Here is a 55,923-nt window from a genome sequence, read left to right as displayed (position 1 = left end):
CTCGGATTCGGAACACCGCCTGCTCCTGCGGCTTGAGGCTCACGGTGTGCTGATCGAAGTAGTTCCCCTTCCACCCCTTCGGATCGCTCTCGTCGCCGGGTATCAGCGGTTCCGGGTCCCGCCGGTCGAGATCGAACCCGATGGCCGTGCTCTTCTCCGCCCCCTGCATGGGCGCGAAGAAGAGGACACCACCAGGGCTCACGCATCGCTTCTCGACGCGCATATCCAGTACCCGCACCGGATATGCCCGGGCGCCCTCGACGACCACCGTCAAATCGACCCCTTCGGTGTCCACGGCACCGAGCCCGCGCATATATTCGTCGTACTCGTTGCCGCTCAGGAATCTCTCATTGATCTCCCGGACCTCCTTCTCCGAGAGCCCCTTCTTGTCGGGAAAAACCCATGAGTTGTTGTCCGGATTCAGCTTGTCCATGAGCACCGGCTTAACGGACACCGCATTCGGGCCCGCCGCGGCACTCGGCGAGCCGAGAGGCGAAGCGCCAGCGCCAGCGCTTGGAGCGTGAGCGGGGGCCACGGATGGGCCTTTCGTGACCTCTCCGACGCCGAGGAGCTCTTTCGAGGCATCCGTGGCGACAGCGGTGATGGTCGCTGTCAGTACGGCGGCTATTATGCCTAATGCCCGCGCAATCGGCTTTCTTAGCGATCTGCGCCATACGCCGGAATCATCAGACTCCGCGTGTCTCTTCGGTAAGCGACGCCCGCGGTCTGGTCGCCGCTCCATCACAATGCGCCTCCCATTCGCTCGCGATCGCGGAATCCGCCGGGTTCGCTTCATGAGCGCACACCGGCAGAACGGTCATGATCTGTCAGTCCATCACATCGTGTGATATCGGAGTGAGGATTTCGCGCAAGCCGAAGGCGGCGCCGGAGTTACGGAGTTGGGAGTTCACGCCGATTTCTCCGCTTCGCCCGGTCCATGTATGGTCGAGCGCGGTTTCGTCTCCTGGCGGCCGGTGTGAGTGACGATCGAACCGGCTGGGATGGGCACCGGCACCGGGGCGCCGAATCCGTCGTATGGTCAATGCCGGTGGCCGGCGTCGGGCTGTGCCGGGTCGGCCGGATGCTCGTGCCCCGGCGTGAGCACGACCGAATCGGCCTGCCGTGCGTCGAGCCACCGGGCGAAGGCCCGCTCCGCGCTCTCCTTCGCCAGCTCCGCGCCGATCCGCTCCCGCACGGCCGCGTACGGCTCCCGCCGCGCCGCCTCGATCCGCTCGACCACCAGCGTCCAGGGGCCGCCGGGGCCTTCCACCGGCCCGGTCGTCTCACCTTCGCGGGCCGCGAAGACCGCGTCCTCGATGGGCCCGGTGAGCTGCCCGCGCCGGACCCGCCCGAACGGACGGACCCAGCGGGTCTCGGGCGTGGTGAACCGGTCGAGGTTGCGCCGGTAGTAGTCGCGCACCTCGTCCTCGGACGGCTCGCGGCCCGCGGCGAGCACCTGGCACACCGCTCGCGCCGCCGGTGACGCCGCGAGCACCGCCGCCACGACTCCTCCGGTGCGCAACGCGCCCGCCAAGGTGAACACGGCCCCGGGCCCGACGGCCGTCCCGCCGGACGCCCCGGCCGAGTCATTCGCCGCGTCCGGCAACGCCGGACGGCCGGACCGCCGGCAGGGCCCCGGCGCTGGGAGGGGCTCCGGCGGGGCGACCTGCTCGGACGCCAGGCCGAGGCGGGCCGCCTCCTGCTCGGCCAGCGTCTCGGCCACCATGACCTGCACCAGCCAGCGGCGCAGGTTGCGGCCCTCGGCCGTCCCCGGGTGCGGCAGCCGGGCCGCGAGCGGGCCGCCGCGCATCAGGCGCAGCCGACGATCCACCTCCGCGGCCGTGATCACCTGCTCCCCCACCACCGCCGCGATCATTTCGCCGCCCGCGAGAGCACCCTCCGGCGGGGAGACGGCCCCGGGCACGCTGACGCCGCCGGGCACACCCGTGAAGACGGCGTCCGCCCCGCGGGCACCACAGGAGGGGATGCCTGCGGGTGCGGCGCCGGAACCGGCCGGGGCGCCGGTCCTGGGGTCGTACGGGCCGCTCACGGCTCGACCTCGATCTCGATCGTGTCGGTGTAGTGCAGCCACCCGGCACAGGCGATCTTCACGAGCGCCCACCACCGGCCCGGCCGAGTGCCCCGCGGCACGCGAACCGGGAAGCGCACCTCCGCCTCGCCCTCCGGCGGCACGACGGCCCCGGTGTTCCACTCCGGGAACATCCCGAACGTCTGCCACGGGCTGACGAGCTGCACCCGCGCGGAAACCGGCGACCGCGCCTCGGACCCCAGCCGGACCACGATCTCCGCCCGGCCGCCCGGCGTCAGCCGGAGGTGGGGCGGGTGGCCGAGACCCTCCAGCGTCACCTCCAGCCCCGGCGCCCGCCGTCCGCCCTCGCCCGGCCGGAACGCGTGCAGCCGGGTCACGTCCTCGTACGCCTGGCCGCCGAACTCGGTGCGCGCGGTGAGCAGGTAGAGGCCGGGCTCGGCGCCGGGGGCCGGCGTGAGCCGTACCGGCACGGTGGCGTGGCCTCCCGGCGGCAGCACGTACGGCCGGACGGCGGGCGCCACCGACCAGCCGCCGGGGGCGGTGAGCGTGACCACGCCCTCCGCCCGGTCCTCCGTGAGGCCGGAGGCGACGGTCAGGGTCAGGTCCACCGGCCCCGCGACGTCCACGTCGGACGGGGACAGGTGCACCGCGACCGGCAGGTCGCCCATGGGCGCGGGCCCGGTGTTGTTCAGCCAGTAGCGCGTGTGGACCGGCTGGTGCGGCTCGGTCTCCGGCACCACAGGCGCGCTCCCGCAGGCCACCGCCCGGCCGCCGGCGCTCGCCCCACGACCGCCCGCCCGCTCCCCCGCCCCGTCCACGGGCGGCCCGGGACGGAGCGAGGCGACGAGCGTGACGATCTCCATGCCGTCGAGCGTGCCGGGGGCCTCGCCGGTGACGTTCTCCAGGAGGTCGGCCCGCCGCCACGGTGCCGTTTCCCAGGAGCCCGTGCTCAGGGGCAGCGTTGTCGTGATCGAGAGCGGAACGGTCCCGCCGCCGGCCTCGTGGACGCGGGCGGTGAGCGCGGTCACCGGATTGGGCGTACGGCCCGAGGCGATCGGGTTGCCGGCCGCCTTGAGCGCGGTGAGGACCAGGCCGGGCCCCGTCTCCAGGAACGACCGCGACTCGCCCGCCGGCCCGTCGTCTCCCACGGTGGCAAGCAGAGGATGGTTGACGTCGTGGCCGAGCCGTACGAGGCCGGCCGCGCGCCAGTCGCCGGGGGCGGCCACCAGGGAGCACTCGAACGTGTGCGTCCAGTGCTGGAGCTGGAAGTTCGAGCCGTCGGGCGCGGTCCGGCGCGGCGGGTCGATCCACACGCCGGACGGCCAGCCGGTGCACGACCGCATCAGCGACACGTGCAGCGCCCCCGAGGGGTCGACCGCGAAGCCCGGGATGCCCCGATTGACGATCCCCACCGTGTAATCGTCCAGGTAGTCGTCCGTGGAGCCGGCGGCAAGGGAGTCGCGGAGAGAGTCGTGCAGGGCGGCGCCGGCCGGTTCGGCGTCCGTCACCACCTCCACGACCGCGTCGGCGAGGTCTGCGGCCAGCGCCTCGGCCGCGCCCTCGCCGCAGACCACGAGCACGGGAAGGTCGCGGAGGCCGGTGAGGTCCGCGCCCGGCACCCAGACCTTCTCCAGCGGCTCGTCCGCCGGCACCCACATGCGGGCCCGGCCCTCGGCGTTCAGACGCGCACGCAACTGCGCGGCCTCCGCGTCGTCCAGCAGCGCGGCGACGAAGGGATTCTCCTCGGGCGTGCCGACCGCGATGCGCACGTCGGGCAGGTTGGAGTCCACAGCGAGATTCCCATATCGGGGGCCGGGCCCGGTCGAACACGTCGAGGTCACGCCCTGCCGTACGAGCGCCACGGCGAGGTCCCTGATTGCTCCGGCGGCCGCGTCCCGCGGCTCGATGATCTCGGCGACGCCGATGGCCCGCGCGCCGATCAGGCGTCCGGCGGGCGAGCGCAGCACGACGCGCGCGGTGGACGACAAAGCGAACCAGTTGTGCGCGGGGTTGTCCAGCGTCCACGGATGCTCGGCCGAATCCACGTCGATCAGGCCGAACCCGCGTCCGACGACGGCGCCGGCGACCTCGCTGACCGGCAGCGCCCCCGGGACCCGCACGGGCCAGCGCAGCCGCAGCAGCACGTCGGAGCCGTGGAACTCGTCCACGTGGGTGGTGAGGTCCACCCGCGGCAGCCCGTCCCACAGGGTGATCTCCTGGGTGTAGACGACCGGGCCGACCCGGCCGCCGACGGTGATCCGCCGCCCCGCCGGGCACTCGGCGACGGTGACCTCCGCGTGGGCCGCGGCCGAGCCCGTAACCCCGCCGCTCGGCACCAGGTGCCAGGGGCCCTCGCCGAAGCGCGGGTGCGCCGGGTGCTCGTCGTAGACGAGCAGCTCGTTGCCCGTCCGCCCCTGCTGCAGCAGCTCGCGGCCCTCGACCGTGAGGCTCGACACCGTCCCGCCGCGCTCGGGATCGACCTCCACGGTGTGCGTGGCGTTCCCGATCCGGGTTCCCTCGCGTACGGCCCAGCCGATCGGGGCGGGCTCCGCGGTGGGCGCCAGCCGGAACGTCCGGTATCCGAGCGCGGGCACGCCCGCGGCGACGAAGACCGCGTCCACCGCCGCCAGGCTGCCGTCGGGGTGCCGCTCGGGATGCTCCAGCAACAGGCCCCCGCCGGACTCGAGCGTCAGGCCGTACGACCCCGGCTCGGGCAGCGTCAGCCGTACGCGGACGAGGTCGGTCCTGGGCCAGGAGGAGGGGTTCCAGACGGCGACGCCGGTCAGCCCCTCGCCGAGACGGCGCAGCGAGGCGTCGAGGACCTGCCCGCCCAGGTCGTACGCCTCCCGCCAGCCCGTCGTCAGGTCCAGGTAGACCTGGTCGGACTCCGACCCGGTGATGCCGTCGTGGTGCGCGCCGTACGCGATCTGCCGCCAGGCCTTGTCGAGGGCGGCGTGCGGGTAGGGCGCGCCGAGGGTCGCCGTGCCGATGGCGGCGAACTTCTCGGCGTCGGCGAGCCGGGTCTCGGCGTGCCGCTGGGCCTGCTTGGTGTCGATGTACGACACGTCCTTGCCAGTGTAGATCGGGTTCATGTCCCGCGTCTGCGGCGTCAGGCGGACGCCCTGCTCCCGCACGGCGGCGAAGAAGTCCCTCGGCAGCCCGCAGACGAAGCGCGGCGAGACGTAGCGCCGGTTCCAGTCGCGCTGGATCTCCATGACCCACTTGTTGGGCGGGGTGTAGTCGGTGCCGACGGGCAGCAGCACGTTGCGGGTCGCCGCGACCTTCTTGAGCAGCGTGAACAGCGCGTAGACGGCGGCCTCGGCCTGCTCCAGCCCGGGCGCGGAGTCCATCCACCATCCGGCGCTGTAGTGGGCCGGCATGTAGTGGGTCGTGACACCGCGTCCCGAAGGCGACAGCCACTCGAACTCGGAGGGGAACTGCATCACCGACGGGTCGCCCCAGCCGCCGCCCGCGAGCATCGGGCCCCATTGGTGGTAGGGCCCGCGCGCCCAGGAGCTGGAGGCCAGGCCCGCCTCGGCGACCAGCCCGGGAAACTGCGGGTCGTGCCCGAACGCGTCGAGCTGCCAGGCCGTCGCCGGTTCGCCGCCGAGCACGTCGCGCTGGAAGCCGATCCCGTGGACGATGTTGCGGATCGTCGCCTCGAGCCCGGTCAGGTTGGTGTTCGGCTCGTTGTACGTGCCGCCCACGATCTCCAGCCGGCCCTCGGCGAGCAGACGGCGCAGGTACTCCCGGTCCTCGGGATGGGCGTTCCAGTACGGCTTGAGGTAGTCGACCTCGGCGAGCACGAACGTGTATTCGGGCTCCCTCCTGGCGGTGTCCAGGTGGAGCCGGACGAGGTCGAATCCCGCGTGCTGGAACTCCTGCCGGTTCGCCTGCGCCAGGCCGCCCGCGTGGTCCCAGGTGGCGGTGTAGGCGGCCTGGGTGTTCCACCAGACCGGGTCGTAGTGGAAGTGGGGGATCATCCAGACCGTCCACCCCGGCTCGGTCACGAGCAGTTCGCCCTCGGCCGTGCACCGCTCCCGGCCCGCGGCGGCCCGCACGGTGATCGGGACGCGCGCGCCCGCGACCGCGGCGGGCGCCGCGGCTTCCACGGGCACCTCCACCACACAGGGGTGCGGCCCGTTACCCGTGTGCTCGCCCCTCACCCCCGGGCCCGTGATCTCGACCACCGGGGACGCGTGGTCCGGCACCTCGTCGAGGACGACACGGACCACCTGGCGCGGGCCCTCGCCGGTGGCCACGCGGACGAACAGCTCGGTGGATTCGACGGCGGTGATGCGCATGCGCACCCCTAACTGCGGCTCCCCGCGGCGGCCGCTGGGGGACAGATGACGGTCGAGACATCCCCCGCTCGCACCGGCCTCACCCCTGCCATCCTCACCACAGCCGTCCTCACCCCTGCTGTCTCGGCCGGTTGTCAGGTCCGGGTTCCGCTTCGGTGCGCCGCGCCCTAGGCTGATCATGATCAGCGGCTCAGAGGTCCTGCCCGAGAGGAGACCGGACGGTGGCGGTGTGCGTGGCGATCCTGCGGGCCAAGCCCGAACACGCGGACGAGGTGGAGGCGACGATTCGCAGCATCGTCGCCTCCACCCAGGATGAGAAGGGCGCCTTGGCCTTCGTGCTCCACCGGCAGGGCCCGGACACGTTCATCATCTACGAGAAGTACGTGGACGAGGAGGCGCGGGAGGCCCATTTCGCCGCGCCGTACGTCTCGGGTTTCGTGGCCAGGTTCGGAGAGCTGCTCGTCGCCGAGCCCCAGATCGAGTTCGCCGAGGAGCTGGCCGGCTTCACCCGGTGAGGCGTGCCGCGGCGTCCCTGAGGAGGCCGGAGGCGCCCTCGGTGACGGGCTCGCCGTGCCCGAAGCACGCGATCTCGGCGTCGAGAGCCGCCTGCCGCGCGAACGAGGCGACCGCGCGGGCCGGGTCGGCGTTGAACACACCGAGGATGACCTGCCCGTCGGGTGCGCGGGCGATGGTGTCGCCGGTGAACAGCACGCCCGGCCCCGGGAGATGGAGCGCGAGACTGCCCGGGGTGTGACCGGGCACGGCGAGCACCCGCGCCCCGCCGCCGAAGTCCAGCGCGTCGCCGTCGTCCAGTTCGCGGTCGACGCGCACGGGCGGCGCGGGCACCTGCGGCATGCCCGCGTGGACCCGGTCCCACAGCTCCCGCTCCCACCCGGACAGGACCGGCGGGGGCCCGGCCGCCTCGCCCCGGACGTACGGCGCGTCGTCGCGGTGGGCGTACACGGTGACCTCGCCCCAGGAGACGATCTCGGCGGCCGAGCCGGTGTGGTCCTCGTGGAAGTGGGTCAGCACCAGCCGCCGCACGTCCGACGGCGCGTGCCCGAGCGCACGGACGGCGTCCTCGATGAGCGGCGCGGAGCCGGGAACCCCCGAGTCGATCAGTGTCAGCCCGTCCGGGTCGCGCCACAGGTACACGTGCCCGACGGGGAACCGCAGGAAATACAGGCTGGGGAGCAGTTCGACCAGATCCATGTGGCGACGTTAGAGCGGCCCGGCCGGCCACCGGCGCGCTCTTCGCTCGCGGCGGATCCGCCAGGAGCGCAAGCCGTGCCGCGGTCGTGAAACTTTCCTCGCCCACGGCTGGTGGCGAGTGTCCGGGAGTCGCATCGATTGACCCGAATTCCCGCCGATTCCTACGGTCGGCAGGAATTCCAAGGGAGGACCGATGACATCCCGGCTGAGACCCGTGTGGATCACCGCGCTCGTGGCGCTGCTCGCCGCGGCGCTGAGCGCCGTCTTCGCCGCCGACCACCAGGTCGCGCGGGCGGCGGACGCCCCCTACAAGGACGCGAGCCTTCCGGCGGCGGCGCGGGTGGACGACCTGCTGTCCAGGATGTCGCTGGACGACAAGGTCGGGCAGATGACCCAGGCCGACCGGTCGGCCCTGACGACGGTCTCCGACGTGGCGACGTACCGGCTCGGCTCGATCCTGTCGGGCGGCGGGTCGGCGCCCTCGCCCAACACCGCCTCGTCCTGGGCCGACATGTACGACAACTTCCAGCGGCAGGCGTTGTCCACTCCGCTCGGCATCCCGATGATCTACGGAATCGACGCCGTGCACGGGAACAACAACGTCGTCGGCGCCACGATCTTCCCGCACAACATCGGGCTCGGCGCGACCCGCGACCCCGATCTGGTGGAGCGGGTCGGGCGGGCGACGGCCGAGGAGGTGGCGGGCACCGGCATCGACTGGACCTTCGCGCCCTGCCTGTGCGTGGCCCGCAACGACCGCTGGGGCCGCACCTACGAGTCGTTCAGTGAGGACCCGCAGCTCGTCACGCAGATGACGACGATCGTGGACGGCTTCCAGAAGGCCGGGAACGCCTCCATCCTCGCGACCGCCAAGCACTACGTGGGCGACGGCGGCACCACGGGCGGCAGGGACCAGGGCAACACCGAGCTCAGCGAGGCCGACCTGCGGGCCGTCCACCTCGCGCCGTTCAAGGCCGCGGTCGAGCGGGGCGTGGGCTCCGTCATGGTGTCCTACAGCTCCTGGAACGGCGTGAAGATGCACGGCAACAAGTACCTGATCACCGACGTGCTGAAGGGCGAGCTGGGCTTCACGGGCTTCGTGGTCACCGACTGGGCGGGCATCGACCAGCTCGACGGCCAGACCGGCTTCACCGCGAACGAGATCACCACGGCGGTCAACGCGGGCGTCGACATGGTGATGGTGCCGACCGACTACAAGAAGTTCGTCTCGCTGCTGAAGCAGGAGGTGCAGGCCGGGCGAATCGCGATGTCGCGGATCGACGACGCCAACCGGCGCATCCTCACCAAGAAGTTCGAGCTGGGGCTGTTCGAGAAGCCGCTGACCGACCGCTCCTACACCTCCACCGTGGGCGGCGCGGCACACCGCGCCGTCGCCCGCGAGGCCGTACGCAAGTCGCTGGTCCTGCTGAAGAACGCGGGCAACGTGCTCCCGCTCGGCAAGAGCGGCGGCAAGATCTTCGTGGCCGGAAAGAGCGCCGACGACATCGGCAACCAGAGCGGCGGCTGGACGATCAGCTGGCAGGGCTCGTCCGGGAACATCACGCAGGGGACCACGATCCTGCAGGGCATCCGCGACACCGTCGGCTCCGGCACACAGGTCACCTACAACCGCGACGGCAGCGGCATCGACTCCTCCTACCGCGCCGCGATCGCCGTCGTGGGCGAGACGCCGTACGCGGAGGGCCAGGGCGACCGCACCGGGTCGATGGGCCTCGACTCCACCGACCTGGCGACGTTGCAGCGGCTCAAGGCGTCCGGCGTGCCGCTGGTCGTGGTGCTCGTCTCGGGCAGGCCGCTGGACATCGCGGGCCAGATCGACCAGTGGAACGCGCTGGTGGCGGCCTGGCTGCCGGGCACCGAGGGCCGCGGCGTGGCCGACGTGCTGTTCGGCGACCACGCCCCCACCGCGAAGCTGCCGATGACCTGGATGCGCAGCGCCGACCAGCAGCCGATCAACGCCGGGGACGGCAAGCAGGCGCTGTTCGAGTACGGGTTCGGGCTGACCTACGCGGGCACCAGCCCGTCCCCGTCTCCCTCTCCGTCTCCCTCTCCGTCGCCTTCCCCTTCGCCGTCGCCCAGCCCGTCCCCCAGCGCCAGCCCGTCGACCTCGTCCGGCGGGTGCGTGGTGACGTACAAGGTGAACGACTGGGGCGGCGGGTTCACCGCGGACGTGACGATCACCAACAGGTCGTCGAGCCCGGTCAACGGGTGGCGGCTCCAGTGGACCTATGCCGGCAACCAGAAGATCACCGGCTATTGGAACTCGACGGTCGCCCAGTCGGGCCAGCAGGTCACCGCGTCCAACGCCACCTGGAACGCGACCATCGGAGCGGGCGGCGGCACGGCGAGCTTCGGCTTCCAGGGGTCCTACAGCGGCGCCAATGCCGGCCCCACCGCCTTCACCCTGAACGGGACGGCCTGCGTCACGGGCTGACGGCGCCCTGAGGGGCGGGGACGGCCCGGCTCAGAACGTCTGGGCCAGCGCCACCCCCGCCCCCGCGGTGAACAGGACGACGCCGACCGCGAGGAAGATGCCGCCGAGGAGCGTGCCGCTCCCCGCCGCGCTGTCGATGCGGATCCGCGTCGGCCTGGCCGGGTCGTACAGCACCGGCACCTCCTCACCCGGCCGGGCGGGCGGGGGGTTGCTCCCATAGGTGGTCTCGGCCTCGACCTGCTGGCCGTACATCGTGGTGAACCGGATCCTCGGGTAGTACGAGGTCCCGTCGTCGGACCGGCTCGCCCGCAGTCCCACGACGAGACCGCGGGTGCGCTGCGCCCGGCGGCGGAACTCCCGCGCGTTCATCGTGAACGCGCCACCGATGAGGCCGAAGACGAGTCCGAGACCCGACAGGATCAGTGTGACGAGAGCGGTTTGTGACACGATCGGACCCTAGGCTCCCACGCTTGCGATCGGCTTGCACCGTTCCGCACGCTCAGGCGGGCACCGGCGGGGATCAGGGCCGCAGCCGCATCAGCCTCTCGGCCACGTCGACGACCGGCTCGCCGAGGTCGAAGCGGCTGAACAGGTGGATCTGCTCGCCGGCGTCGATCTCCAGCAGCTCGGCCGTCAGGCCGTAGCGGCGCTGGGAGTCCACCCGGATGCGGTCCACGTCGTTCCAGGAGATGCGTTCGCGGCCGGCGAGCCCGCTGACGACGAGACCGTCCTCCCCCGCCGCGAGCCGCACCGGCGCGACCAGGTCGCGGCCGGTCAGCAGCCCGAAGCCCAGGGCCGCCACGCCGGCGAGGAAGAGCAGCGCGCCGTCGCCCGCGATCGCCACCGCGCCGCACAGCGCGGTGCCGGCGGCCTTCAGCGCAACGATCCTGCGCGGCACCCGCCACTCGTGCCGCCGTTCCTCAACTCCCGCCATCGGGGCAGCGTAACGAATGTGAGGTCCTTTCGCGGCTCCTTTCCCGGCCCTCACGGCGTGCGGCGGGATGAGGGCCCGTCGCACGGCTTGGCGCTGCTCAGGATGTGCCTCTGCTGTCGGGCGTGGCAGCCGAGACGGGCGGCGGCCCCGGGGGCTGTTCGCGGATGTACCACGTCTCTCCGGGGCACATGGGCCGCCCGTAGGTGCAGCGCTTCCCGGTCTCCGCCGTCGCCGTGAACCGGTCGTCGGGCGCGGGCGAAGTCGACCGCGATCGCGAGAGCCGACGCGTGAGGAACCGCACGGGCCGATACCGGGCACCCCAAGCAGGTCGCCGGCGGCGGCCCGGCGTCGCGGCCGCCGCCGCCTCCTCCTATGGCGTCTCCTCCTACGGTGTCTCGTCCTCCACGCGCATCGCCTGCTCCTCCGCCGTGTAGCCGCCGAGGTCGGGCCCCACGTCCTCGGCGATCAGGTCCTTCTCGGTGTCCACGCCCATGCCGCCGTCGGGATCGACGAGCCGCCCGGCCCGGCCGGGCTCCGCGGTGCCGTACCTGCCCGGCTGGTCCGGATTCGCGGTCGCGTAGTCGGCCGCGTCGCCGGATCCGTAGCCGCCCGCCTCATCGCCGGTGCCGGTCCCGTACCTCTCGTACGGCTGGTCGCCGCCCTCGCCGAGGACGTCGGCCTCGCCGCCCGCCGTGCCCGGCTCCGTGCCGAACCGGACGTCCGCGTCGGGGATCTCGCGGGACAGGCGCCCACCGAGGGACTCGCCCTCGCGCATCTCGCTGGGCGTGGTGCCGTACTCGTCGAGGCCCAGGGGCCGGTCGCCGGGCAGCGGCATCTCCTGCGGGTCCTCGGCCCACTGCTGCCCGGGGGTGCCCTCCTGCAGGTCCGGAATGCCTTCGTCCTCGAACCGCGAACGCGGGTCGGGTTGTGGTCTGTTGTCTCTCATACCGGCCCCATGCCCCGCCGTACGCCCCTTAGGCAGGTCATATGCCGCCCGCGCCCGCGCGTCTCGCGGGCGGCGGACTGCGCGGCGGGCTCGATGTCGGTGGCGTCTGATGGGATTCGCGGGACCGCATCACCCGACGTAGGAGCCTGTCGTGGACCGTCACACGTGGACGCCGTTCCTCCGGCGCTGGAGCGAGGATTGGCGCGTCGCCCACCCCGGCGAGGAGCCGGACGCCGACTCCTGGCTTGGGTTTCCGCCCGCCACCGAGGACGAGGTGCGGGCTCTGGAGGCGCGTCTGGGATGCGTGCTGCCTCCGTCATTGCGGGAGTTCCTGCTGGTCACCAACGGATGGCGGGACGCGGGCAACTTCGTCTGGAGCCTGCGCGGCACCGAGCGGATCGGCTGGCTGGCCGATCTCGAGCCGCTGTGGGCCGAGGTCTGTGCCGACTGGCACGGGGAGGACGAAGAATCCCTGGCGGCACGATTGTTGCTGGTCTCCCTGGCGGCGGACGCCGGCGTCGTCTACCTCGACTCCGGCGACGTCGACGAGCGCGGCGAATGGGCGGCCTACGACATGTTCACCTGGACGGCCAGGGGTCCCGAACGGCACGGCTCGTTCTACGAGAAGATGTACGACTTCTTCGCCCGGTTCCACGCCCTCGAAGGCCCTTCCTGTGAGACTCAGCGTGAGTGGGACGCCAAGATCGAGGACGCCCGGCTGGCGAGCCTGCGCGGCGAGGTGGACCGCCCGCTGGCCGTGTTCGAGCAGGCCAAGCGTTTCGGCCGCGACCGCGCCTCGTTCCTGTACTTCCAGATGCGGGTCCTGTTGCGGGAAGAGAGCTACCACCCGTTGCACCTGCTGCCCACCAGCGGCGGCACCGGGTCGTGGACCATCGACGAGGGCCTGTTCGGCGCGCAGGTCCGTCCGCTGCTGCCCGCTGAGCCCGAACAGGCCGGCCGCTCCGGCTCCGGTTCCATTTATGAGTCACTACGAGGCCGCGGGTCACGGCGAGTCACATACCGGTTCCGACGAGACCGCGGGGTGCAGCGGGCCGAGCGCTCGCTCGGCCGTCGTCAGGCGCGGCGGGAGGAGCCGGAGTTCCGGGTCTGCTTCGGCAATCCGGAATTCGACGTGGCCGCGCACGCCGCTCTCGACGCCGGCGAGGACGCCTGGCCGCGCCTGCTCGACGCCCTCGTCCACTGGCGGCCGCTGCATGAGGACCATCTCGCACCGATCGCCCTGCTCGCCGACCCCCGGGCCGCCCGCCTGATCACGCCGGAGCGCGGACGCCGGATCCTGGCCACGAGCCGGGGCTGAAGGGCGCCGCGCACGCTTCATCGCCGCCGCAGCCGCGCCGCGCCCCAGAGACGTACGGCGATCACTGCGAGGCCCGCGGCCGCGGCCGTCACCAGCCAGACCATGAACGTCGGATAGAGGTAGGCCAACTGGACCCACGCGGCGTCGCGGCCATGCGCCAATATGCGATGGATCGGGACGATCGTCGCGCACAACCCGATCGGCACCAGGTAGGGCGCCAGCCGCCAAATTGCCGTCCCGCACGGCGCGCGGCCCATCGCCGGGCACGTACTGTGCCCCGTACCCCAAGCCCGATCGTGATCAGGGTCAGCAGTGCGAAGAACACGTCGGTGAGGATCAAGGGCTGCCCGGGGGGCACCTGGGGAGTGCCGCCTTCGATGATGGCGACGATGCCGGTCATGAGGGCGTGCGCGTCGGAGTAGACCATGCCCGTGTTGGCCATGACGGCGATGCCGTACCCGGAGCTCGGCATCAGCAGCTGGTGAGCTGTGGAGGTGAACAGATCTCCGCCGTGCTCGATCACGGGGGTGCCGCGTGCCGTCCTGCCGATCTCCCCTGGTGTTCCTCTGCGTGGCCGGCCCGGTCCGCCTGATTCCTGCCGCGAGGCCCGCCTGCCGCCGGATCGCGGAACGGCTGCTGGCACTCGAACGAGCACGGCTCACCACATGGCTGGGGCACCGGACGGCTCCGGCCGGTGGCGGGTACGGCTTCCTCGCCGTGCGCGCCGCCTACGGGCTCGTGACCGGATATGGCGTGGCCGCCGGACTGTCCTTCGGCGGCCTGCTCGTCTTCGGCGGGGTGTGGGACCTGCTCACCCGCGAAAGCCCGTCCGTGCCGGTCGACTTCCCCGGTGTGAAGGTGGTCACGAACATCGGCGTCGTAGGGCTGCTGGCGGGCGGCTTCCTGCTCGTACTGACCCTGGGCGGGGCCCTTGCCGCCGGCGCCGCGGAGCGCCTGCTCACCGACCGGTTCCTCGGGCCAAGCACTCAGGAGCGCATGCGCCGGCGCATCGCCGAGCTGACCGCCACTCGGTCGGACATCGTCCGCGCCGTGGACGACGAGCGCCGCAGGATCGAGCGCGACCTGCACGACGGCGTCCAGCAGCGGGGCATGGCCCTGGCCATGCTGCTGGGGCGCGCTCAGCACGCCGCCGACCCTGCCAAGGCCGGCGAGCTGGTCGCCCAGGCCTACACCGAGTCACGCCGTCTCCTGGACGAGCTGCACAGCGTGGCCTGGCGGGTCTATCCGACCGCCCTCGACGAGCTGGGGCTGCGTGCCGCTCTCGCGGGCGTCGCCGAGCGGTCCGCCGTGCCGGTGACCATACGCTACGGACTGGTCGAACGGCCCGTCTCCGAGATCGAGACCGCCCTGTACTTCGTCGTACGCGAGGCGATCAGCAACACGATCAAGCATGCGGGCGCCCGTGACATCCTGGTCGTGGTGAACGAGGACGAGCAGGCCGTCAGCGTGGCGGTCTCCGACGACGGCGCGGGAGGCGCCGACCCCTCCGGTGGAGGGCTGTCCGGGCTCGCCAGGCGCGTCCGGGCTCTGGACGGGACGTTCACCGTCGACAGCCCTTTGGGCGGGCCCACCAGGATCGTGGCCACGCTGCCCAAGGAGGTTCCATGCGGGTGATCCTGGCCGACGACTCGGTGCTGCTCCGGGAGGGACTGACGCGCCTGCTCGCCGACGCCGGGCATGACGTCGTGGCCGCCGTGGGCGACGGGCAGGCGCTGCTGGAGGCGATCGGCGAACATCCGCCGGACGTGGCGGTGATCGATGTACGCATGCCGCCGACGCACACCGACGAGGGGCTGCGCGCGGCTCTGGAGATCCGCACGCGCCACCCGGGAGTCGGCGTGCTCGTACTGTCGCAGTACGTGGAGAAGACCTACGCGGCCAGGCTCCTCGCCGGCTGATGGACAAGCTGGAACTGCCGCGCGACCCCGGCTACAGCCGCAGGGTGCTGGCCGTCCTGCGCTACCTCGGCGATCCGGGGCCGAGCGCTACGAGCGTGTGAGGCATGTGTCGCGGTGTTGACGCTGTCCTCGCCCCGGGCGGCCGACCCAGAGCGGCCCCGGTCCTCTCCTTCTCGCGGTCGTCGCACCACCCCAGGTGAGGGGATGCGATGGACTTCGAGATCCGGGAGGACCGGGAGCGCGCCAGGGCGAGCGGGGCTCTCAGAGGTGCCAGGGCGCGTCGTTGGGGGCGATGCGCCACAGGCGGTCGGAGCTGGGGTAGGCGGTGTCCAGGTGCAAGGTGTCCCAGCTGCCGTCGTTGTACCTGTTCAGCTTCATGGCCAGGTTCTTGTTGACCTTCGGCCGCCAGATCCACCAGCCGGTGTACTTCCCGTCGACCCTCTCGCCCTGCAGGATCCACTTCTGCAGGTCGGATCCGTCGCAGGTCTTCACGATGATGGTGGTGCCGCGCTGGGGGGCGGCGGCTGCGGGCTGCAGGCACTTGTTGGCGGCTCGGTTCTTCAGGACGGTGGTCCAGGTGCCGGTCCCATCGGCCTGCCAGGTGGAGTCGTCCTCCCAAACCTCGGTGCGGTAGTTCCATGCGGGGTCGCGCAGGGTGATGGCGGTCGCACCCTCGGCGGTGCTGTCGCCCAACAGCGCCAGCCGCCCGCCACTGGTCTTGTTGATCACGTCTTGGTCGTGGGTCGGCGCGGCTGAAACCGGTGCCGGTCCCAGGGCCAGAGCGCCTGTCAGGCAGGTGGTGACTGCGAGGACGACGGTGGTGGCAGTGCTGATGCGCACGGTGGTCCTTTCGTTGCCGGTGACTGGTCGGTTGTCAGGTGCGGGATGCGACAGGGGCAGCCGGGATGGAAAGCGACTGGTCGGGGCGGGTTCGGGCGATGACAGCCAGGGCCTCCTTTTGGGGTGGGGTCCACCGGCAAGCGGGGTGAGCGCTTCCTCGATCAGGACCTCGGCGCGGGTGTCCCGGCCTGTTCCCGCCGGCGAGGGTGGTGGCCAGGAGCCCCGCGATGGCCGCCAGGATGCGCTGCACGGGGACAGGCATGATCCTCCAACCCAAGACGTCAATCACTCTGAGTTTCAGAATTGCAACTCTAAGTAATCAACGCTTGCAGGCGTGCGTCACTACCGGGCAGGTGACAGCTGCCTGTCTCGGCTTCATCTCGGTCGGGCCCCGGCACAGGTCCACGCTCGAGGTTTCGCTGGGTCCTGACCTCTGCATAACGAGGGAGGTCGGCAGCCGCAGCGGCCACACCATCCCGGACGGTGTTCTGCAGCAGGGCGAAATACCAGCTCAGGGGCAGTTCGGCGGACGGCTCCACTGCTCCGGTGCGGCACTGGCGCACCGGCGGAACCATCACCCATTGCACGATCAGGCCACCCCCCACCGGCCGACAGACGATATTTGAGCATCTCCCCCGTCACGTCTCCGGATCGGTGCCACGACCCCAAAGACCCTTCTCCCTGCGCGAGCCTTGGGCGGCAGTGCCTGGCGGATCGGGAGGGGACCACCCGAAGGCGGGTCCAGGGTGCGGGCGCGGCGGCGTATGTCATGGCCGTCCCGTCCCCCGCGAGCGAGGCACGCGCTCGACAACCAACACTCACTGTGACCTAATGATTACACACAGTGTTGCCATCGTTTCGGGAAGAGGATCCATGCGTCTGCACTCTGCCGTGGCCGCCGCCGGCGGCGCCCTCATGCTGGTTCTGGCGGTTCCCGGCTCCGCATCGGCCGCCACGGGCCAGTTCCGTTACTCCTACAAGACCGCCGACGGGTACGACGCCATCGGCTTCTTCAACGACCCCGAGAGCGGGAGATGTATCGACATCAAGGGGGCTGGCTCTGACGGCACGTCGGCCGCCTACGCGCCGAAGAATCTGACCGACTCAACGGCCACGGTCTTCCTCGATGCCGGCTGTATGGGAGATGTCTTCTACAGCCTGCGCCCCGGCGCAGGTGCTTCAGAGCGCCTGCTGGTGCGCTCCGTCGTCTTCTCCTGAAGCGCGCATTCGGGCGCCCTGGCCATCACGACCCCCGCGGAGCGGCCGATGTCGCCCGGCCCGCACCGACAGGCTGGTCAGCCCTCGACCGACGCCGCGGTGGTGTCGTGCTCGTGGAGCAGGCGCAGGACGGTGACCGGGTACGGGTGCCGGCCCTTCTTCCTGCCCTTGGTGATGACAACCCGGCTGGCGATGTACACGCAGGCTGAGGTTCTGCTCGCGCAGGTGAAGGGCCATGGAGAGCATGGCCGTCGGCCGGCTGAATCCCACGCACCGTGAAAGGAACAGCAGTGAGCGCCACCGTCCCGCAGCATCCCCGCAGCGTTCCCGCCGCCCCCCGCCGCCCCCGCCACGTGCGCCGTGCCGGGCATGCCGGTCGGGTTCTGGCAATCCTGGCGCTGAGCGCCACGGCCCTGGCCGTTCCCGCACCCGCCCAAGCTCAGGCAGCCGAGCAGGTGGCGGTGTCCTTGGGGGACAGCTTCATCTCCGGCGAGGCAGGCCGGTGGTGGGGCAACAGTACGGTGTCCGCCGCTGCGGGCTGCACCCGCGGCGGGACCGACCGGGCCGCTTACCGCAAGCGTTTGATCTGTTACTACGACCCCCAGCGGGTGTACGACGGCACGGCCGTGCACGAAGAGGGCACCGGATGTCACCGCTCCGACGTGGCCGAGATCACCGGGTTGGGCCAGGCCGGGCTCACCCCGGTCAACCTGGCCTGTTCAGGGGCGGAGACCCGGCATGTCATCAACGAGGCGTTCAAGGAGAACACCGCCTCCCAAGCCGAACTGCTTGCGCAGGTTGCCGCCACCCGGCAGGTCAAGGTGATCGTGCTGTCGATCGGCGGCAACGACCTGAACTTGTCCGGGATGCTGCGTCGCTGCGCCGCGCTGTACATGGCGGGCGACAAGCGCTCCTGCGCCTCCACAGGCGAGGGCGATCGGTTTCTCGCCGCGCTACCGGCGGTGGAGCAACAGGTGACCCTGGCGGTGGAGAGAATCCGCCAGGTGATGAGCCAGGCGTCGGCCCGTTCCGCCGGATACCGGCTGATCCTGCAGTCCTATCCCTCTCCGGTGCCCTCCCCGGCCCGGGTGCGCTACAGCGAGGGCGGCGGCGGCAAGGCCACCATGCGTACGCTTGTGGGCGGCTGCCCGCTGTGGGACGCCGACTTCGACCTGATGCACGACACCCTGGCACCCGCGATCGACGTCATGCTGCAAGGGGTCGCCACCGCGACCGGTGCGGAGTTCCTGAGCATGCTGGGCGCCGTAGAGGGCCACGCGTTGTGCGAGCAGGGCACAAGCCAAGCCGGCCCGCTGGACGACGCCGCCGAACTGGGCGACACGATGGAATGGGTACGGTACGGCACCGCCGGCGCGAAGATCAGCCAGGGACACCAGCAGGAGGCCATGCACCCCAACGCGTTCGGCCAGCAGGCGCTCGGCCGCTGCCTGCTGGCCCTCTACCGCAATCCCGGCACCCAGCCCTGCAACGCAGGCACGCCCGCCCAGGAGTCAGACCTGCTCCATTCCACAGCCCGCGCATAGTCCGTCGTCTCGACCACCATGTCGATGAACTGCCCGGCGCGGTCGTCGGCTTTGACCAGGTCGATCAGGCACAGCAGGTCGGGCAGCTGCTGGTGGCGGGCGGCGGCCAGGCGCCGGTTGCCCTTCCGGGCGGCCTTCCACCGCCATGTCGGCACCTCCCCCGCGAACTACCGGGCCGGCCGGACCGCTACGAGCGCCACACCCTCGTCGTCGCCGGCCACGGCCGCCGTCTCGGATGACAGAGCGGTTCGAGCAGACCTCCGTCAGGTGACGGGGACGATCTCGGCGCGCCGCAGCAGGCCGCCCTCGACGTCGAGTATTCCGATGGTGCCGTGCGGCTGACGGCGGCGGTCGGTGGGCGAGCCGGGATTGAACACCCGCACTCCGTCGCCGGTCACGTTCATGGGAATGTGCGAGTGGCCGAAGACGACCAGGCCGGCCTCCGGGAAACGGCGCCGCATCCGGGCGGTCCGCCCCGCGGCCTGGCCGCTGTCGTGGATCATCGCGACCCGGAGGCCGCCGAGGTCGAGTTCGAGCGTCTCGGGGGCGCCCCAGGCGGCGACGTCCGGTCCGTCGTTGTTGCCGAGCACCGCATGGACCCGGGCGTACGCGGACAGCTCCACCAGGACGTCCGCGGTGCAGACGTCTCCGGCGTGCAGGATCAGGTCCGCCCCCCGCAGGTGCCCGGCGACCGCGGGCGGGCAGGACTTCCAGCGCCGGGGAGCGTGGGTGTCCGCCAGCACGACGACCTTCACCCTTCCATCATCCCTCCCTGAGAAGAGGTGCCAAATCTCATATTCGGGGAATAGAGACCCACGTCCCGCACGACCCTCAGTCCTGCACCCCTACACCGGTCTCCCCCGGCCGGTCCCGCTCGGGAGGAACGATGAGCAGGCAGATCGCCGACGGCTTCCAGGCCCCCACCCTGTCCGAGCTCGAGGCACGCGTACGCGGGCTGGAGAGTCAGGTCGCCCACCTCACCGAGCTCGTCAACACCCTGTCCGGCCAGAGTGGGGAGAGCCGCTGACGGCATCCCGGGCGACAGACGGCCGCAACGACGGCGTCCCCGCCAGGGAAGACCTGACGGGGACGCCGGCACCGGTGTGGGCCGCGGCTACGCGCGGCGCGCGGAAGCGGCGACGGCCCGGACCTTGAGGTCCGCGCCCCGGCCCGCCGTGAGCCCGTTCACGTGTCCGTCGCCGGACCCGTTGACGTGCCCGTTGGCGGGCGCTTTGCCGGACGCGCCGGCGGACCCGTTCGCGGGCGCACCGGTCTTTCCGGACTCGGCGGCCCGCAGGTCCCGCCCGCGCCCGTCCGTGCCCGTGCCCGCCGGGACGGGGGCCACCCGTCCGTAGGGCTCGCGCCCGGTGCTCACCGCCATCGCGCCCAGCCAGACGAGGGTCGCGATCGCGATCACCACCACCGCTCCGAGCACCAGCACCGCCACCGCCGCCAGGGAGACCACGGCTCCCAGCAGCTCCACCATTGAGATTCCTCCAGAGGTCGACCCCGATTACGGCACTCCGGTGGCCGGCGGAAGATCACCTGCCACGTAGAGGAACGAAAGTTGCCGGATATTGGTGCCTTGCCCCGTTTGGATGACTCTCATACCTTACTGATCGGCCAGCGAGGGCCTGCCCATGGGCAGGCCGTCGAGCCTGCGCAGGATCACACCCTCCCGCAGCGCCCACGGGCAGATCTCCAGCACCGGCAACGCGAACAGGTCCATCGCGGCGTCCGCGACGACCGCGCCGGCGAGCAGCTGCGCGGCCCGCCCCGCCGACACTCCGGGAAGCTCCGCCCGGCGTGCCGCCGTCATCGCGGCCAGCCGCGCCGTCCACTCGGCCAGGGCCTCGTGTGTGAGCGTCCGCTTGACGTACGGGCCCTCGCTGGACGGCGCCGCCCCCGCGATGCGCGCGAGCTGGCGGAACGTCTTCGAGGTCGCGACCGCGTGGTCCGGCCTGCCGTACTTGGCGACCGCCCCGGCGGTCCGCCCGATCTCGGTGCGCACGTGCCGCCGCAGCGCGCGGATCTCCTCCGGACCCGGCGGGTCGGCGGTGAACCAGTCGCGGGTGAGCCGCCCCGCGCCGAGCGGGAGGGAGACGGCGACGTCGGGCTCCTCGTCGATGCCGGAGGCGATCTCCAGCGAGCCGCCCCCGATGTCGGTCACCAGCAGCCTCCCCGAGGACCAGCCGAACCAGCGGCGTACGGCAAGGAACGTCAGCCTGGCCTCGTCCTCCCCCGACAGCACCTGGATGTCCACCCGCGTCTCGGCCTTGATCTGGGCCAGCACGTCCTCGCCGTTGACCGCGTCGCGGACCGCCGACGTGGCGAAGGCGACCAGGTCCTCCACGCCCTTGTCCTCGGCGATGCCGGCCGCTTCGCGTACGAAGGCCCCCAGCCGCGCCGCGCCCTCCTCGCTGAGCCTGTCGCCGTCGACGAGATGCTCGGCCAGCCGCAGCTCCTCCTTGTGGGAGAACGCGGGTATGGGCCGGGCACCCTGATGCGCGTCCATCACCAGCAGGTGCACCGTGTTGGAACCGACGTCCAGGACTCCGAGTCGCATGCCCCCGACGCTACCGTCCGTACCGGGGAGATCCACTCGCCCGCACGGCTCAGTCCGGCGCGACGTCCACGAGGTGACGCTATTCCGGTTCGCCCCTTTTCCCTCGGGTAGTTGCAGGCCGACCAGGCGAGGGAGTGCGGTGGCATGAGCGTCAGGCAGAGGTACGGGGGCCTGTCCGGCGGAAGGACCGGTGACAGGCTCGGCGGGACGGGGGGCGGCTGGTCGAGGGACTGGTCGGGAAGCTGGGCCAGCGGCTGGGCCGGGGGCCGCTTCGGCCGCCGTTTCGGGCGCAGGAGCAGACGCCTGCGGGCCACGGCCAGGGAGGCCTTCGGCTGGCAGCAGCTGCGCCCGGGTCAGCAGGAGGCGATGGAGCTCCTGCTCGCGGGGCGCGACGTGCTGCTCGTGATGCCGACCGGCGGCGGCAAATCGGCCGTCTACCAGGTGCCCGGGCTGCTCCTCGAGGGCCCGACCGTCGTCGTCTCGCCGCTCATCGCCCTGCAGCGCGACCAGGTCATGGGCCTGCTCAAGGCGGGGGCCGCGGGCGCGGTGGCGGTCAACTCGGCCGGTTCGGTCGAGGCGGGGCTCGACCAGGTCACGGCGGGCCAGGCCGAGTATGTGTTCCTGTCGCCGGAGCAGCTCGCCAAGCCCGAGGTGGTCGAGCGGCTGGCCGAGGCCCGGCCCTCCCTGATCGCCGTCGACGAGGCGCACTGCGTGTCCGCCTGGGGCCACGACTTCCGGCCGGAGTATCTGCGGCTGGGCAAGGTCATCGAGCGTCTGGGCCATCCTCCCGTGATCGCGATGACGGCCACGGCCGCGCCGACGGTGCGCGAGGAGATCGTCGAGTCGCTCGGCCTGACCGGGGCGCAGCAGATCGTACGGGGATTCGACCGGCCCAACCTCCACCTCGAAGTCCACCGGTTCACAAGTGACGACGACAAGCGCAGGACCCTGGCCGACCACGCCGCCGGCCTGGACGGCGTCGGGCTCGTCTACGTGGCGACGCGGCGTCAGGCCGAGGAGTACGCGGAACTGCTGAAGGAGCGGGGCCGCCGGGCCGAGGCGTACCACGCGGGGATGAAGACGAAGGACCGCCGCCGCATCCACGAGCGGTTCCAGGACGGCGACCTCGACACCGTGGTGGCGACATCGGCGTTCGGGATGGGCATCGACAAGCACGACGTGCGTTACGTGCTGCACGCCGCGCCCCCCGAGTCGCTCGACGCCTACTACCAGGAGATCGGCCGGGCGGGCCGTGACGGCAACCCCGCCGACGCCGTGCTGTTCTACCGGCCGGAGGACCTGGGGCTGCGCAAGTTCTTCTCCGCGGGCCGGGCGGACGAGGCCCTGATGCGGCGTGTCGCGACGCTGGTCCACGAGCACGGGGGCGAGGTGGCCGCCGCCGATCTGCGCGAGCTCCTCGGCGTCGGGGCCGCCAGGCTGACCTCGCACGTCAACCTGCTGGAGCGGGCGGGCGCGGTCGAGGTCACCCACGGCGGCGCCCTGAGCTACGCGCCGGACGGCCCGCCGCCGGACGAGGCCGCCGCCCGCGCCGTCGAGATCGACGACCTGCGGCACCGGATGGAGGACTCCCGGCTCGAGATGATGCGCGGTTACGCGGAGACGACCGGCTGCCGCCGCCGCTTCCTGCTCGAGTACTTCGGCGAGCCGTACGAGCGGTCGTGCGGCGACTGCGACACCTGCCGCTCCGGGACTGTGACCCCGCCGGAGGCCGGCGACGGGCCGTTCCCGATGCACGCGAACGTCCGGCACGCCGAGTGGGGACACGGGATCGTGATGAGCCGCGAGCAGGACCGGATCACGGTGCTGTTCGACTCCGTGGGCTACAAGACGCTGGCACTCGGCCTGGTCGACGAGCTGCTCGAAATGGTGTGACGGGCGGCGGCCCGGCTGGCCAATCATTACCCAGCGTGGCCTTGTCGCCACTTGCGGTGATTTGGCCCGATGCCGAGACTCATAGACGGGGGGCGCGAGTTCGGGGGTGGTACCGGTGCGGGAGCGAACCAGCACCAGGGAGACGTGGCCGTTCGAGTGCCTGCGTTGCCTGCGGGTCTGGGCGGAGGAGTACGTCGTCCACCGCGGGCGCGACGAGCACGGTGACGACCTCGTCGTCTGGACCCGGGACGACGCGGCCGTCCAGCCGCCCTGGTCCGGGATGGTCTGTCCCGGATGCGGCTGCGGGACCGTGACCACCTTCCCCACCGGTTATCTGGCCCACCATCCGGAGATCACGCTGGGGCGGCCCGCCCTGAAGACTCCGGCGCCGTAGACGCCCGCCCGGGGGGCGGCCGTTCGCAGGTGACCGTCGGGCGACACCGCGCGGGCGGGACGGGGTGACCGGGCCCGAAGGGGCGAGGCAGGCGACCGGCGCAACTGCGGATTCGCCTGCCCGAGCCGGTTGTCCACAGGCAGGACGAGCGGGCCCGCCGGATCCGGCAGAATGAGAGCCCCGGAAGAGGGCGGACCCGGAAGAAGGCGGAACAGGATCGTGACGACGTCCATTCAGCAGCGGATCGCCGAAGAGCTCGGCGTGCGCGAGAGCCAGGTCACCGCGGCCGTCGACCTGCTCGACGGCGGGGCGACGGTGCCGTTCATCGCCCGATACCGCAAGGAGGCCACCGGCGCGCTCGACGACGCCCAGCTGCGCACGCTGGAGGAACGGCTGCGCTACCTGCGCGAGCTGGAGGAGCGGCGGACCGCGATCCTCGAGTCGATCCGCTCGCAGGGCAAGCTCGACGAGGCCCTGGAAGCGCGGATCATGGAGGCCGACTCGAAGGCCCGGCTGGAGGACATCTACCTGCCCTTCAAGCCCAAGCGCCGCACGAAGGCCCAGATCGCCAGGGAGCTGGGGCTGGAGCCGCTGGCCGACGCGCTGCTCGCCGACCCCTCGCTCGACCCTCAGGCGACGGCCGGGACGTACGTGCGGGAGGGCGTGGCCGACGCCGCCGCCGCGCTGGAGGGCGCCAGGGCCATCCTGGTCGAGCGCTTCGCCGAGGACGCCGACCTTATCGGCGACCTGCGGGAGCGGATGTGGTCCCGGGGACGGCTGGTCTCCCAGGTGCGGGAGGACAAGCAGGAGTCCGGGGCCAAGTTCTCCGACTACTTCGACTTCTCCGAGCCCTTCACCCGGCTGCCCTCGCACCGCATCCTCGCGATGTTCCGGGGCGAGAAGGAGGAGGTGCTCACGCTCACCCTCGACCCGGAGGCCGAGGAGCCGAACGACTACGAGGCGCGGATCGCCCGGCGCTTCGCCATCGCCGACCTCGGCCGCCCCGCCGACAAGTGGCTGCTCGACACCGTGCGCTGGGCCTGGCGGACCCGCGTCCTCGTGCATCTGGGCATCGACCTGCGCACCCGGCTGTGGCAGGCGGCCGAGGAGGAGGCCGTGCGCGTGTTCGCGGCCAACCTGCGCGACCTGCTGCTGGCCGCCCCTGCCGGGGTACGGCCGACCATGGGCCTCGACCCGGGGCTGCGCACCGGTGTGAAGGTCGCGGTCGTGGACGGCACCGGCAAGGTCGTGGCGACCGAGACGATCTACCCGCACGAGCCGAAGCGGCAGTGGGACCAGTCACTCGCGGTGCTGGCCCGGCTGGCGGCCGAGCACAAGGTGGAGCTGATCGCCATCGGCAACGGCACCGCGTCGCGGGAGACCGACAAGCTCGCCGGTGAGCTGGTCAAGCACATGCCGCACCTCACCAAGATCGTGGTTTCCGAGGCCGGGGCGTCGGTGTACTCGGCGTCGGCCTACGCCTCGCAGGAGCTGCCCGGCCTCGACGTCTCGCTGCGCGGCGCGGTCTCGATCGCCCGGCGCCTGCAGGACCCGCTCGCCGAGCTGGTCAAGATCGACCCCAAGTCCATCGGCGTCGGCCAGTACCAGCACGACGTGTCCGAGGTGAAGCTGTCACGCTCACTCGACGCGGTGGTGGAGGACTGCGTGAACGCGGTGGGCGTGGACGTCAACACCGCGTCCGCCCCGCTGCTGACCCGGGTCTCCGGCATCAGCGCCGGGCTGGCGGAGAACATCGTCGCGCACCGGGACGCCAACGGGCCGTTCCGCTCCCGGACGGGGCTGAAGGACGTGCCGCGGCTCGGCCCGAAGGCGTTCGAGCAGTGTGCGGGCTTCCTGCGCATTCCGGGCGGCGACGACCCGCTCGACGCCTCCAGTGTGCACCCCGAGGCGTATCCCGTGGTGCGCCGCATCCTCGACTTCACCAAGAGCGACCTGCGTACGCTGATCGGCAACACCTCCGCGCTCCGCACGCTGAAGCCGTCGGACTTCGTCGACGACACCTTCGGCCTGCCGACCGTCACCGACATCCTCAAGGAACTGGAGAAGCCGGGCCGCGACCCCCGCCCGGCGTTCAAGACCGCCACCTTCAAGGAGGGCGTCGAGAAGCCCTCCGACCTGTCGCCCGGCATGATCCTGGAGGGCGTCGTCACCAACGTGGCCGCGTTCGGGGCGTTCGTCGACATCGGCGTGCATCAGGACGGCCTGGTCCACGTGTCCGCGATGTCGACGTCGTTCGTGAAGGACCCGCGCGAGGTGGTCAAGCCCGGCGACATCGTCCGCGTGAAGGTGCTCGACGTGGACCTCCAGCGCAAGCGCATCTCACTCACGCTGCGTCTGGAGGACGAGACCGCGGGCAACGGCCGCAGGGGCGGGCCGAACGGCGAGGCCCGCGACGACCGGCAGGGCGGCCCGCAGGGTGGCCGGCGCGGCCAGAACCAGTCCCGGCAGAACCAGTCTCGCCAGAACCAGTCTCGCCAGAACCAGGGCGGCAAGGGCGGCTCGGGCCGCGGCAACGGCCGGGGCTCGGGCGGCGCGCCGCTCGGAGGGGCCATGGCCGAGGCCCTGCGCCGGGCCGGTTTGACCGACCCCGGCTCCGGTGACCGCCGCTCCCGCTGACGGGCCTGAACGACCGTTCCCACTGACGCGTCCCCCCGTCCGCCACCGCTCGCGCCCGGCGCCCGGCTTCGGTGCGCCGGCACGCCCGGGCGATGAGCGAGGCGGCCGCCCCGGGGGTTCTGCGACAGCGGTGACCGCCTCCAGCGCCTGACCGAGGCGTGGGCCCAGGGCGGCGAGGGCTGCGCCTCCATCCCGGGCGTGTCCGTCCTCGGCGGCCCGGCGCTCCACTGGTCGTCCTACAGCTACGTCCTCATCGGAAAGCGCACCAAAGAGGTGCGGCACGCCGGCAGCCGAGATGAGGACGTGGCCACCTCTGCAGGGCTCGCCTTCGTCGGCGAGGGCCTGACCGCGGGCCGGAAGGTGACGACGGCCGGACGCAGGGTAGGCGTCCGCGAAGGCTGGAGTCTTACCAAAGCGTGGTTCGCCAGTCCCTGGACGAAGGTTGGGGTGAGAGCCGAGGGATCTCCCGGGCAGGCCGGCCCGGCCATGGCACGCGGCTCGCGCTGGGGATCACCGCCGAGAATCTGCTCGTCGATGCCGAGACGGCCGCACCGTCTACGGGAATCCAGCACCGGGGAGAGAGCCGGCTCAATGAGTGAGCGAGGGAAGAAGCGGGTGGTGGCCAGGAAGCCCGTGTCGATCGTCCTGACCGTTCTGGTGCCGGGGGCTCTGGCCCTCATGGGCATGTCCGTGATCTTCGGCGCCGGGATCGTCCACAACCTCGCGGACGTGCTCGTCTTCTCCCTGATCATGGGCGAGAGTTCGTTCGTGATCTGGTTGCTCGCCTGGCACTCGAAGATCCGGGCGACCCCCCGCAGCCTGTTCGTCGACAACTTCCTCGTCGTCCATGAGATCCCCTGGCAGCACGTCAAGGACATCGCCCTCGGGAACGGCATCTTCGTCGTCCTCGACGACGGCACCGCGATCGGCTCGCTTCAGTTCGGCGGATCCGTACTCGGCGGCATCACCGGCTACCCCACCTTCCGCCGCCCGCTGCGCCGCCTCCGGCAGGCCCTCGCCACCTACAAGGGCAACGGCGAACACGAGGCCCGTGAGAAGAAGACCTACGTCAAATTCCCCTGGATCGCCGCCCTGGCCTGGTTCCTCCTCTATGCCATCCCGTCGTTCCTCCAGCTCTGAGGAATCCGTTCCGGCAGCGGGCGCATGAGGCAGCACTCGTAGTCCGTGTCGCTCTTGTGACGAGTGGCCGGACCGGGGTGAAGGTGTGGTCCGTCATGGTGTCATCGGCGTTCGGGCCGTCGACACCGCGGGGCAGGGTCGCGGGGCAGGGTCGCGGCGAAGTGGGCGGCCTGGGATCCGGCCGGCAGCCGCAGGCGGATCTCGGACCGCTGTGGGAAGACCATCGTGAATCCCATGTACGTCGACCGGGCGTCGGGGCAGTCCCGAGGGCCCGCGTCCGCCGGCGACGGAAAATGCCCCGCGAGGCAATGGACGCGGGGCACAGGGCTGATCAGGAACGATGGCCGGTCATTCAGTCACTGCTGCTGTTGTTGCTGCTGCTGACCACCGCCACCCTGCTGTTGCTGCTGTTGTTGCTGCTGATGACGTCTGCGCCTCTCTTGCTGCTGCTGTTGCTGTTGTTGCTGCTGGCCTCCGAAGCCCTGCTGCTGCTGTTGCTGCTGTTGCTGCTGCCGATGACGTCTGCGCCTCTCTTGCTGCTGCTGTTGCTGTTGTTGCTGCTGGCCTCCGAAGCCCTGCTGCTGCTGTTGCTGCTGTTGCTGCTGCTCCCGCCGGTGGTGACGGTGATGGTGCCTGCCGCGGCATCTGCCTCCCGGGCAGTCCCCCGTGGTCGACGGCCGGATGACCTGCTCGGTCGTGCCGGCGGCGTTGGCGGGCTGCGTCTGGATCGCGACAGGGGCGACGAGGGCCGAAGCCGTCATGACGGCAGCAGCCAATGCTTCTTTGAACATGGGTATCCCTCCGTCGGCTCCGTGTTGAGAAAGCGGACGACATCCGAATTCACGGAGCTCGAATCGATCCATCGAACCTTGGATCTGGACCCTGATTCTCACGCTAGAGGCAGCAAACGCCCCAGTCGCCCATCAGGGGGCAAATAAGCATTTTTGGCATCGAAAGTATATGGGCCCGGGAACGCCGCGATTTCGGCCTCCACTCGAACGGACCGGCGATTGCGGCTTTGCCGTAACCCGGAGGGAATTCCCCCTGATTTGGGATTCCCATTGTTGCTTCGGGGGTCTCGGGCGTTCTCACGACCGCCCCGGCATCGCCCGTGATTGCGGCCCTCCGCGTGCTCAGCGAGCCGCGCCAGGGCCGACGGCCGTCGTGAGCAGATCCTCCAGGACGACGGCGAGGGCGGCGACCCCGGCGAGGCAGTCGGCCTCCTCGGCGTGCTCGTACGGCGAGTGCGAGACCCCCGTGGGATTGCGCACGAACAGCATGGCCGCCGGGACCACGCCGGCGAGGATGCCCGCGTCGTGCCCGGCCCCGGTGGGCAGCACCGGCGCACCGCCGAGGACGCGCGCGACACGGTCGCGCAGGGCCACGTCGAAGTCCACGACCGCCGTGTAGGACTCCCGGGTCACCTCGGCCCCCTCGGCGGCCCGCGCCGTCTCCTCGACGAGCCTGTCGAGCAGGGCGGCTTCCGGCGCCCGGCAGTCGAGCCAGGCGCTCACCAGCGACGCGATGGCGTTGGTGCCGTTGGGCTCGACCCTGACCCTGCCGAAGGTGGCCAGGGCCCCCAGGCGCTCGGCGCCCGCCCGAGCGGCCAGCACGGCCGCCGCGTAGGCCGGCATGGGATCGCGCCGGTCCTCCAGCCGGGTGGTGCCGGCGTGGTTGGCCTCGCCACGGAAGTCGAAGCGCCAGCGGCCGTGCGGCCAGATCGCGGAGGCGACGCCGACCGGATGCGGTGTGGCGGCGAGATGGCGGCCCTGCTCCACGTGCAGTTCCACGAAAACGCCGATCCGCGCGAGGCGCTCGTCGTCGCGCCCAGCGGTTTCCGGGTCGCATCCCGCCCGTTCCATCGCCGCGGCCAGGGTGGCGCCGTCGGCGTCGCGCAGCTCCCGCGCCGCCTCCGCCCCGACCGCGCCGGTCATCAGCCGCGATCCCAGGCAGGCCAGGCCGAACCTGGCGCCCTCCTCCTCGGCGAAGTTAACCACCGCGAGCGGCCGCTCCGGGCGCACGCCCCGGGCCCGCAGGGCGTCGAGCGCGGCGAACGCCCCCGCCACGCCCAGCGGGCCGTCGTACGCCCCGCCGTCGGGCACCGAGTCCAGGTGGGATCCGGTCACCACGGCGTCGCCGGCCGCGGGGTCGCCCATCCAGGCCCACTGGTTGCCGTTGCGGTCGGTCTCGTACGTCAAGCCTCTCTCGCGAGCCTGCCCGGCGAACCAGGCCCGGCACTGCGCGTCGGCCGCCGTCCAGGCGTGCCTGCGGTATCCGCCCGTCGCGTCGCACCGCCCAACCGGGAGCAGGTCGCGCCACATCCGGCGGAAGCCGTCCGCGACCTCCTCCGGCAGGGCCCGCGCCCCCTCAGCCATCGGTGTCCGAGCCGCGCTCCCCCGCCCCGGCCATCGGAACGCGTACGCCTCGCTCACCGGCGACCTCGGCGGCCCGGTCGTAGCCCGCGTCCACGTGCCGGATCACGCCCATGCCGGGGTCGTTGGTCAGCACCCGGCGGATCTTCTCCCCCGCGAGCGGCGTGCCGTCGGCGACGGTGACCTGTCCCGCGTGGATGGAACGGCCGATGCCGACCCCGCCGCCGTGGTGGATCGACACCCAGGACGCACCGGAGGCGACGTTGACCATGGCGTTGAGCAGCGGCCAGTCGGCGATCGCGTCGGATCCGTCCAGCATGCCCTCGGTCTCCCGGTAGGGCGAGGCCACCGAGCCGCAGTCGAGATGGTCACGGCCGATCACGATGGGAGCGGAGATCGCCCCGGAGGCGACGAGGTCGTTGAACCGCTCGCCGGCCCGGTCGCGCTCGCCGTACCCGAGCCAGCAGATCCGCGCGGGCAGGCCCTGGAACCGCACCCGCTCCCCCGCCATCCTGATCCACCGGGCCAGCGGCTCGTTGTCCGGAAAGAGATCGAGGATCGCCCGGTCGGTCGTCGCGATGTCGGCCGGGTCGCCGGACAGCGCCGCCCACCGGAACGGGCCCTTCCCCTCGCAGAACAGCGGCCGGATGTAGGCCGGCACGAACCCGGGGAAGTCGAACGCCCGGGCGTACCCGGCGAGGCTCGCCTCGCCCCTGATCGAGTTGCCGTAGTCGAACACCTCCGCGCCCGCGTCCCGGAAGCCGACCATCGCCTCGACGTGCCGGGCCATGGACTCACGGGCCCGGCGGGTGAAGCCCTCGGGGTCCTCGCGCGCCAGCGCGGCCATGTCCTCGAACGCGACGCCGAGCGGCAGGTACGCCAGCGGGTCGTGCGCGCTCGTCTGGTCGGTCACGACGTCGATCTCCGCGCCCCCGGCGAGCAGGGCGGGCACGGCCTCGGCGGCGTTGGCCACCACCCCGATCGACAGCGGGCGGCGCGCGTCCCTGGCCTCGTACGCCAGGCGCAGCGCCTCGTCCAGGCTCTCGGCCCGGACGTCCAGATAGCGGTGACCGATGCGGCGATCGACGCTGCGCGGGTCGCAGTCGACGCAGATCGCCACGCCGCCGTTCATCGTGACCGCGAGCGGCTGCGCTCCGCCCATGCCGCCGAGCCCGGCGGTGAGCGTGATCGTCCCGGCGAGGCTGCCGCCGAACCGCTTGGCCGCGACCGCCGCGAACGTCTCGTACGTCCCCTGCAGGATGCCCTGGGTGCCGATGTAGATCCACGAACCGGCCGTCATCTGGCCGTACATCGTGAGCCCGAGCCGCTCCAGCCGCCGGAACTCCGGCCACGTCGCCCAGTCGCCCACGAGGTTGGAGTTGGCGATGAGCACCCGGGGAGCCCATTCGTGGGTGGTCATCACGCCGACCGGGCGGCCCGACTGCACCAGCAGCGTCTCGTCGCCCCGCAGCGTGGCGAGCTCGCGCACGATGGCGTCGTACGACGGCCAGTCGCGGGCCGCCTTACCGCTGCCGCCGTAGACGACGAGCCGTTCCGGATGCTCGGCGACCTCGGGGTCGAGGTTGTTCATCAACATGCGCAGGGCGGCCTCCTGCGGCCAGCCGCGCGTGTTCAGCGTGCCGCCGCGCGGAGCCCGGACAGGAGCCCGAACGTCCGAAGCACGAGCGTCCCGAGCACGGCCGCCTGGAGCACGGGCGCCGGGGACGCTGCCACCATCGTCAGCCACGGGTCCTCCTTCCGACAGTGCCGCGCACGAATTCATTCATCGTCGGTGAATGAATAGATTCAGTCAATGAGGAACACCCCGCGGGCGGCGGCCGACGCCTCGAACGCCTCCAGACGGGCCTGCGCTCCGGGCAGCTCGTCACACATGGCCTCCAGCAGCACCCGGCCCAGCATCATCGGCGCGCACGCCGTGTCGAACACCAGGTGCGTGCCCACGGCGGCCGCGAGGAGAACGTCCGACAACCCGGCGAGGGACGGCACGCGCCTGTCCGCGACCGTGACGACGCTCAGGCCGGCCGTCCGGGCGGACCGGAGGGCGTCCCCCAGTTCGGCCGGGTAGCGGGGCAGGGCGAAGCACAGCAGGGCCGTCGCCCCGGCCGCCGCGGCCTGCTCGACCCGGTCGGCGAGAAGGGATCCCGCCTCCTGCAGAAGCCGTACGTCGGGGTGGACCTTCGCGGCGAAGTAGGCGAACCCGGCGGCCTGCGCCGCGCCGGCCCGCAGGCCCAGCACGAGGAGCGGCCGCGAGGCGGCGAGCAGACGGGCGGCCGCGGCAACGGGTCCGGGGTCGTCCAGCGATCGGGCGAGGGCGCGCAGGTTGTCGATCTCCGCCAGCACGGCCCGCCGGTATCCCTCGCCCGGGCCCTTCCCCCGGGCCACGTCCCGGTTCGGCGCCGCGGACGCCGCGTCCGCGTAACCGTCCGGTCGCGGCGACGGCCGATCCGAGCTCCCTGAGCCCCCTGAGCCCCCCGAGCCCCCGGAGCCCCCGGAGCCCCCGGAGCCCCCCGAGCCCCCCGAGCCCCCCGAGCCCACCAAGCCCCTCATGTCCCTTGAGTCCCTCGAGTCCCCTGAGAGGGCACGGAGCGGCTTCGCGGGGCCCGGCCGCGGGTCCCCGGCCCGCCCGGTCGCGCCACCGCCGGGCGGTACGCCCAGCTCTCGGAACCTTCGCCGCAGGGCCGGGTACCCGTCGTAACCCAGCGCCATCGCGAAGCGGGTCACCGACGGCTGGCTGACCCCGGCCAGCTCGGCCACTTCGATGCTCGACAGGAACGGCGCCTCGGCGGCGTGCTGCGCCAGGCAGTGGGCGATCCTGCGCTGCACAGGCGTCAGCCGGCGCCCCTCGAACAGCCGCAGCAGCCGCGACGCGGCGTCGCCGTCGTCGCCGCGACCGTCGCGGTCCTCGCCGTCGTCCGCGTTGTGGCCGGTGTTCATCGTCCCCCCATGCCTCGGCCCGTCCGCGCCGGACCGGTCGGCCTGCATACTTTCATTCACCACGCAGTCTCCGGCGAGGCGTCGTCCACAGGCAAGCACCGTCTGCGCGCACCGGCCCGGGGATTGCCTAGGCTGATCGGCAGAATCCAGCAAGGGAGATTTCCGTCGATGACCGGTGGATTGAGAAATGGTGACCTGGGCCGTCGCGTGGGGCTCGTCGCGGGAGCGGCCGCCCTGGCGGCGGCGGTGTGGGTGCTGCGGGACGTCCCCGCCGCGCTGGGCGCGCGGCCGTCGGGCGAGCGGGCACTGCGGGTGCGGCGCTCCAAACAGTTCCGCGACGGCGCGTTCCGCAACACGACGCCCAGCCCCGTCCTCCCTCCGGGGACCAGGCAGCAGGTCGCCCGCGAGTTCCTCAGCCGGACACAGCGCAAGCCCCGCCTCCCCGTGCCCCTGATGACCCCCGGCCCCTCCCAGGGCGGCGACCTCGACGCCGTCTGGTACGGCCACTCCTCCGCCCTGATCGAGATCGAGGGCCGGCGGGTGCTGCTCGACCCGGTGTGGAGTGATCGCTGCTCCCCGGCGTCGTTCACCGGGCCGCGCCGCCTGCACCCCCCGCCGGTGCCGCTGTACGAGCTGCCCGAGCTCGACGCGATCGTCATCTCGCACGACCACTACGACCACCTCGACATGGACACCGTGCGACTGCTGGTCCGCACGCAGTCCGCGCCGTTCCTGGTGCCGCTCGGAGTCGGCGCCCATCTCGAGCGCTGGCGGGTGCCCGCGTCCCGGATCATCGAGCTGGACTGGAACGAGGAGGCCACGGTGTCCGGCCTCCGGTTCGTGGCGACTCCCGGCCGTCACTTCTCCGGCCGCGCGTTCCGCCGGGACCAGACCCTGTGGGCCTCCTGGGTCGTCGCGGGCGAGCGCAGGCGGGTCTTCTACAGCGGTGACTCCGGCTACTTTGACGGATACGCCGCGATCGGCGAGGAGTATGGGCCGTTCGACCTGTCCGTGATCCAGATCGGCGCCTACAGCAAGGGCTGGCCGGACATCCACATGACGCCCGAGGAGGCGGTCCTCACCCACCTCGACCTGCGCGCCGGGGTGCTGCTGCCGGTGCATTGGGGCACGTTCTCGCTCGCCCCGCACGCCTGGAACGACCCGATCGACCAGCTGTGGCGGGAGGCGAAGGCCCGCGACGTGCGGCTCGTCGTACCGCGCCCGGGCGAGCGCGTCACGGTCGACGACCCCCCGCCGGTGGACGGCTGGTGGCAAACGATCATGTAGTGGAGCCGATCCGCGCCGGCCGGTCAGTTCATCTCGGCCGTGCCGGCGGGCATGCCCGCCGGATGGCGCAACGCGTCGGCGCGGGTCGGATACATGGTGAGCCGCGCGGTGAGGCCGAGCAGCGAGAACAGGTGAAGCATGTGCGGGCTCATCCCGCAGACGGCGCCGTCTCCGTCCTTCGGCGGGGTGCGGACGCAGGCGTCGATGAGCACCCGCAGGCCTGCGCTGTCGATGAACCGCAGACTCTCCAGGTCGAACAGGAGGCGCGTCGCGGGGCGGGCCAGCAGGGGGGCGACCTGCTCACGCAGCGTGGAGACCGTGAGCACGTCGAGCTCGCCGCTGAGGGTGATGAGGGTGAAGGGGGGCGACTGCGCCACCGACACCTGGAAATCATGCAAGGGTCCCACCTCCGGTGGTGAGATGACCCACCCGGAACTCCTTCCGGACGCGCCCATATTACGCATAACGGGCGATTAATCCCATATATGTGACAGAAAGTCTCTTCAGGTTTCACTCGGGTCCCACGGGTAGTCGCGATCCATGGGCATACGAGCAACTGCGGTCGTCTGCCTCGCGGCCACCGCACTGGTCTCCACGGGGTGCGCCTCCCTGGACGACGCGGCGGTCACCACGACCGCGGAGCGGTTCCTGTCCGCGGCCGGGCAGGGCCAGGGAGGGCAGGCATGCCTGCTCCTGGCGCCCAGGGCCGCGGAGTCCCTGGACGACTGCGACAAACAGATCGTGTCGGTCGGGCTGCGGGTGGGCGCGGTGCGCGGCGTCGACATCTGGGGCGACGAGGCGCGCGTGCGGGTGGACGGCGACACGATCTTCCTGCACCGGTTCCCCGACGGCTGGCGGGTGCGGGCCGCGGGCTGCGAATCCCGCCCGGATCAGTCGTACACACAGCAGCCGTACGACTGCGAGGTGAGCACGTGAACGGCGCGCGCACGCTCTACGCGGTGCTACTGGTCACGATCGCGCTGGGCCTCGCGTACGTGATCGTCATCGGGCTCGCTCGGAGGTAGCGGCGGTGAAGCGTCTGATCAGGGACAACGCGCTCGCGTTGTGCTTCCTGCTGCTGTTCCTGCTGAGCCTGGCCGGGCAGTCGGTCGCGGGCGCGGCGGCGTTCAACGAGGAGCAGGTGGCCGGCGGCGGCTCCCCCGTCACCTGGGCCGAGTACGTCACCTCGTCGAGTTTCGCCGTGGACGTGGCGGAGAACTGGCAGTCGGAGTATCTGCAGTTCTTCCTCTACATCCTCATCACCGTCTGGCTGGTCCAGCGCGGCTCGCCGGAGTCGAAGAAGCGGGGCGAGCAGGGCCTGGAGTCCGACGCCGAGCAGAAGGTCGGCCGCCACGCCGAGCCCGGCTCCCCCGCCTGGGCGGCGGCGGACGGCTGGCGGCGGACGGTCTTCAGCCATTCCCTGGGCATCGTGATGGGCGTGCTCTTCCTGCTGTCCTGGCTGGCCCAGTCCGTCGCCGGGCTGGCGGCCTACAACAACGAGCAGCTCGCCCGGCTGGAAGATCCGGTCAGCTGGATCGGCTATGTGACCTCGCCCGACTTCTGGAACCGCACCCTGCAGAACTGGCAGTCGGAGTTCCTGGCGGTCGCCTCCATGGTCCTGCTGGCGATCTTCCTGCGCGAGCGGGGCTCACCACAGTCGAAGAAGGTCGGCGACCCGCACGTCGAGACGGCCTCCACCGGCTGACAGACTTCACGCCACCGGTGACAATCCCGGTCAAAGCTCCGAATGTCCGCGTTTGTCGCATTCCACGATTTGGGTACGCCCAGCGCCAATCGTGGGGAGGAGCACCGAGATGACGTTCAACCCGCTGCAGGAGCGGGGAATCCCGCTGGATCGGCAGCTGCGCAACTGGCGCGAGCTGAATGTCACGCCGATCGATCCCGACCGCGCCGATCCCTACACCCGGTGCCGGATCATCACGATGAACGGGATCGAGATCGAAGCGATCATGTTCAGCCACCATTTCGCCAGGCGCTGCCCGGACCTGGAGGTGCGGCAGCGCCTGGCGGAGGTGCGCTACATCGAGGCCCAGCAGCAGAAGGCGGTCAACTGGCTGCTGCCGGGGCTGGCCTCGGTGCTGGAGACGACCCTCGCCTACGAGCAGGTGGCGGTGGATCTGACCGCCTGGGTGGCCCGGATGGAGCCCGACCCCTATCTCAAGCAGGCCTACCAGTTCGGCGTGCTGGAGGACTTCGATCACCTGTACCGGTACGCGAACCTGTACGAGATGATCGAGCACCGCAAGGCCGAGAAGATCGTCGACCGGCTGACCGAGGTGATGCCTGGCCGGCCGACGACGATGCACCACCGCCACCCGGCCGACAACGTCCGCGAGCACTACAACCGGGAGACGACGCAGGCGATCTCCAAGCTTCACGCGTTGACCATCATGTCCGCCGAACAGCAGACGATGAACTTCTACATGAACGTCGGCCCGATGTACATGGAGCCCATCGCGCGGCAGCTCTACCAGGAAATCGGGCTGATCGAGGAAGAGCACGTCACCCACTACGAGTCGCTGCTCGATCCGGGCGAGTCGTGGTGGGAGCAATGGCTCAATCACGAGTACAACGAGTGCTACCTGTACCACTCGTTCATGGAGACCGAATCCGACCCGAGGATCAGGGCGATCTGGGAGCTGCATCTGAACATGGAGCTGGAGCACCTGCGAATCGCCGCGGACCTGTTCCGCCAGCACGACGGGCGCGATCCGGAGCAGTTGGTGGCCCGGGAGTTGCCGAAGCCCGTGACGTTCGAGCCGAACAAGGAGTACCTGCGCGAGCTGATCGCCACACAGATCGACTACACGACCCTCGGGACGGGGTACGTCCAGGAGGCCCACGAGCGCTTCCAGCGCTGGCAGGAGCAGCTCATGGGCGGGGAGGAACCGCCCAGCGAGCGCATCATCGACGAGAACCGCGCCAAGTCGGGCGACGACTACCGCCTGGAGACCGAGGGCACCCACCCCCTGTACAGCCTGCGCACCCACTGAGGCGGCGTCCCGGCCCGGATCCGCGCCTACGGACCGGGCCGGGGGCACGCCCTATCGGCGGCGCAGCGCCTGGCGGATGAGGTCGCGCGCCCTGTCCATGATCGCCGCGGGCGGGCCCAGCAGCAGGTTTCGCGTCATCGACTCCACGCCGGGATGCGGACGGGTCGGGGCCATCGCCTCGGCGGCCCGCACCCCGAGGGCCATCGCCCGCCGCTCCGCCGCCGTCGTCTCGGCCCGGAGCTTGGTGAACTCGTAACGCTCCTCGGCCCGGGCGTGCGTGAGCACGGCGATCCGCAGCCTGTCCAGCTCGGGCATGAAGCCGGGGTGCTCCGGGCCCATCTCGTCCAGCCTGCTGAGGATCTCCTTGGCCTCGCGCTCCTCCTCGAGCCGGTCGGCCACCACTCCCGCTCCCCCGTCCACCCGCAGCCGCGTGTAGGGGTGCACGATCTCCTCCTCCGCCGTCTCGTGGACGGCCAGCATCCGCAGCAGCCGCCGGAACGGCTCACGGCGCTCACCCGGCGGGGCGTGCTCCACCTCGTCGAACATGTCCCTGATCATCGCGTGCTGATGGACGAGCAGGTCGACGACGTCGGCTTCCTTCATCAGTTCGGGTACCGGGTGCTGCACGTCGGTCATGTCCCTCTCCCCTCGGATACGGGCGCCCGGCCTCCCCGCGGAAGGCCGGGCGCCCGGCGAAACAGGACCACGGTCGAGCGTGACCGCACATGGCGGACACCCGGCTATCTACCCCTGACGTGCGGTGATCAGCAGCCGATCGGGCTTGATCCCAGCGCCACGTCGTCGTACCAGATCGTGTCCGAGTCGCCGCCGTAGCTCTCCCAGCCCAGGCGGAACGTCGTGGGCCGCGGCGAGGTGGAATGGCGCAGCCACTGCGCGTCCACGTCGGTGGTCGGCGTGCCGTCCACCCTCAGGCCGGCGATCTCCTGGTCGTCCAGGTACGTACGCATGGCCTGCTGCGTGGTGTCGATCTGGAAGCGCAGGCACACCCAGCGGTTGACGGGCAGCGGGGTGCTCAGCGCGACCCCGTTGGGGCTCTGCTCGGGCAGCGTGGCGTCGTCGGACTCCCGGTTCCACTGGAGAGCGCCGTTCTGGCCGCCGATCCGCAGGTCCTTGCCACCGTCCCTGGAGTCCGACATGGTGATCATCGCGACGTGGCCCGCCGGGAGCGCGGTCGTGTGCCGCACCCACATGCGCCCGTACACCACGGGCGAGATGGAGGAGACGTTCTTGGTCGTCGCGGCGAAGATGTGGTTGCAGTAGTTACCGCCGCCGTTGATCTTCAGCGACTTGCCGCCGCTGTGCACGGTGCTGGAGTCGATGGTGGCGGTGCCGGTGCCCGAACAGTTCGGGGTGGTCACCTGCCACTCCCCCGACGGCGTGCCCGACTGGTCCTCGAAGCCGGAGCAGACGACCAGTCCGTTGCCCGAGCAGCCGGACGGCGAGGGCGTCACCGAAGGACTGGGCGAGGGCGACGGGGACGGCGAGGGAGACGGCGAAGGAGACGGGGACGGGGACGGCGAGTGGTCGACGGTCGGGGACGGCGTCGGCGAGGGTGAAGGAGACGGCGACGGCGAGTGGTCCACGAACGAGGGAGACGGAGAAGGCGACGGCGAGGAGGATACGCCGCCGCACGGCACGCCGTTCAGCGACCAGTCGGACGGCGTCGTGAGGCTGCCCGACCAGGTGCCCTGGAAGCCGAAGTCGGTGGTGCCCCCCGTGGTGAGCGAGCCGTTGTAGCCGACGTTGACCGCGGTCACGGTCGTGCCCGACTGGCTGACCTGAGCGCTCCAGGCGTTGGTGATCTGCTGGCCGGTGCCCGCCGTCCAGCGCAGCGTCCATCCGCTGACCGCCGCGCCGAGGTTGGTCAGCCGCACCGACGCGGTGAAGCCGCCCGGCCACTGGTTGGTCGTGTAGTCCACCTTGCACACGGGTGCCGCGGAGGCGCTGCCGGGCACCAGCACGACCACGAGGCCGGCGACCAGCGCGGCCAGGGCCGCGACCAGACGCGCCGCCGGAGAGCCCGGCAGGCCGCGGGCGGCGGGGCGGAGCCATCGGACGGGACGGAACTGCTTCATGCGTACCTCGTTTTCTGCGCATCTGCTCGTTGGCACGCCGCCCGGCACGCGCCGCGCTCCCGCACCGGGCACGGGCGGTCGATCCCGCTCGGACCGCGGCAGGGGGACGGCTCCCTCCTGCGCGTACGGCGGCAGTGACGACACCGGGGACGCCACCGGAGACGACGCCCGGGACGACGGCGGAACGTGCGGTGGGACGACGGTGGGCCGCGCATGAGCCGACCGGCCGGCGACGCGCGCCCGGGTCGCGACGCTGCGGCCCCGGACGCAGATGTTTTCTCCGCGTGGCGGAGCCGGTCAACGGAGGCCGCCGGTCCCCGGCCGGCCCGCCCGCCCGGTGACGCCCCCCGGCGCAGCTCACGGGCACCGCGGCGGCCGGCAACGGCCGGGCGCGGCCACGGGACGAACTGAATCTTTCACCATGCGCACCCGCGTGAGGGCCGCGGTGGCCGGCCGAAGCCCGCACCGTGCACGGCCTGTCGCGCCCCGACCGGTGCCCGCGGGCGCCGGCTCTCGTAGTCTTCGCACTGACACGCACGAACGCAAAGGACATCCCCCATGGCAGATGCAGGGTCCTGGGTCGTCGTCGGGCTCGACAACGGCGGCACGAGCAACAACGCGACCGTTCTCGACGCCTCCGGGCGGTTCCTCGTGGACCGGATGGTCGAGACCCCGAGCCTCGTACGGGAGGGTCCCGAGGTCGCGGTCGAGCAGCTCCTGGTCGCCCTCGACGACGTGCTGGAGCTCACCGGCACGCCGCGCTCGACCGTGCGCGCGGTGGGCCTCGACACCCCCGGCCCGGCCAGCGCCGACGGCGTGATCTCCTCGAAGGGCGCGACGAACTTCGTCGATCCCGGCTGGTTCGGCTTCGACTTCCGGGGGGCGCTGGAGGCCCGGCTGGGGGTGCCCGTGGTCTACAACAACGACGGCAACGCCGCCGCCCTCTACTCCCACCACGTACGCTTCGGGCCGGACGCCTGGCAGCACTCGTCGATCTCGGCGATCGTCGGCACCGGTCTCGGCGGCGGCGTCGTCCAGTCGGGGCACGTGGTGAAGGGCGCCGCCGGGATGGCCGGCGAGCTGGGGCACGTCCACATCCCCCTGCAGGGCCTGCTGGAGGAGGACCAGCCGCTGCCCGAGTGCAACTGCGGCTTCGTCGGGGACGCCGAGAGCGTCGCCTCGCTGACCGGCATCGAGAAGAACCTGCTGCCCTACTGGCTGACCCGCTTCCCCGGCCACGAGCTTCACGAGGTCGAGCCCGCAGGGAAGGCCGCCAAGCTGCTGCGCGGCTACGCCGAGAACGGCGATCCGCTCGCGCTCAAGGTCTTCGAGCAGCAGGCGATGGCCATCGGCAGGCTGTTCACCATCGCGGCCAACTTCACCGACCCGGACGCGTACTTCCTGGGCGGCGGGGTGGTCGAGGCGGCCCCGCACTTCCGCGAGTGGTTCCTGGAGAAGGTCCGCGAGCACACCCTGCTGCGCGAGGAGCAGCGGCGGGTGACCACGGTGACGCTGGTCGAGGACCTCGACATGGCCGGCGCCCGGGGCGCGGCGCTCGCCGCCCTCGCCGAGATCGTCGGCCGCTGACACCTGTTCACGCCCGGACCCGGCCGCGGCGTGTGGTCTGGACGGATCACACGCCCGGCCGGGGCTCCGTGAACGGAACGTCCAGAGCAGGTTGCGACTTCCACACAGAACGGCACGATGCGGACTCGTGAACAACACAGACCTGCTCAGCGGCCGCCGCTTCGTCATGATCAGTTCGACGGCCAGCGCGGTGAACGCCGACGCGCCCACGGAGTTCGCGTACGAGGAGTCGGGCGGCGTGATCTGGGGGCACTACACGGGCGACACCGTCGTCCACGGCCGGTTCGTGGGCACGCGGGACGGGGACAGCATCGAGATCTCCTACGTCCACCTGCTGAAGACCGGCGAGCGCGCGAGCGGCCGCAGCACCAGCCGCATCGAGACGGCCCCGGACGGCCGGCTGCGCCTGGTGGAGGAGTTCCAGTTCGAGGGCGACGACACCACCCACGTCAGCGTCTGCGCCGAAGTGGGCTCATGATCCGTCCCCTCTGATTCCCCTCCAGGTCGCGTCTACGTCGCGTCGCGCAGCGCGGCGCGGCCCTCGGCCGCCCCGACGAACCGCATCTTGCCGAGCGGCAGCCCCTGCCCGTTCCCCTGCGCCTGCCCCTGGCCTTGCCCCTGTCCCTGGCCCTGCTCGGGCTCGGACGAGGAGGCGGGGGCGGGCCGCCGCGGGACGCCGCGCCCCCGGTCCCGCTCCCTGTCGCTCGGCAGCACGTACGGCCGCCTGAGCACCTCGTCGAGGATGAACACGGTCTCGGTCGCCTTGACGGCCGGGATGTTGGCCAGGCGTTCTGTGACCATCGCGTGCACCTCGGCCACGTCGGCCACCCTGACCTGGATCATCGCGTCGTGCTGCCCGGTGGTGATGGCGCAGTACTCCACTTCCGGCATCTGGGCGAGCTGTGCCCGGAACTGCCGCCACATCTGCTGCCGCACGGTCACGAAGATCAGCGCGACGATGCCGAGGCCGGCCCGCTGGTGGTCGATCTCGGCGGTGAAGCGCCTGATGACGCCGTCGGCGCGCAGCGCCTCGAAGCGCGTGTAGGCGCTGGCCCGGGAGATCCCCACCCGCTCGGCGAGGGCGGACACCGAGATGCGCCCGTTCTCCCTGAGCACCTCGAGGATCTTCAGGTGGGTGGCGTCCAGCTCCAGGCCGATGCCGATCCGTCCAGTGGGCCCGCCCCCGGACCCGGAGTTGCCTGACATTTCGGTCACTGGTTGTACCTCCGCGGGAGATTCGTCTCGGCTTGGCCGCATGAGCTGGACTTTCTGCCGCACAATCCTGGACGATCGGCGACCAAACGTCCATACGGCCAAGAGTTGGCCTGTTTTCGGAGGACACATAATGACGACCCGTTCGTGGCAGGTGAGGGCCGGCCTGCTCCCGGTTGTGCTCACCGGCGCCCTCGCCCTCGCGGCCTGCTCCGGCGGCGGCTCGTCCAGCAGCACCCAGAGCGGCGCCGCGGGCAAGACGCTCGTGATCGACACCTCGTTCGACCTCAAGACGGCGGACCCCGGGCGGACCTATGAGCCGACCGGCCTGATCGTCGACAAGGCGACCTACGACACGCTTCTCACGTTCGAGGGCTCCGACGTCACCAAGCCGGTGCCGTCGCTCGCCGAGTCGTACGAGCTGTCGCCCGACGGCAAGGAGCTCACGCTCAAGCTGCGGCAGGGCGCCACGTTCGGCGACGGCACCCCGGTGACGGCCGACGACGTGGTGTTCTCCCTCACCCGCGTGCGCGACATGAAGGGCACGCCGTCCTTCCTGCTGGACGGCGTGGAGATCGCCAAGACCGACGACACGACCGTCACGCTGACGTCGAAGACCCCCAACCCGGCGCTGCCGTACATCCTGCCGAACCCGGCCCTCGGCATCCTCAACTCGAAGGTGGCCAAGGAGCACGGCGCGACGAACGACCCCAACGACAAGGCCGAGCAGTACCTGAACTCCGCCTCGGCCGGCTCGGGTCCGTACACGATCGAGTCGTTCGACGTGAGCAGCCAGGTCGTGCTGAAGGCGAACGCGAAGTACTGGGGCGCGAAGAAGCCGTACTACGACAAGGTGGTCATCCGCAACGTCGAGTCGGCCACGCAGAAGCTCAACGTGCAGCGCGGCGACAGCCAGGTGGCGCTGAACCTGTCCGGCGACCAGGTGGCCGGCATCTCCGGCGGTCTGCAGGTCAAGCGGACCGCCTCGGCGTACGTGTTCTTCCTGCTCGCCAACCAGGACCAGAGCGTCAGCAAGATCACGACGAACCCCAAGTTCGTCGAGGCGGTGCGCAAGGGCATCGACTACCAGGGCCTGCTCGAGCTGGCCGGCGAGGGCTCGACACAGGCGTCGGGCATCATCCCGTCGATGTTCCTCGGCGCGCTCCCGCCCGACCAGGCGGCCACGCGCGACGTCGAGGGCGCCAAGGCGGCGCTCAAGGAGAGCGGCGTGGCCGACCCCACGGTCAAGCTGGAGTACCCCAGCGAGCTGACCGTGAACGGCCTGTCCTTCCAGCCGCTGGCCGAGCGGATCCAGGCCAACCTCAAGGAGGTCGGCATCACGGTCGAGCTGACCCCCGCGCCGGTCACCACCGCCCTGGACAACTACCGCAACGGCAAGGAGGAGCTGGGCCTGTGGTACTGGGGCCCCGACTTCCCCGACCCCAGCAACTACCTGTCGTTCGCCCCGGGCAAGCTGGTCGGGCTGCGGTCCGGATGGAAGGCGGGCGCGGACAAGGACGTCGAGGCCGCGGCCGACAAGGCCGGCGCCGCGGTGACCGACGACGACCGCAAGCAGGCGTTCACCGACTTCCAGCAGAAGCTCAACGCGACCGGTCCGTTCATGCCGCTGATCCAGCCGGGCCAGAACATCGTGACGGCGGCGTCCGTCACCGGCGTGGAGTACCACCCCGTGTGGACGATCAATGTCGCCGACCTCGGCGCCAAGTAGGCGCCGTACGGGGAGCCGGGCGGTGCGCAGCCCGTTCGCCCGGTTCCTCGTACGGCGTGTCGTCACGGCGCTGCTGCTGGCGGTGGGGATCACGCTGGTCACCTTCGTGCTCACCAACCTGGTGCCGGGCGATCCCGCGGCGGCCAACCTCGGCCAGCGGGCGCTCGGCGACCCGGCGATCGTGGCCCAGTGGCGCAGCGACCACGGCCTCGACCGGCCGCTGCCGCAGCAGTACCTGATGCACCTGGCAGGGCTGCTGCACGGCGACCTCGGGACGAGCCAGCAGAGCCACCGCCCGGTGCTCGACGACCTCGCCCAGTCCGTGCCGGCGACGCTGGAGCTGGCCGGGGCCGCCATCCTCGTCTCGCTGGTCCTCGGCGTCGGATTCGGGGTGGTCGCGGCGCTGCGCCGGGACCGCTTCGCGGACCACGTGCTGCGGGTGCTGAGCCTGATCGGCATCTCGGTGCCGACGTTCTGGCTCGCGCTGGTGGCGTTCTACGTGTTCTTCTTCCGGCTGCAGGTCACCCCGGGCAGCGGCCGCATCGATCCCGGGATGACCCCGCCCCCGCAGGTCACCGGCCTCTACACGGTCGACGCCCTGCTGTCGGGCCGGTGGGAGGTGTTCTCCTCGGCCGTCGGCCACCTGGCCGCTCCGGCGCTCGTGCTGGCCCTCTACACGATCGGCCTGCTGACGCGGTTCACCCGCTCGGCGGTGCTGGAGGTGCTCGGGCAGGACTACGTCCGCGCCGCCCGCGCCAAGGGCCTGCCCGGCCGGGTGGTGCTGTTCCGGTACGTCCTGCGCCCGGCCCTGGTGCCGATCATCACGGTGGCCGGTCTGGCGTTCGGCAGCCTGCTGTCCGGCACCGTGCTGGTGGAGGCGGTCTTCGCCTGGCCGGGCGTCGGCCAGTACGCCTACAAGAGCGCCACCACCCTCGACCTGCCCGCCGTCATGGGCGTCGGTCTCGTGGTGGGCGTGGTCTACCTCGTCATCAACCTGGTCGTCGACGTCCTGTACGGCGTCATCGACCCGAGGGTGAGGGTCTCATGAAGCGCGGCGGCCTTTTCGGGCGCACCCGCGTGAGCCGGCTCCCGCAGGCGTGGCGGCGTCCGCTGGCGGTCGTCGGCGTCGTCGTCGCGCTGGTCTGGATCGTGGTCGCGCTGGCCGCGCCGGTGCTCGCGCCGCACGACCCGCTGGCGCAGGAGCTGCCCCGGCTCGCGCCGCCCGGCCCGGGCCACTGGCTAGGCACCGACCAGCTCGGCCGCGACATCCTCAGCCGGATCATGTACGGCGCGCGGGTGTCGATCCCGCTCACGCTGCTGCTGGTCGCGCTGTCGGTGGTGGTCGGCGGCCTGCTCGGCGCCTGCGCGGGCTACTTCGGCCGGTGGGTGGACGAGACGATCATGCGCCTGGCCGACCTCGTGTTCGCCTTCCCCACGGTCATCCTCGCGATGGTCGTCGCCGCCGCGCTCGGGGCGAGCCTCGGCAACGCGGTGCTCGCCGTGCTCGTCGTCGCCTGGCCCGCGTACGCGCGGGTGACCCGCGGCCTCGTGCTCGGCGTACGGGAGCGCGAGTTCGTGCTGAGCGGGCGGCTGCTGGGCTTTTCCGCCTGGCGCTCGCTGCGGGTGGACGTGCTGCCGAACGTCACCGGGCCCGTCCTGGTGCTCGCCACCCTCGACATCGGCACCGCGCTGCTGCTGCTGTCGGGGCTGTCGTTCCTCGGGCTCGGCGCCAAACCGCCGTCGCCCGAGTGGGGCGCGATGGTCGCCGCCGGAGTGGACGTCTTCGACAGCTGGTGGGTCGCGACGTTCCCCGGGCTCGCCATCCTGACGGTGGTCCTCGCGTTCAACTTCCTCGGAGACACGTTGCGCGACGCGCTCGACCCGCGTACCGCACGGGCCATCAAGGAGCGTGCCCTGTGAAGGCCGAATCACGGACGGCGGCGCTGACCATCGAAGGACTGCGAGTCTCCATCGGAGACCAGGAGATCCTGCACGGCGTCGATCTGACCCTGGAGGCCGGCCGCGTGCACGGCCTCGCCGGGGAGAGCGGCTCGGGCAAGACCATGACCGGTCTCGCCGTGCTCGGCCTGCTCCCCCACGGCTCCCGCACCTCGGGACGGATCACCTTCGGCGGCCGGGACCTGCTCGGCATGCCGGCAGGCGAGCTCAACAAGGTGCGCGGCGCGAAGGTCGCCATGGTCTTCCAGGACCCGGCGACCAGCCTGCACCCGATGCTGACGGTCGAGCGGCAGCTCACCGAGCACATGCGCCACCACCTGGGCATCGGCAGGAAGGAGGCGCGGGAGCGCGCCGCCGGCCTGCTCGCCAAGGTGCGCATCCCCGGCCCGGAGGAGGCGCTCGGGCGCTACCCGCACCAGTTCTCCGGCGGCATGCGGCAGCGGATCGCCATCGCCGTCGCGCTGGCCTGCGATCCCGAGGTGCTGATCGCCGACGAGCCGACGACCGCGCTCGACGTGACCGTGCAGGCCGGGATCCTCCGTCTGCTGCGCGGCCTGTGCGACGACCTCGGCCTCGCCGTCCTCCTCGTCACCCACGACCTCGGCGTGATGTCCGCGGTCGCCGACGAGGTGAGCGTGATGAAGGACGGGCTGGTCGTGGAGACCGGCCCGCGCGGCCGGGTGCTGCGCGAGCCCGACCACCCCTACACCCGTTCGCTGCTCGACGCCCTGCCCGTGCCTCCTGGGGAGAACTCACCATGACCATGCCTCTGACCGGGCCCCTGTTGTGCGTGGAGGACCTGGTCGTGGAGCACCGCACGCCGGGCCGCCCGGTCGTGCGGGCGGTGGCCGGGGCCAGCCTGCAGGTCGCCGCCGGCGAGGTGGTCGGCCTGGTCGGCGAGTCGGGGTGCGGCAAGTCCACACTGGCCAGGGCCGTGTGCGGCCTGCACGGCGCGGCCGCGGGACGCATCCGCGTGGGCGGGCACCCGGTGACGCCTCTCGGACTGCGCCGCAGGGACCCCGCGCTCACCGGTGTGCAGATGGTGTTCCAGGATCCGTACTCCTCGCTGAACCCGCGCCGCCGCGTGGGCGCGCAGATCGCCGACGGCCTGCGTACGGCGGGCGACACCGCGACCAGCCCCGCCGACCTGCTCGAACGGGTCGGGCTACCACGCGCGTTCGCCGGCCGTTACCCGCACGAGTTCTCCGGGGGGCAGCGGCAGCGCATCGCGATCGCGCGGGCGCTGGCCGCCCGGCCCTCCCTGCTGATCGGGGACGAACCGATCTCCGCCCTGGACGCCTCCGCCCAGGCGCAGGTGGCCCGGCTGATGCGCGACCTCGCCGTGGAGTCCGGCGCGGGCCTGCTGTTCATCAGCCACGACCTGTCCGTCGTACGGCTGATCGCCGACCGGATCGCGGTCATGTACCTCGGCAAGGTCGTGGAGACCGGGCCGACGGCGGAGGTGTGGGCCGACCCCCGGCACCCGTACACGCGGGCGCTGCTCGCGGCGATCCCCTCGCCGGACGGCGCCGGGGTGCTGCCCGCCGAACTGCCCGGGGACGTGCCGGATCCCGCCGATCCCCCGGCGGGCTGCCGGTTCCACCCCCGCTGCCCCTTGGTGATGGACGTGTGCCGGGAGCGGGAGCCCTTGGGTGGATCGGCGCAGTTCGCGCCGGTGGCCTGCTGGCTGCACGAGCCGGAGCCGTCCTCCGCGTCATGATCGACCCGATCGTGCTGCGGGACGTACGCGCCGGAATGGCCGGGGCGGGCATCGACGCCCTCGTGCTGCGTCCCTCCCCGGACTTCCGGTACCTGCGGGCGGCCCCGCTGTCGGCGGCGGGCGGCGAGGAGAGCTATCTCGTGGTGGCGCTGGACGGGCCGCCCGCGCCGGCCGGCGATCCCGCGCAGGCGGCGGCTCTGGTGCCGCCCGCGGCCGCCCGCGTGGCGGTCGATCCGCAGATGCACGCCGCCGAACTGTTCGCGCTGCGCCTGGACGCGGAACTCGTGCTCGCCTCGGCCGTGCTCGCGCCGCTCCGCCTGCGCAAGCGGCCAGACGAGGTGACCGCGATGCGGCACGCCGCCGCGGCGGCCGACGCCGTGCTGCTCGCCGCCCGCGAGCTCGCGTGGTTCGGCGCCACCGAGCTGGCGATGGCCCGCAGGCTCCGGGCGATGCTCGCCGAGACGGGCTGCGAGGGAGCGCCGTCCGTGCGCGTCGCCGCGGGCGAGCACTCCGCCGACGAGCGCCACCAGCCGTGCGAACGGGTGATCAACCCCGGCGACGCGCTGCTCGTCTCGGTCGGCGGGCGCTGGAACGGCTACTGCGCCGAGGTCGCCCGGGTCTTCGCGGTCGCGGAGCCGCCGGAGGACTTCGACGCCATGTACTCGGTCGTCCTCGCCGCCCAGCGGGCCGCCGTCGACCGCGTACGCCCCGGGGTGGCGTGCGCCGAGGCCGAGGGGGTCGCCCGCGAGGTGATCGACGGCAGCGGCTACGGCGCCTACGCCGCCGCGCGCACTGGCCGGGGCATCGGGCTGAGTCCGGCGGAGGCGCCCTGGCTGGCGGCCGGGGAGACGTTCGAGGCCGGGATGACCGTCTGCCTGGAGCCCGCCATCTACCTGCCCGACCTCTTCGGCGCCCGGGTGGCCGACATGGTCGTGTGCGGCGAGGAGGGGCCTGAGCCGCTCAGCGCCGGCGCCCACACACTGCACGTCCTCGACCGATGAGCCGATCGGGGCCGTACGGGCGGCGCGAAGGCCCGTCGCCCGCCGGGAGCAGGTGAGCGCCGGCTTGAGCGCGGGTCATACGGGAGGCTCGGGGTCGTACTGCATGTGCCGGCGCACCTCCCGGGCCCGCTCGACTCCCGCGAGCCGCGCCACCACGTGAAGCGCCATGTCGATGCCCGCCGACACGCCGGACGAGGTGACGATGTCGCCGTCGTCGACGAAGCGCTCGTCGCGCCGGACGTCGACGGTCGGGTCCAGCTCGGCGAGCAGGTCGAGGGCGCCCCAGTGCGTGGTCGCCGGCCGGCCCGCCAGCAGGCCGGCCGCGGCGAACACGAGCGATCCGGTGCAGACGCTGGTCATCAGGGGCACGCGTCCGCGTTGGTCCCGCACCCACGCGAGGTGGTCCGGGTCCGTGAGCTGGGGACGGGTCCCGGCGCCGCCAGGGTGCACGAGGACGTCCAGGTGGCCGACGTCGGCCGCCGACCTGTCGGCGTGCAACGTCAGCCCCTTGGAGGCCCGTACGGCTCCCGCCCGCGGCGCGAACGCGACGACCTCCGCCTCGTCCGGGCGCAGTTTCGCCCACACGCCGAAGACCTCCCACGGGCCCACCGCGTCCAGCTCCTCCACCCGGTCGAACAGCAAGATCCCTATGCGTGTCATGCCCGCCATCCTCGCCTCAAGGGCCGGGAGCGCGAAAGCACCGGCAAAAGTGGGCAAATAGTCGCTATCAGCACCAGCAACCACAGGAGGCTCGATAGAGGATAGAAAGGTCATCTTCCCGAAGCTCTCGCGGGTCGGACAGAGACCTGCGGTCGAGGGAGACGCCATCGGGGGAGGATCCATGACCACGACCGAGACGACGCCGGGCACGACCGCGGCAGGCACGACCGCCGGGGCGGGCACGACGACCACCCGGGGCCGGACGTCCCGTGCCCGGACGACGACCAGGCCGCCCACGCCCACTCCGGCTCCGCCCGGCGGCCCGGGTCCGGAGATGAAGGAAGAGCACCGGCCCCAGCTGGACCTGAACCTGCCGTTCCTGCGGCTGCAGCTGCGGGCACCCGAAATGCACCTGCCGCATGTGGGCATGCCGCACATCAGCGGCCGTGACGTCGGGCACGCCATGGACGTCGCCCGGACGTTCCTTCCGCCGCCGGAGCGCATCATGTACTACGGCGGCCTCGGCGCACTGGCCGCGCTCGGCATCCTCGAGTGGCCGGTGGCGGCGGCCATCGGCGCGGGAACACTGCTCGCGCAGCGCGCCAGGGGCCGCGAGCAACGCTGGTCCCCGCTCAGCGGCCCGCAGAGAGACACCCGCGGGACGACCATGGCCACATCGGGGACGCCCGGCGCCGGCGCCGGGCCCACGGCCATGCAGGAGCCGGCGGCGCAGACAGCAGGGCAGGCGACCGGGAGGAGGACCACGACGGCCAGGGGCGAGGCGAAGACCCCCGCCGGCGCCGCCACCGCCGCCCGGCGTACCCGGGCCACCGGCACCAAGTAAACGAGATGCGCCTCGCGCGGGTCCGCGAACCGGCGGCACCGCGCGATCGGCGCTGCATGGCGAAGACCCGGCCCGCACCACACAACCGGGCCGCACCGCGGGACCAATCCGGATCGCAGGCCCGCAGACACAACCGGGCGACACCACAGGACCAGCCCGCACCACTTGGCCGGGCGCATCGCACAACCCGGCCCGCACCGCAGGACCGGCCCGCCCGCAGCGGGAGCGGCGCCGGGCCGCCGCGTGCTCGGCCTCGCCGGGGCAGGGCGGTGATCAGGAACGCGCCGGGGGACCCATGATCAGGACGTGTATCCACAACGGTCGCCGACTGTTCACCGAACGGTAACCTTAACTACGCCGTTCTGGGAGGTTTATGCGTAACTCTTCCATAGAAGCCGATTTGTCCCACAGAGGTGTGAAGTGACTGAGTTCCTCGCCGCCGTACTCTCCCGGGCGGCCCTCATGGTCCTGGAAGCGCTGCTCGTGCGTCTCGTCCAGGCTCTCGTGACGTCGACCCTCCGCATCACGCTGCCGCACGCGGCCTGACCGGCGTCCGTCCACCGCGGGCCGGCGGCCACCGGCCCGGAACCACGCTCTCCCGGAACTCGACGGGACCAGGGGGATTCACCGAAGCAGCGGCGGAGCCGGGGCGGGCACGTCGCCGTACGAACCGGGCCCGTGCACGCGGAAGCCGGCTCCCCAAGGAGCCGGCCGTTCTTCCAACCGCGCCGTTCTTTCCCGGTCAGGCGTTCTTTCCTCACCCCACAGGGACGGGAGCGCCGGGAAGCAGCACCCGGCTCGGCGGCCCCTCGTCCCCCGGCGACGGCCGTCGGCCCGTTCGTCCGGGCCGCGCACGGTCTGTCGCCTGTCGCGAGATCGCCGTACCCGCGGGTCAGTCCTTGAAGGCGTCCTTCACCTTGCCGGCGGCGTCTTTCACCTTCTCGCCGGCCTGCTTCATGTGGCTCTCCGACTGGTCGGCCCGGCCCTCGGCCTCGAGACTCTCGTCGTCGGTGACCTTGCCGAGCCCTTCCTTGGCCTTGCCGGTGACCTCTTCCGACTTGTTGCGGAACTTGTCCTCCATGCTCATCCGGACGCTCCTCTCGGTTCCAGAAGCTGACGAACTCCCTCTTTCCGCTGGTGAAGGGGCTAAACACCGCTCGGCGTGTCGCACGTCACACCACGCAAGCACAATCTCACCAAAACGGGAAAAAGTGACGAACCGGGCGTACGCTAGGAATAAGGACTACAGCACACACCTCTGAAGGGTGGTGTGACGGATGACACACGGCGCCGACATCGGGACTCATCCCGACATCATGCAAATGCGTGCCCGCTACGAGGCCGCCGCGGCGAATCCCGCCGCGCAGCTCGCCGACGGTCTCACGCTCCTGAGCGGCCTGTATCTAGCGCTCTCGCCGTGGATCGTCGGATTCAGCGGCACGCGAACTCCGCTTGCCGTGAACAACCTGGTCACGGGCCTCGCCGTGGCGCTTCTGGCGATGGGGTACAGCTCGGCGTTCGGGCGCACCTACGGAATCTCCTGGGTCGCCCCACTGCTCGGCATCTGGACCATCATCGCCCCCTGGGTGATCCGCGGCGGCATGGCGACCACCGCCACAATCATCAGCAACGTGGTCGTCGGCGCGCTCATCCTGCTCTTCGGCCTGGCGACCATGCGGTTCGGCATGATGGAGCGCGGACGGCCCGGCGGCTTCGGCGCGACGGGGCCGGCGCACATGGGACCGGCCCACTGAGCGGACCCGGCCGATGAAGGGCGGCGCCCCGCCCCGCGTCGGTACGGCGCGCAGGCGCGGCACCGCCGCCCGGGAGATGCGCACCGGCGGCGACGTGTCCGTGCGTGTCCAAGCGTGTTCGTGCGATGGCGATGCGATGGCGGGTGGGGCGCGTCGATGCCCCAACCCCGCCGGTGCCCATGCCGGTGCCGGTGCGCCGGCGATGCCGTGGCCGCCATGCCACCGGCCCCCGTTACTCTCGTCGTGCAGGAGACGAGAGGACGGTGGCGGCGTGACGACGACGACCCCCGCGAGTCCGGTGGACTTCGCGGCCTACGGCGACTACACGATCAAGGCGGCCACCCGGCCGGACGGGTCGTTCGAACGCCCCCTGTACGGCTTTCGCGACCGCGTGACCGCCGACGGAAGCAGCGGATACCCCGCCGAGCCCGGCCACTACCACCTGTACGTGTCGCTGGCCTGCCCATGGGCCCATCGGTCGGTCATCGTCCGGGCGCTCCTCGGCCTCGAGGACGTCGTGTCGATGTCCGTCGTCGATCCGGTGCGCGACGGTCGCGGATGGGCGTTCCGCGAGGGACCCGGCCACGGCCCCGACGAGCTCAACGGCTTCACCCTGCTGCGGGAGGCGTACGAGGCGACCGAACCCGGCTACGACGGCCACGTCTCGGTCCCCGTGCTGTGGGACCGGCGCACCCGCCGGATCGTCAGCAACAACTTCCCCGACATCAGCCTCGACCTCGGCCAGGCGTTCGCCCGGTGGGCCAGGCCGGGGATCGACCTCTATCCGGAGGATCTGAGGGGCGACATCGACGCGCTCAACGACCGCGTGTACGCCGACGTCAACAACGGCGTGTACAAGTGCGGCTTCGCCGAGAGCCAGGAGGCGTATGACGCGGCGGTGACGACGTTGTTCGCGGCGCTCGACGAGCTCGATGAGCGCCTGGCGGGCGGCCGCTACCTGTTCGGCGACCGGCTCACCGAGGCCGACGTCCGCCTGTGGGTCACGCTGGCCCGGTTCGACACGGTGTACGTGACCCATTTCAAGGCGAACATCCGCCGCCTGGCCGACTACCCCAACCTCTGGCGCTACGCCCGGGACCTGTACACGAATCCGGCCTTCGGCGGCACGACGGACTTCGACCACATCAAGCGGCACTACTACGGCACCCACCCGAAGATCAACCCGCTGCGCGTCGTGCCCGCCGGGCCGGTCATCGACTGGAGCCTGTAGTCACGCGGTGGGCAGCGCCTCGCACAGCCGGTCGAGTTCGTCCTCGGTGTTGTAGTAGTGCACCGAGGACCGCACCATCGGGGGCAGCCCGCGGGACTCGAAGTCCCACCGGGCGGAGGGCGGGGCCGCCACCGAGACGTTGATCTTCGCGGCGGACAGCCGGGCGGCCACGTCGCGGCTGTCGTGCCCGTCCACGGTGAACGTCACGATGCCGCACCGCCGTGCGCCGCGGTCGTGCACGGTCACTCCGGGGAGGACGGCCAGCCGTCCGCGCAGCGCCTCGGCGAGGCCGCTCACCCGCTCCTCGACCGCGTCGAGCCCGAGGCTCAGCGCGTAGTCGGCCGCCACGCCGAGGCCGATCTTGCCGGCCACGTAGCCCTCCCAGTTCTCGAACCGCCGGGCGTCGCCGCGCACCTCGTAGGTGTCCGCCGAGGTCCAGGTCGCGGCGTGCAGGTCGAGGAACGGGGGCTCCAGGCGGTCGAGTATCCGCCGCGAGCAGTACAGGAACCCGGTGCCGCGCGGCCCGCGCAGGAACTTGCGGCCGGTCGCCGACAACAGGTCGCAGCCGATTTCGCCAACGTCGATCCGCAACTGCCCGATCGACTGGCAGGCGTCGAGCAGGTACGTCACCCCGGCCTCCCGCGCCACGGCGCCGATCTCGGCCGCCGGGTTGACGAGGCCGCCCTGGGTCGGCACGTGGGTGACGGCGATGAGCTTGACCCGCTCGTCGATCATGTCGCGCAGCGCCTCGACGGACAGGGCGCCGGTCTCGTCGTCGGGCACCACCTCGACGCGCACGTCGTGCCGCCTGGCGGTCTGCAGGAAGGCGATCGCGTTGCTCGCGTACTCGGCGCGTGACGTGAGGATGCGGTCCCCCGGCTGCCACCGCAGGGAGTAGAAGGCCATGTCCCAGGCGCGGGTGGCGTTCTCGACGAGGGCGATCTCGTCACGCCCCGCGCCGACGAGCCGGGCCAGCGCGTCGTAGGTCCGCTCGGACCGGCCGAGGGCCTCGGCGGCCGCCTCGTAGCCGCCGGTACGCTCCTCCAGGCGCAGGTGGTCCACAACGGCGTCGGTCACCTGACGCGGCGGCAGGGACGAGCCGGCGTTGTTGAGGTGGACGACGTGTTCGCATCCCGGTGTGTCCGCCCGCACCCGTCCGACGTCGATGGTCACGTGACCCTCCCAGAAGATCCGCGAAAACCCCATTCTGCCCCGGCATGCGGCCGCTCGCCCGACATCGCCGCGGGGCTGACGGCCCGCCTCGCCGGCCTGCACGTGTGGCCGGGCCTGCACGTGTGGCCGCCGCTGGTCACGACGGGGTGGCCGACCTCGGTTTCGCGAATCCGCCATCGCATAATGAGGTATGAGCACCTCCTCCCCCGCAGGCGGCTGGACGTTCCTCACCAACCACGCGCACGTCCTGCTCGCGCTCTCCCGCGATCCCGACGCGCGGCTGCGGGAGGTCGCCGAGTCGGTCGGCATCACCGAGCGGGCGGCCCAGGCGATCGTGTCCGACCTGGAGGCGGCCGGCTACCTGCGCCGTGAGCGCGTGGGGCGGCGCAACCACTACACGATCAACCCTCTCGCGCCGTTCCGCCACCCGATCGAGCGGCACCGGCACATCGGCGAGTTTCTCGAGCTCTTCGGGGCGCCGGTTGACACACGAAGCTGATTTCGTGAATACTTGAACACAGTTCGAGGGGGAGTACCCGGCTTCCTCAGCGTCGTCATCACGGCCGCCACCGCAGGGCGTCCCGGCGCGAGGGTCACCGCTGGCGGTGGCACGGGGAGACCGTCGGCCTGCCGAGCCCGCCGTACGCGGCGGTGATGGAGGTTGACGATGTCGGTGCCCCTGTGGGTCTGGGCCGCGGTTCTTGCGGTCATCCTGGCCATGCTGGCCGTGGACCTGTTCGCTCACCGCCGGGCCCACGTGGTGGGCACCCGCGAGGCCCTGACCTGGTCCGGGTTGTGGATCGCGCTGGGCCTCGGCTTCGGCGCCGTGGTCTGGCTGGCATGGGGACCGGAGGCGGGCGGGGAGTACCTGGCCGGTTACCTCATCGAGAAGTCCCTGGCGGTCGACAACGTCTTCGTGATCGCGCTGTTGTTCTCGTTCTTCGCGGTCCCCCGCGAACTGCAGCATCGCGTGCTGTTCTTCGGCGTGCTCGGCGCGCTGGTCTTCCGCGCGGCGTTCATCGGCGCGGGCGCCGTCCTGCTCGACCGCTTCCACTGGATCCTGTACGTCTTCGGCGCGTTCCTGCTCTACACCGGCGTGAAGATGGCCAGGCATTCGGCGATCGAGGTGCACCCCGGCCGCAACCCGGTGCTGCGCGCGATGCGCCGGCTCATCCCCGTCACCGACTCCTATCAGGGCCAGCGGTTCCTCGTACGGCGGGACGGGCGGGACGGGCGGGACGGGCGCGGCCGGTGGGCCGCGACGCCGCTGCTGGCCGTCCTGGTGGCAGTGGAGACCAGCGACATCGTCTTCGCCGTCGACTCGATCCCGGCGATCTTCGCCGTCACCTCCGAGCCGTTCCTCGTCTTCACCTCCAACGCGTTCGCGATCCTGGGGCTGCGGGCGATGTACTTCCTGCTGGCCGGGGCGATGCACCGGTTCGGTTATCTGCGGTACGGGCTGGCGGCGATCCTCGTGTTCGTCGGCGCGAAGATGCTCCTGGCGGACGTCTACAAGATCCCCGTATGGCTGTCGCTCATGGTCATCTGCGCCTGCCTCGCGATCGCCGTGGGCGCGAGCGAGTACAAAAACCGCCGCGAGGCGCGGGAGGGCAGGCACCTGGCCGCCGGGGAGCACCGGTAGCCCTGACGCGACCCACGGGGGCCGAGCCGCCGCCGCGAAACGATCTTCCGTCGCGGGCCGGGGATCTGTACTCTCCCCACATGACCGCCCCGGTGAGACAGACGCACGACGCCCGATGATCAGCGACATCCTGCCCCCGTGGGTGGCGTCGGCCGAGAGGTTCGGCGACGTGCCTGAGGAGACGCTGTTCCCGGAGGAAAGACCGCTCATCGCACGGGCCGTCGAGAGGCGGCGGCGCGAGTTCGTCACCGGACGTCACTGCGCCCGGCTCGCGCTGGCCCGCATCGGCGTGACGCCGGGGCCGATCCCGCGCGGCG

At 71.6% G+C, this 55,923-nt stretch carries 54 protein-coding genes and 1 pseudogene (2 of these 55 running past the window's edge); 32 read left to right on the top strand and 23 right to left on the bottom strand.

Features of this window, described 5'->3' with window-relative positions; translation table 11 throughout:
* From AB0O28_RS07775 to AB0O28_RS07765, 3 genes are all read right to left on the bottom strand, one after another.
* Positions 1-433: the 5' portion of a hypothetical protein gene (locus tag AB0O28_RS07775; RefSeq protein WP_363637475.1), read on the bottom strand. It extends 251 nt beyond the left edge of the window; only the first 433 of its 684 coding nucleotides appear in the window; the start codon lies at positions 431-433; its stop codon lies off the left edge, out of view.
* Between the two features lie 606 nt (positions 434-1,039).
* A complete protein-coding gene (locus tag AB0O28_RS07770) occupies positions 1,040-2,050 on the bottom strand; it encodes a peptidylprolyl isomerase (RefSeq protein ID WP_363637473.1) in 1,011 nt (336 codons plus the stop codon).
* Positions 2,047-6,354, bottom strand: a complete 4,308-nt coding sequence (locus AB0O28_RS07765) for an NEW3 domain-containing protein (protein ID WP_363637471.1) — start codon at positions 6,352-6,354, stop codon at positions 2,047-2,049. Before AB0O28_RS07765 ends, AB0O28_RS07770 begins: the two co-directional genes overlap by 4 nt.
* A 221-nt stretch (positions 6,355-6,575) precedes the next feature.
* Here AB0O28_RS07765 and AB0O28_RS07760 point away from each other — a divergent pair, with 221 nt between their 5' ends.
* Positions 6,576-6,869, top strand: a complete 294-nt coding sequence (locus AB0O28_RS07760) for a putative quinol monooxygenase (protein ID WP_363637469.1) — start codon at positions 6,576-6,578, stop codon at positions 6,867-6,869.
* On the opposite strand, the gene AB0O28_RS07755 is transcribed toward AB0O28_RS07760, so the two are convergent.
* Positions 6,859-7,566 carry an MBL fold metallo-hydrolase gene (locus AB0O28_RS07755; protein ID WP_363637467.1) on the bottom strand — a complete coding sequence of 236 codons (708 nt, stop codon included), beginning with the start codon at positions 7,564-7,566 and terminating at the stop codon, positions 6,859-6,861. The genes AB0O28_RS07760 and AB0O28_RS07755 overlap by 11 nt on opposite strands.
* A gap of 193 nt (positions 7,567-7,759) precedes the next feature.
* Here AB0O28_RS07755 and AB0O28_RS07750 point away from each other — a divergent pair, with 193 nt between their 5' ends.
* The gene (locus tag AB0O28_RS07750) at positions 7,760-10,021 is read left to right on the top strand and encodes a glycoside hydrolase family 3 N-terminal domain-containing protein (protein WP_363637465.1); all 2,262 of its coding nucleotides are present in this window, start codon (positions 7,760-7,762) and stop codon (positions 10,019-10,021) included.
* Positions 10,022-10,051: 30 nt separating this feature from the next.
* Here the strand turns inward: AB0O28_RS07750 and AB0O28_RS07745 are convergent, their stop codons facing one another.
* The 3 genes from AB0O28_RS07745 to AB0O28_RS07735 all read right to left on the bottom strand — a co-directional run bounded on the left by AB0O28_RS07745 (position 10,052) and on the right by AB0O28_RS07735 (position 11,901).
* Entirely contained in the window at positions 10,052-10,468 is a 417-nt protein-coding gene (locus AB0O28_RS07745; protein ID WP_363637463.1) for a DUF3592 domain-containing protein, read from the bottom strand.
* A 73-nt stretch (positions 10,469-10,541) separates the two neighbouring features.
* The gene (locus tag AB0O28_RS07740) at positions 10,542-10,955 is read right to left on the bottom strand and encodes a PH domain-containing protein (protein WP_363637461.1); all 414 of its coding nucleotides are present in this window, start codon (positions 10,953-10,955) and stop codon (positions 10,542-10,544) included.
* 385 nt (positions 10,956-11,340) lie between these two features.
* Positions 11,341-11,901, bottom strand: a complete 561-nt coding sequence (locus tag AB0O28_RS07735; RefSeq protein WP_363637459.1) for a DUF5709 domain-containing protein — start codon at positions 11,899-11,901, stop codon at positions 11,341-11,343.
* Positions 11,902-12,052: 151 nt separating this feature from the next.
* Here AB0O28_RS07735 and AB0O28_RS07730 point away from each other — a divergent pair, with 151 nt between their 5' ends.
* Positions 12,053-13,219, top strand: a complete 1,167-nt coding sequence (locus AB0O28_RS07730) for an SMI1/KNR4 family protein (RefSeq protein WP_363637457.1) — start codon at positions 12,053-12,055, stop codon at positions 13,217-13,219.
* A 17-nt stretch (positions 13,220-13,236) separates the two neighbouring features.
* Here AB0O28_RS07730 and AB0O28_RS07725 read toward each other — a convergent pair whose 3' ends face one another.
* Entirely contained in the window at positions 13,237-13,476 is a 240-nt protein-coding gene (locus tag AB0O28_RS07725; RefSeq protein ID WP_363637455.1) for a hypothetical protein, read from the bottom strand.
* A 277-nt stretch (positions 13,477-13,753) separates the two neighbouring features.
* Between AB0O28_RS07725 and AB0O28_RS07720 the strand changes: the two genes are divergently transcribed.
* Both AB0O28_RS07720 and AB0O28_RS07715 read left to right on the top strand, forming a co-directional pair.
* The gene (locus tag AB0O28_RS07720) at positions 13,754-14,854 is read left to right on the top strand and encodes a histidine kinase (RefSeq protein WP_363637453.1); all 1,101 of its coding nucleotides are present in this window, start codon (positions 13,754-13,756) and stop codon (positions 14,852-14,854) included.
* A pseudogene (locus tag AB0O28_RS07715) lies at positions 14,845-15,135 on the top strand (response regulator transcription factor); the annotation flags it as partial. The gene AB0O28_RS07720 and the pseudogene AB0O28_RS07715, both read left to right, overlap by 10 nt.
* 264 nt (positions 15,136-15,399) lie before the next feature.
* Here the strand turns inward: AB0O28_RS07715 and AB0O28_RS07710 are convergent.
* Positions 15,400-15,978 (bottom strand): hypothetical protein, encoded by a 579-nt coding sequence (locus AB0O28_RS07710; protein WP_363637451.1) that lies wholly within the window; start codon positions 15,976-15,978, stop codon positions 15,400-15,402.
* An 873-nt stretch (positions 15,979-16,851) separates the two neighbouring features.
* Between AB0O28_RS07710 and AB0O28_RS07705 the strand changes: the two genes are divergently transcribed.
* On the top strand, positions 16,852-17,196 hold the full coding sequence (locus tag AB0O28_RS07705; RefSeq protein ID WP_363637449.1) for a hypothetical protein: 345 nt from the start codon (positions 16,852-16,854) through the stop codon (positions 17,194-17,196).
* Positions 17,197-17,273: 77 nt separating this feature from the next.
* On the opposite strand, the gene AB0O28_RS07700 is transcribed toward AB0O28_RS07705, so the two are convergent.
* A complete protein-coding gene (locus tag AB0O28_RS07700) occupies positions 17,274-17,396 on the bottom strand; it encodes a hypothetical protein (RefSeq protein ID WP_363637447.1) in 123 nt (40 codons plus the stop codon).
* Positions 17,397-17,486: 90 nt separating this feature from the next.
* On the opposite strand from AB0O28_RS07700, the gene AB0O28_RS07695 reads away from it, so the two are divergent.
* Positions 17,487-18,740: a hypothetical protein gene (locus AB0O28_RS07695; protein ID WP_363637445.1), complete on the top strand. Its 1,254-nt coding sequence runs from the start codon at positions 17,487-17,489 to the stop codon at positions 18,738-18,740.
* A 263-nt stretch (positions 18,741-19,003) separates the two neighbouring features.
* Here AB0O28_RS07695 and AB0O28_RS07690 read toward each other — a convergent pair whose 3' ends face one another.
* Positions 19,004-19,495 (bottom strand): metallophosphoesterase family protein, encoded by a 492-nt coding sequence (locus tag AB0O28_RS07690; RefSeq protein ID WP_363637443.1) that lies wholly within the window; start codon positions 19,493-19,495, stop codon positions 19,004-19,006.
* A gap of 131 nt (positions 19,496-19,626) precedes the next feature.
* Here AB0O28_RS07690 and AB0O28_RS07685 point away from each other — a divergent pair, with 131 nt between their 5' ends.
* Entirely contained in the window at positions 19,627-19,767 is a 141-nt protein-coding gene (locus tag AB0O28_RS07685; protein WP_363637441.1) for a hypothetical protein, read from the top strand.
* 87 nt (positions 19,768-19,854) lie between these two features.
* Here AB0O28_RS07685 and AB0O28_RS07680 read toward each other — a convergent pair whose 3' ends face one another.
* Both AB0O28_RS07680 and AB0O28_RS07675 read right to left on the bottom strand, forming a co-directional pair.
* Positions 19,855-20,226 carry a hypothetical protein gene (locus AB0O28_RS07680; protein ID WP_363637439.1) on the bottom strand — a complete coding sequence of 124 codons (372 nt, stop codon included), beginning with the start codon at positions 20,224-20,226 and terminating at the stop codon, positions 19,855-19,857.
* A 126-nt stretch (positions 20,227-20,352) separates the two neighbouring features.
* On the bottom strand, positions 20,353-21,306 hold the full coding sequence (locus tag AB0O28_RS07675; protein ID WP_363637437.1) for a Ppx/GppA phosphatase family protein: 954 nt from the start codon (positions 21,304-21,306) through the stop codon (positions 20,353-20,355).
* Between the two features lie 144 nt (positions 21,307-21,450).
* Here AB0O28_RS07675 and AB0O28_RS07670 point away from each other — a divergent pair, with 144 nt between their 5' ends.
* From AB0O28_RS07670 to AB0O28_RS07650, 5 genes are all read left to right on the top strand, one after another.
* Positions 21,451-23,199, top strand: coding sequence for an ATP-dependent DNA helicase RecQ (locus tag AB0O28_RS07670; protein WP_363637435.1), 1,749 nt, complete (start codon positions 21,451-21,453; stop codon positions 23,197-23,199).
* A gap of 115 nt (positions 23,200-23,314) precedes the next feature.
* The gene (locus AB0O28_RS07665; protein ID WP_363637433.1) at positions 23,315-23,593 is read left to right on the top strand and encodes a hypothetical protein; all 279 of its coding nucleotides are present in this window, start codon (positions 23,315-23,317) and stop codon (positions 23,591-23,593) included.
* A 219-nt stretch (positions 23,594-23,812) separates the two neighbouring features.
* Entirely contained in the window at positions 23,813-26,230 is a 2,418-nt protein-coding gene (locus AB0O28_RS07660; protein WP_363637431.1) for a Tex family protein, read from the top strand.
* Positions 26,231-26,821: 591 nt separating this feature from the next.
* Positions 26,822-27,370 (top strand): hypothetical protein, encoded by a 549-nt coding sequence (locus AB0O28_RS07655; protein WP_363637429.1) that lies wholly within the window; start codon positions 26,822-26,824, stop codon positions 27,368-27,370.
* Positions 27,371-27,678: 308 nt separating this feature from the next.
* Positions 27,679-28,308, top strand: coding sequence for a hypothetical protein (locus AB0O28_RS07650; RefSeq protein ID WP_363637427.1), 630 nt, complete (start codon positions 27,679-27,681; stop codon positions 28,306-28,308).
* 195 nt (positions 28,309-28,503) lie between these two features.
* On the opposite strand, the gene AB0O28_RS07645 is transcribed toward AB0O28_RS07650, so the two are convergent.
* The 3 genes from AB0O28_RS07645 to AB0O28_RS07635 form a co-directional block, all read right to left on the bottom strand.
* Positions 28,504-29,745, bottom strand: a complete 1,242-nt coding sequence (locus AB0O28_RS07645) for an allantoate amidohydrolase (RefSeq protein WP_363637425.1) — start codon at positions 29,743-29,745, stop codon at positions 28,504-28,506.
* Positions 29,738-31,378, bottom strand: coding sequence for a urocanate hydratase (gene hutU, locus AB0O28_RS07640; protein ID WP_363638376.1), 1,641 nt, complete (start codon positions 31,376-31,378; stop codon positions 29,738-29,740). Before hutU ends, AB0O28_RS07645 begins: the two co-directional genes overlap by 8 nt.
* A gap of 170 nt (positions 31,379-31,548) precedes the next feature.
* A complete protein-coding gene (locus AB0O28_RS07635; protein ID WP_363637423.1) occupies positions 31,549-32,697 on the bottom strand; it encodes a hypothetical protein in 1,149 nt (382 codons plus the stop codon).
* Positions 32,698-32,865: 168 nt separating this feature from the next.
* Here AB0O28_RS07635 and AB0O28_RS07630 point away from each other — a divergent pair, with 168 nt between their 5' ends.
* Positions 32,866-33,984, top strand: a complete 1,119-nt coding sequence (locus tag AB0O28_RS07630; RefSeq protein WP_363637421.1) for an MBL fold metallo-hydrolase — start codon at positions 32,866-32,868, stop codon at positions 33,982-33,984.
* Between the two features lie 23 nt (positions 33,985-34,007).
* Here the strand turns inward: AB0O28_RS07630 and AB0O28_RS07625 are convergent, their stop codons facing one another.
* On the bottom strand, positions 34,008-34,382 hold the full coding sequence (locus AB0O28_RS07625) for an STAS domain-containing protein (RefSeq protein WP_363637419.1): 375 nt from the start codon (positions 34,380-34,382) through the stop codon (positions 34,008-34,010).
* A gap of 142 nt (positions 34,383-34,524) precedes the next feature.
* On the opposite strand from AB0O28_RS07625, the gene AB0O28_RS07620 reads away from it, so the two are divergent.
* The 3 genes from AB0O28_RS07620 (at position 34,525) to AB0O28_RS07610 (ending at position 36,998) form a co-directional block, all read left to right on the top strand.
* Positions 34,525-34,920 carry a hypothetical protein gene (locus tag AB0O28_RS07620; protein WP_363637417.1) on the top strand — a complete coding sequence of 132 codons (396 nt, stop codon included), beginning with the start codon at positions 34,525-34,527 and terminating at the stop codon, positions 34,918-34,920.
* A gap of 94 nt (positions 34,921-35,014) precedes the next feature.
* A complete protein-coding gene (locus AB0O28_RS07615; RefSeq protein WP_363637415.1) occupies positions 35,015-35,689 on the top strand; it encodes a DUF6766 family protein in 675 nt (224 codons plus the stop codon).
* 109 nt (positions 35,690-35,798) lie between these two features.
* A complete protein-coding gene (locus AB0O28_RS07610) occupies positions 35,799-36,998 on the top strand; it encodes a hypothetical protein (RefSeq protein ID WP_363637413.1) in 1,200 nt (399 codons plus the stop codon).
* A gap of 51 nt (positions 36,999-37,049) precedes the next feature.
* Here AB0O28_RS07610 and AB0O28_RS07605 read toward each other — a convergent pair whose 3' ends face one another.
* Complete coding sequence (locus AB0O28_RS07605; protein ID WP_363637411.1) at positions 37,050-37,634, bottom strand: hemerythrin domain-containing protein; 585 nt, start codon at positions 37,632-37,634, stop codon at positions 37,050-37,052.
* 128 nt (positions 37,635-37,762) lie between these two features.
* Positions 37,763-39,094 (bottom strand): cellulose-binding domain-containing protein, encoded by a 1,332-nt coding sequence (locus tag AB0O28_RS07600; RefSeq protein ID WP_363637409.1) that lies wholly within the window; start codon positions 39,092-39,094, stop codon positions 37,763-37,765.
* A gap of 558 nt (positions 39,095-39,652) precedes the next feature.
* Here AB0O28_RS07600 and AB0O28_RS07595 point away from each other — a divergent pair.
* Both AB0O28_RS07595 and AB0O28_RS07590 read left to right on the top strand, forming a co-directional pair.
* Positions 39,653-40,681, top strand: coding sequence for an ROK family protein (locus AB0O28_RS07595; RefSeq protein ID WP_363637407.1), 1,029 nt, complete (start codon positions 39,653-39,655; stop codon positions 40,679-40,681).
* Between the two features lie 127 nt (positions 40,682-40,808).
* A complete protein-coding gene (locus tag AB0O28_RS07590; RefSeq protein WP_363637405.1) occupies positions 40,809-41,159 on the top strand; it encodes a hypothetical protein in 351 nt (116 codons plus the stop codon).
* A 32-nt stretch (positions 41,160-41,191) separates the two neighbouring features.
* Here AB0O28_RS07590 and AB0O28_RS07585 read toward each other — a convergent pair whose 3' ends face one another.
* Entirely contained in the window at positions 41,192-41,887 is a 696-nt protein-coding gene (locus AB0O28_RS07585) for an Lrp/AsnC family transcriptional regulator (RefSeq protein WP_363638374.1), read from the bottom strand.
* Positions 41,888-42,026: 139 nt separating this feature from the next.
* Here AB0O28_RS07585 and AB0O28_RS07580 point away from each other — a divergent pair, with 139 nt between their 5' ends.
* Genes AB0O28_RS07580 through AB0O28_RS07555 form a run of 6 tightly spaced genes read left to right on the top strand, consistent with a single transcriptional unit; the run spans position 42,027 to position 48,302 of the window.
* Positions 42,027-43,622, top strand: coding sequence for an ABC transporter substrate-binding protein (locus AB0O28_RS07580; protein ID WP_363637403.1), 1,596 nt, complete (start codon positions 42,027-42,029; stop codon positions 43,620-43,622).
* 22 nt (positions 43,623-43,644) lie between these two features.
* Positions 43,645-44,670, top strand: coding sequence for an ABC transporter permease (locus AB0O28_RS07575; RefSeq protein WP_363637401.1), 1,026 nt, complete (start codon positions 43,645-43,647; stop codon positions 44,668-44,670).
* A complete protein-coding gene (locus tag AB0O28_RS07570; protein WP_363637399.1) occupies positions 44,667-45,542 on the top strand; it encodes an ABC transporter permease in 876 nt (291 codons plus the stop codon). Before AB0O28_RS07575 ends, AB0O28_RS07570 begins: the two co-directional genes overlap by 4 nt.
* Positions 45,539-46,342, top strand: coding sequence for an ABC transporter ATP-binding protein (locus AB0O28_RS07565; RefSeq protein ID WP_363637397.1), 804 nt, complete (start codon positions 45,539-45,541; stop codon positions 46,340-46,342). Before AB0O28_RS07570 ends, AB0O28_RS07565 begins: the two co-directional genes overlap by 4 nt.
* Positions 46,339-47,301, top strand: coding sequence for an ABC transporter ATP-binding protein (locus AB0O28_RS07560; protein WP_363637395.1), 963 nt, complete (start codon positions 46,339-46,341; stop codon positions 47,299-47,301). The genes AB0O28_RS07565 and AB0O28_RS07560 overlap by 4 nt, the downstream gene beginning before the upstream one ends.
* Positions 47,298-48,302: a M24 family metallopeptidase gene (locus tag AB0O28_RS07555; RefSeq protein WP_363637393.1), complete on the top strand. Its 1,005-nt coding sequence runs from the start codon at positions 47,298-47,300 to the stop codon at positions 48,300-48,302. Before AB0O28_RS07560 ends, AB0O28_RS07555 begins: the two co-directional genes overlap by 4 nt.
* A 75-nt stretch (positions 48,303-48,377) precedes the next feature.
* Here AB0O28_RS07555 and AB0O28_RS07550 read toward each other — a convergent pair whose 3' ends face one another.
* On the bottom strand, positions 48,378-48,962 hold the full coding sequence (locus AB0O28_RS07550) for a DJ-1/PfpI family protein (RefSeq protein WP_363637391.1): 585 nt from the start codon (positions 48,960-48,962) through the stop codon (positions 48,378-48,380).
* A gap of 181 nt (positions 48,963-49,143) precedes the next feature.
* Here AB0O28_RS07550 and AB0O28_RS07545 point away from each other — a divergent pair, with 181 nt between their 5' ends.
* Complete coding sequence (locus AB0O28_RS07545; RefSeq protein ID WP_363637389.1) at positions 49,144-49,806, top strand: hypothetical protein; 663 nt, start codon at positions 49,144-49,146, stop codon at positions 49,804-49,806.
* 420 nt (positions 49,807-50,226) lie between these two features.
* Positions 50,227-50,352, top strand: a complete 126-nt coding sequence (locus AB0O28_RS07540) for a hypothetical protein (protein ID WP_363637387.1) — start codon at positions 50,227-50,229, stop codon at positions 50,350-50,352.
* A gap of 346 nt (positions 50,353-50,698) precedes the next feature.
* Here the strand turns inward: AB0O28_RS07540 and AB0O28_RS07535 are convergent, their stop codons facing one another.
* Positions 50,699-50,893, bottom strand: a complete 195-nt coding sequence (locus AB0O28_RS07535; RefSeq protein WP_363637385.1) for a CsbD family protein — start codon at positions 50,891-50,893, stop codon at positions 50,699-50,701.
* 235 nt (positions 50,894-51,128) lie between these two features.
* Between AB0O28_RS07535 and AB0O28_RS07530 the strand changes: the two genes are divergently transcribed.
* On the top strand, positions 51,129-51,560 hold the full coding sequence (locus AB0O28_RS07530) for an SPW repeat protein (RefSeq protein ID WP_363637383.1): 432 nt from the start codon (positions 51,129-51,131) through the stop codon (positions 51,558-51,560).
* 271 nt (positions 51,561-51,831) lie between these two features.
* Positions 51,832-52,791: a glutathione S-transferase C-terminal domain-containing protein gene (locus tag AB0O28_RS07525; protein WP_363637381.1), complete on the top strand. Its 960-nt coding sequence runs from the start codon at positions 51,832-51,834 to the stop codon at positions 52,789-52,791.
* Here AB0O28_RS07525 and AB0O28_RS07520 read toward each other — a convergent pair whose 3' ends face one another.
* Positions 52,792-53,964: an aminotransferase class V-fold PLP-dependent enzyme gene (locus AB0O28_RS07520; protein ID WP_363637379.1), complete on the bottom strand. Its 1,173-nt coding sequence runs from the start codon at positions 53,962-53,964 to the stop codon at positions 52,792-52,794. It lies immediately after the preceding gene.
* A gap of 190 nt (positions 53,965-54,154) precedes the next feature.
* Between AB0O28_RS07520 and AB0O28_RS07515 the strand changes: the two genes are divergently transcribed.
* From AB0O28_RS07515 to AB0O28_RS07505, 3 genes are all read left to right on the top strand, one after another.
* Positions 54,155-54,463, top strand: coding sequence for a winged helix-turn-helix domain-containing protein (locus AB0O28_RS07515; RefSeq protein ID WP_363637377.1), 309 nt, complete (start codon positions 54,155-54,157; stop codon positions 54,461-54,463).
* A gap of 168 nt (positions 54,464-54,631) precedes the next feature.
* Positions 54,632-55,606 (top strand): TerC family protein, encoded by a 975-nt coding sequence (locus AB0O28_RS07510; RefSeq protein WP_363637375.1) that lies wholly within the window; start codon positions 54,632-54,634, stop codon positions 55,604-55,606.
* Positions 55,607-55,721: 115 nt separating this feature from the next.
* Positions 55,722-55,923: the start of a 4'-phosphopantetheinyl transferase superfamily protein gene (locus tag AB0O28_RS07505; RefSeq protein WP_363637373.1), read on the top strand. 485 nt of this gene lie beyond the right edge of the window; only the first 202 of its 687 coding nucleotides appear in the window; the start codon lies at positions 55,722-55,724; the stop codon falls past the right edge of the window.

It is taken from the genome of Microbispora sp. NPDC088329, from assembly GCF_040685655.1.
Classification (GTDB): domain Bacteria; phylum Actinomycetota; class Actinomycetes; order Streptosporangiales; family Streptosporangiaceae; genus Microbispora.
Note: the sequence above shows the minus strand (reverse complement) of the source record. Positions and strands in the feature narration are given on the sequence as shown.

Excerpts from the sequence above, each read along its gene's own strand:
- AB0O28_RS07735 (WP_363637459.1), bottom strand. The coding sequence starts at position 11,901 with ATGAGAGACAACAGACCACAACCCGACCCGCGTTCGCGGTTCGAGGAC.
- AB0O28_RS07620 (WP_363637417.1), top strand. The coding sequence starts at position 34,525 with ATGGGCATACGAGCAACTGCGGTCGTCTGCCTCGCGGCCACCGCACTG.
- AB0O28_RS07670 (WP_363637435.1), top strand. The coding sequence starts at position 21,451 with ATGAGCGTCAGGCAGAGGTACGGGGGCCTGTCCGGCGGAAGGACCGGT.
- AB0O28_RS07630 (WP_363637421.1), top strand. The coding sequence starts at position 32,866 with ATGACCGGTGGATTGAGAAATGGTGACCTGGGCCGTCGCGTGGGGCTC.
- AB0O28_RS07585 (WP_363638374.1), bottom strand. The coding sequence starts at position 41,887 with ATGTCAGGCAACTCCGGGTCCGGGGGCGGGCCCACTGGACGGATCGGC.
- AB0O28_RS07755 (WP_363637467.1), bottom strand. The coding sequence starts at position 7,566 with ATGGATCTGGTCGAACTGCTCCCCAGCCTGTATTTCCTGCGGTTCCCC.
- AB0O28_RS07750 (WP_363637465.1), top strand. The coding sequence starts at position 7,760 with ATGACATCCCGGCTGAGACCCGTGTGGATCACCGCGCTCGTGGCGCTG.
- AB0O28_RS07530 (WP_363637383.1), top strand. The coding sequence starts at position 51,129 with ATGCGTGCCCGCTACGAGGCCGCCGCGGCGAATCCCGCCGCGCAGCTC.
- AB0O28_RS07535 (WP_363637385.1), bottom strand. The coding sequence starts at position 50,893 with ATGAGCATGGAGGACAAGTTCCGCAACAAGTCGGAAGAGGTCACCGGC.
- AB0O28_RS07645 (WP_363637425.1), bottom strand. The coding sequence starts at position 29,745 with ATGGCTGAGGGGGCGCGGGCCCTGCCGGAGGAGGTCGCGGACGGCTTC.
- AB0O28_RS07560 (WP_363637395.1), top strand. The coding sequence starts at position 46,339 with ATGACCATGCCTCTGACCGGGCCCCTGTTGTGCGTGGAGGACCTGGTC.
- AB0O28_RS07580 (WP_363637403.1), top strand. The coding sequence starts at position 42,027 with ATGACGACCCGTTCGTGGCAGGTGAGGGCCGGCCTGCTCCCGGTTGTG.
- AB0O28_RS07675 (WP_363637437.1), bottom strand. The coding sequence starts at position 21,306 with ATGCGACTCGGAGTCCTGGACGTCGGTTCCAACACGGTGCACCTGCTG.
- AB0O28_RS07680 (WP_363637439.1), bottom strand. The coding sequence starts at position 20,226 with ATGGTGGAGCTGCTGGGAGCCGTGGTCTCCCTGGCGGCGGTGGCGGTG.
- AB0O28_RS07570 (WP_363637399.1), top strand. The coding sequence starts at position 44,667 with ATGAAGCGCGGCGGCCTTTTCGGGCGCACCCGCGTGAGCCGGCTCCCG.
- AB0O28_RS07510 (WP_363637375.1), top strand. The coding sequence starts at position 54,632 with ATGTCGGTGCCCCTGTGGGTCTGGGCCGCGGTTCTTGCGGTCATCCTG.
- AB0O28_RS07725 (WP_363637455.1), bottom strand. The coding sequence starts at position 13,476 with ATGGGCCGCGCGCCGTGCGGGACGGCAATTTGGCGGCTGGCGCCCTAC.
- AB0O28_RS07600 (WP_363637409.1), bottom strand. The coding sequence starts at position 39,094 with ATGAAGCAGTTCCGTCCCGTCCGATGGCTCCGCCCCGCCGCCCGCGGC.
- AB0O28_RS07685 (WP_363637441.1), top strand. The coding sequence starts at position 19,627 with ATGAGCAGGCAGATCGCCGACGGCTTCCAGGCCCCCACCCTGTCCGAG.
- AB0O28_RS07705 (WP_363637449.1), top strand. The coding sequence starts at position 16,852 with ATGCGTCTGCACTCTGCCGTGGCCGCCGCCGGCGGCGCCCTCATGCTG.
- AB0O28_RS07765 (WP_363637471.1), bottom strand. The coding sequence starts at position 6,354 with ATGCGCATCACCGCCGTCGAATCCACCGAGCTGTTCGTCCGCGTGGCC.
- AB0O28_RS07655 (WP_363637429.1), top strand. The coding sequence starts at position 26,822 with ATGAGTGAGCGAGGGAAGAAGCGGGTGGTGGCCAGGAAGCCCGTGTCG.
- AB0O28_RS07545 (WP_363637389.1), top strand. The coding sequence starts at position 49,144 with ATGACCACGACCGAGACGACGCCGGGCACGACCGCGGCAGGCACGACC.
- AB0O28_RS07595 (WP_363637407.1), top strand. The coding sequence starts at position 39,653 with ATGGCAGATGCAGGGTCCTGGGTCGTCGTCGGGCTCGACAACGGCGGC.
- AB0O28_RS07605 (WP_363637411.1), bottom strand. The coding sequence starts at position 37,634 with ATGACCGACGTGCAGCACCCGGTACCCGAACTGATGAAGGAAGCCGAC.
- AB0O28_RS07515 (WP_363637377.1), top strand. The coding sequence starts at position 54,155 with ATGAGCACCTCCTCCCCCGCAGGCGGCTGGACGTTCCTCACCAACCAC.
- AB0O28_RS07555 (WP_363637393.1), top strand. The coding sequence starts at position 47,298 with ATGATCGACCCGATCGTGCTGCGGGACGTACGCGCCGGAATGGCCGGG.
- AB0O28_RS07740 (WP_363637461.1), bottom strand. The coding sequence starts at position 10,955 with ATGGCGGGAGTTGAGGAACGGCGGCACGAGTGGCGGGTGCCGCGCAGG.
- AB0O28_RS07635 (WP_363637423.1), bottom strand. The coding sequence starts at position 32,697 with ATGAACACCGGCCACAACGCGGACGACGGCGAGGACCGCGACGGTCGC.
- AB0O28_RS07650 (WP_363637427.1), top strand. The coding sequence starts at position 27,679 with ATGGACGCGGGGCACAGGGCTGATCAGGAACGATGGCCGGTCATTCAG.
- AB0O28_RS07550 (WP_363637391.1), bottom strand. The coding sequence starts at position 48,962 with ATGACACGCATAGGGATCTTGCTGTTCGACCGGGTGGAGGAGCTGGAC.
- AB0O28_RS07610 (WP_363637413.1), top strand. The coding sequence starts at position 35,799 with ATGACGTTCAACCCGCTGCAGGAGCGGGGAATCCCGCTGGATCGGCAG.